Raw genomic sequence first — 57,489 nt, forward strand, 5'->3', positions numbered from 1 at the left:
GAAAGTGCCATCTCACTTCCGTTCTGCACGTTTGTGCATAGTGCTTGACTCCATTTTCCATTTCTCCAAACAATAGAGCAGAACGGCGGTGCCGCACAGTGGCAACCGCAACACACAAAGCCCCAAGGGAGTCGTTTTGGGACCCAAGGATCCATCTGTCCAACCAGCTGCTAATACCCCCCGGCCGGGAGGCGAACGGGCCTCGGTGCACAGCCTGCGGCGCCGTCCGCACGCGAAGGTGCTGGTGGTTGGCGGCGGCATCAACGGAGTGGGCACGTTCCGTGACCTGGCGCTGCAGGGCGTCGATGTGGCACTCGTCGAACGCGGTGACTACTGCCAGGGCGCAAGCGGTGCATCGTCGCACATGATCCACGGCGGCATCCGGTACCTGGAAAACGGTGAGTTCCGCCTAGTCCGCGAATCAGTAGTGGAGCGGAACCGCCTGCTGAAGATCGCCCCGCACTATGTCAAGCCGCTGCAGACCACCATCCCCATCTTCAGCACCTTCTCTGGAATCCTCTCGGCACCCCTGCGCTTCCTGACCCACAAGCAGCAGGGCAAGCCCAAGGAACGCGGCGCGTTCCTCATCAAGGTGGGCCTCAGCCTTTACGATTCGTTTTCCCGCGACGGCGGCACGGTGCCCCGGCACCAGTTCCGGACCCACAAGGCAGCCCTCCAGGAACTGCCCGCGCTGCGGTCCGACGTCAAATACACCGCCACGTACTTCGACGCCTCGGTGCACAACCCGGAGCGGCTCACCCTCGACGTCCTGCAGGACGGCGAAAAGGCCGGCCGGGCCGGCAACCCCCAGGGCGCCGGTGCGCAGGGTGACACCGCCCGGGCCAGCAACTACCTCTCGTTGAAATCCATGTCCCCGGAGCCCAACCCGGGGACCGGACGGGGAAGCACCGTCCGCCTGCGGGACGAACTCAGCGGGGAAGAGTTTGACTTCACCGCGGACATCATCGTGAACACCACCGGCGCGTGGGTGGACATGACCAACGAGGCGATGGGTGCAGCCTCTGCTTTCATGGGCGGCACCAAGGGTTCGCACATCGTGCTGGACCACCCGGGCCTGCTGGCCGCCTGCCGCGGCCGGGAAATCTTCTTCGAACACACCGACGGCCGGATTGTCCTGATCTACCCCATGGGTGACCGCGTGCTGGTTGGCACCACGGACGTCGACGCGGACATGTCGGAAGACGCCGTCTGCACCGACGAGGAAATCCAGTACTTCTTCGACCTGATCGGCCACGTGTTCCCGTCCGTCGACGTGACCCCCGACGACATCGTCTACACGTTCTCGGGGGTGCGCCCCCTGCCGAGCCATGACGCGACCCAGCCCGGCTTCGTGTCCCGCGACTACCGCATTGAACGGCGCGCTTCGGGCACGAATGGAACCGGCGCCGTCGTGCTGAGCCTGGTCGGCGGCAAGTGGACCACGTTCCGGGCCCTCGCCGAGCACATGACCAATGACGTGCTCACCGAGCTCGGGGTTCAGCGCAAGGTGTCGACGGCGCAGCTCCCCATCGGTGGCGGCGCAGGCTTCCCGGCCGACGAGGCAGGCGTGCAGAAATGGATCAAGGCACACATGGGTTCCGGCCGCGATGCGGACCGCACGGCAGGCCTGCTGACGCGGTACGGGACCCGGGCGGACGCCGTGATGGAGTACCTCGACGCTGCCCCGGACCAGCCGCTGCGGTCCACCCGCGAGCTCAGCGTCCGGGAACTGGAGTTCATGGCGGCCAACGAGCAGGTGGGGCACCTGGTGGATGTCCTGATCCGCCGTACCTCCCTGGCCTTCCGGGGGCTGGTGACCGGGGAACTCCTCAACGAAGTGGCCGAGGTGCTCTCAGGGCCGCTCAAGTGGGACGCTGCAGCCAGCGCCGCGGAGATCAGGCACGCGCAGGACGTGCTGCAGCGATTCCACCGCGTGGAAACGCACAGCCTGGTCTCCTGAGGCCGGGCGGCCGGCCGGGGCGCGCCAGCGTCCCGGCCCAACGGTCCTTCACCAGCGGAGGACCGACAACTAAACAAAGAAGGAGTCAAAGATGTCTCTAGGAATAGTCTTCCTCTCCGAAGTCTTTGGCACGGGCATGCTGACCCTGTTGGGTTGCGGCGTCGTTGCCAACGTGGCTTTGCGGGGGACAAAAGGCAACAACGGCGGGTTCCTGATGGTCACATGGGGGTGGGGTATCGCCGTCTTCTGTGGCGTCTTCGTCGCCGCCAAGTCCGGTGCCCACCTGAATCCTGCCGTGACCCTGGGCCTGCTGCTCAACGGCAAGGCCGAGTACGCCCCGGGAGTCGCTGTTGATTTCGGGACCACGCTGACCTACCTCGGCGGCGAGATGGTGGGCGCCTTCCTCGGTGCCGTGGTTTGCTGGCTGGCCTACAAGCAGCATTTTGATGACGAGCCCGAGCCCGCAGGCAAGCTCGGCACGTTCTCCACCGGCCCGGCCATCCGTTCCACAACCTGGAACCTGATCACCGAGATCATCGGCACGTTCGTCCTGGTCTTCGTGATCCTGACCCTCGGCGGCACCCCCTCGGGCCTTGGCCCGCTCGCTGTGGCGCTGCTGGTGGTCGGCATCGGTGTTTCGCTCGGCGGCCCCACCGGATACGCCATCAACCCGGCGCGTGACCTCGGGCCCCGCATTGCCCACGCAGTTCTTCCGATCAAGGGCAAGGGCTCCAGTGACTGGAGCTATGCCTGGATCCCGGTGGTTGGGCCGCTCGTCGGCGGCGCCCTCGCCGGCATCGTTGCAAGGATCGTCCCGATCATCATCACCGCCGCCGCCTAAGCCCCCGGCTAACAGTTCGAACAAGACAAGGACGTCATTATGAACCAGTACGTAATCGCCATCGACCAGGGCACCACCAGCACCCGCGCCATCATCTTTGACCACAGCGGCGCCATTGTCTCCTCCGGCCAGATGGAACACGAGCAGATCTTTCCGCAGGCAGGCTGGGTGGAGCACGACGCCGCGGAGATTTGGAACAACACCCGCGAGGTAATTGGTTCAGCCCTCTCGAAGGCGAACCTGACGCGGCACGATATCGCCGCCGTCGGCATCACCAACCAGCGCGAAACCGCGGTGGTGTGGGACAAGACCACGGGCAAGCCGGTTTACAACGCGATCGTGTGGCAGGACACGCGCACGCAGGACATCGTGGACCAGCTGGCCAAGGACGGCGGAGCGGACCGCTTCAAACAGAAGGTCGGCCTGCCGCTGGCCACCTACTTCTCCGGCACCAAGATCAAGTGGATCCTGGACAACGTTGACGGTGCGAGGGAAAAGGCAGAGGCCGGTGACCTGGTGTTCGGCAACACGGACGCCTGGGTCCTGTGGAACCTGACCGGCGGCGTCGACGGCGGTGTCCACGTCACCGACGTCACCAACGCCTCCCGCACCCTGTTCATGGACCTGGAAACCCTGCAGTGGGACGACGAGATCCTGAGCATTTTCGGGGTGCCGCGCAGCATGATGCCGGAGATCAAGTCCTCCTCCGAGGTATACGGCAACGTCCACAGCTCACAGCTGCTCCGCGAAACACCCGTTGCGGGCATCCTGGGCGACCAGCAGGCAGCAACCTTCGGCCAGGCGGCCTTCGAGACGGGCGAGGCGAAGAACACCTACGGCACGGGCTGCTTCCTGATCTTCAACACGGGCGAGGAGATCGTCCACTCGAAGAACGGGCTCCTGACCACCGTGGGCTACAAGCTGGGCGACGCGAAACCCCACTACGCGCTGGAAGGTTCCATCGCGGTGACCGGTTCGCTGGTCCAGTGGCTGCGGGACAACCTGGGCATGATCAGCAGCGCACCGGAGGTGGAAACCCTCGCTGCATCCGTCAAGGACAACGGCGGCGTGTACATCGTTCCGGCGTTCTCCGGCCTGTTCGCCCCGTACTGGCGTTCGGATGCCCGCGGCGCGATTGTGGGCCTGACCCGGTTCGTCAACAAGAACCACATCGCCCGGGCAGCGCTGGAAGCCACCGCGTTCCAGACCCGCGAGGTGCTGGACGCGGTCAACGCGGACTCCGGCGTGCCGCTGAGTGAGCTGAAGGTCGACGGCGGCATGGTCGCCAATGACGCCCTCATGCAGTTCCAGGCGGACATCCTGGGTGTCCCGGTGATCCGTCCGAAGGTCATTGAGACCACGGCGCTGGGGGCTGCCTACGCGGCAGGCCTGGCCGTTGGTTTCTGGAAGGACCTGGGCGAGTGCTCGGCCAACTGGTCCGAGGACAAGCGCTGGGAACCGCAGATGGACAAGGCTGAACAGGAACGCCAGATGCGGCTCTGGAAGAAGGCTGTCACCAAGTCCATGGAGTGGGTGGACGAGGACGTCAAGTAAGACCTCCGACCCAGGGGCCGTCCTGCCTTTCCGGCAGGGCGGCCCCTTGCCGTGTCCGGGATCCCTTCCGGCAGGCGGATGGGGACGTCAGGGAACGGGCCGCGGCGGCAGATCCTCGGTGGCCGGACCCTGGATGACCTTGCCGTCCACATCGAACCGGGAGCCATGGCAGGGGCAGTCCCACGTCCGGTCCGTCCGGTTGAAGCCGACCGTACAGCCCAGGTGGGTGCAGACCGCCGACACTGCATGGACGTGTCCCGCCTCGTCCCGGTAGCAGGCCGTGCTGGTTCCGCCTGCGTCCACCACCGTTCCATCGCCCGGCGCGAGGTCCCCCGCCTGCACTGCGGGGACTGTGCGGGATTCGCTGTCTCTGCTCCCTGGGGCTGCCTGCGCCGTGGGCCGCCGGGGCGCGCGGTTGCTGTCGAACAGGGCGGCCCAGTCGTTGGGAGTGCCATTGAGGAGGTCCGCCAGCGCCAGTGCTGCGGCCGTACCGTTGGTCAGGCCCCACTTGCGCAGGCCGGTGATCACGAACGCGTGCCGGCTGTCAGGGTTCAGCGGCCCGGCATAAGGCAGCCCGTCCTGGGGCAGGGCATCCTGGGTGGACCAGCGGTATGACGCTTTGCCGGCCCCGAAATGGCTGCGGGCGTAGCCGGCAAGCCGCGCGTAACGCAAAACCGGGTCGACCTGCTCGCCGGCGGGATGGCCACCGCCGCCAACCAGCAGGTACGTTGTCCCGCCCAGCCGCACGGTCAGCAGCGAATGCATCGGTTCATCGGCGCTGATAAAGGTCGCATCCAGGGGAGGGGCCTCAACCGGCGCGGCGACGATGTACGAGCGGTGCGGCCGGCACAGCGCCTCAAAGCGGCCATGGTCTCCGAAGGGAACGCTCGTGGCCACGATTGCGTCCCGGGCCAGCACCGTTCCCGTCCCGGCGGCAACGGTGACGGGCGTCCCCTCGCGAAGATCCACCGCGCGTGTCCGTTCGAAGACAAAACTGCCGCCGCCGTCGACTTTTCCTGCCAGCCCCTGGAGATACTGGACCGCGTGGACCTGGGCCTGGCCGTCGAACCGGACTGCGCCGGCCACCGGAAACGGCAGGGGCACGTCGGTTGTGAAGGTCGACGGGAGGCCGAGGGAAGCCGCAAGTCCGGCTTCCGCCCGCACCTCCGGCAGGGCATCGGGACCTGTCGCAAAGGTGTAGTTGGCAACCCGGCGGAATCCGCAGGAGAGATCCTCTGCCGCCACTGTGCCGCCGATATGTTCCAGGGCGGCCTGGTTTGCCTCCCCGTAGACGCGGGCCGCTGACGTTCCATGGCTGCGCTGCAGTTCCGAGTAGGCGAGGCGGTGCAGCGATGTGACCTTGCCGGTGGTGTGGCCGGTGACGCCCGTGCCGATCCGGCCGGCTTCGAGGACGGCCACCGAGCGGCCCGAGCGTTTCAAGGCGAGAGCCGCGGTCAACCCGGCTATGCCCCCGCCGATGACTGCCACGTCCACTTCCACGGTGCCGCGAAGTTGCGGGAAATCGGTGGAGCCCGCGGAGGCCAACCACAGGGAGAGGGGCTGTCCTTCGGCTGCGCCACCGGTGGTTGCCTCTGCCATCGTGTGCCCCTCCCAACGTCTGGGAATGATCATGCGCGCCTGCCCCTGGCAATGCAACGGGCCGTTGGGCCCGGCTGAGGCAGGCAACCTGCCGGTGCGCTAAAGTAGAACCATGCGTGCGATCCTTCTGCTTAGTTAGCCGCCGGCTCCGATTATCGGACAGCTGAGCGGCAGCCCCTCCATGGAGAGGGGCTTTTGTGTGTCCGGGGCATGGCGCCGGACCGGCAGCAGGAGGATCAGGCCGTTATGGCAGCACCGATGCCGTAACAGAACAGAAGAGGGCAGCAGTGGGCGTTCAGCCGGAGACAGAGACCGGAACAGCAGCAACAGTATCGGCGGAGCCTGAAGAGGGCACCTACAGTTTCGCCGCCATGGAGGCCAAATGGCCCCAGGTGTGGGAAGACCTCAAGGTCTTCACCCCGGTGGACGACGGGTCGCGGGAGCGCCGCTACGTTCTTGACATGTTCCCGTACCCGTCCGGCGACCTGCACATGGGCCACGCCGAGGCGTTTGCCATGGGCGACGTGGTGGCCCGCTACCTGCGGCAGAAGGGCTATGACGTCCTGCACCCCATCGGCTGGGACTCCTTCGGCCTGCCGGCGGAGAACGCAGCCATCAAACGCAACGCCCACCCCAGCGAGTGGACGTACGCCAACATCGATACCCAGGCAGCGTCCTTCAAGCGGTATGCCATCTCCGCCGACTGGTCGCGCCGCCTGCACACCTCCGATCCCGAGTACTACCGATGGACCCAGTGGCTTTTCAAGCGCTTCTACGAGCGCGGCCTGGCCTACCGCAAGAACTCCCCGGTCAACTGGTGCCCCAAGGACCAGACAGTCCTGGCCAATGAACAGGTTGTCAACGGCGCCTGCGAGCGCTGCGGCACCACCGTCACCAAGAAGTCCCTGAACCAGTGGTACTTCAAGATCACCGACTACGCGGACCGCCTGCTGGATGACATGGACGAACTCCGCGGCCACTGGCCCGAACGCGTCCTGGCTATGCAGAAGAACTGGATCGGCCGGTCCGAGGGCGCGCACGTGAACTTCGTGATCGAGGCCGACGGCGGCAAGCCCGCCAAGGACGTCACGGTCTTCACCACCCGCCCGGACACCCTGTACGGCGCAACTTTCTTCGTGGTCGCCGCGGACGCGCCACTCGCCGTCGAACTTGTCACGGACGAACACGCTGCGGACCTGGACGAATACCGCGAGCGGGTCAAGGCACTGTCGGAGATCGAACGCCAGTCCACGGAGCGCGAGAAGACCGGCGTCTTCACCGGCCGTTACGCCATCAACCCGCTGAACGGTGAGAAGCTGCCCGTGTGGGCTGCCGACTACGTCCTGGCCGACTACGGAACGGGCGCCATCATGGCCGTCCCGGCCCACGACCAGCGCGACCTCGACTTCGCCAAGGCCTTCGATTTGCCGGTCCGCGCGGTCCTGGATACCGGCGAGGAGGACCCGGCCGTGTCCGGCACCGCCACGGCGGGGGAGGGGACCCTGATCAACTCCGGCGAGCTGGATGGCCTGCCCAAGGGTGAGGCCATCCCTGCAGCCATTGCCATGCTGGAGAAGCAGGGGACCGGCGAGAAGTTCGTGAACTTCCGGCTCCGGGACTGGCTGCTCAGCCGCCAGCGCTTCTGGGGCACGCCCATCCCCATCATCCACTGCCCGTCCTGCGGCGAAGTTCCCGTCCCGGATGAGCAGCTGCCGGTTACCCTGCCCGCGGACCTGCGAGGTGAGGACCTGGCGCCCAAGGGCACCTCGCCGCTGGCAGCGGCCGAGTCGTGGGTCAACGTGGCGTGCCCCACCTGCAACGGCCCGGCGAAGCGGGACACCGACACCATGGACACGTTCGTTGACTCGTCCTGGTACTTCCTGCGCTTCGTTTCGCCGCACTTCACCGAGGGCCCTTTCGATCCGCAGAAGATCAACGACTGGATGCCGGTGGGCCAGTACGTGGGCGGTGTGGAGCACGCCATCCTCCACCTGCTTTACGCCCGCTTCTTCACCAAGGTCATCCACGACCTCGGCATGATCGATGCCGACGAACCCTTCAGTGCACTGCTGAACCAGGGCCAGGTCCTCAACGGCGGCAAGGCCATGAGCAAATCCCTGGGCAACGGTGTTGACCTCGGCGAACAGCTGGACAAGTTCGGCGTGGACGCCGTGCGCCTGACCATGGTGTTCGCCTCCCCGCCCGAGGACGACGTGGACTGGGCTGACGTGTCGCCGTCCGGCTCAGCCAAGTTCCTGGCCCGGGCCTGGCGCCTGGCGCAGGACGTCACCAGTGAACCAGGTGTGGACGCAGCCGGCGGAGACCGCGGGCTGCGGTCGGTCACCCACCGCACCATCGCCGATGCCGCCGAGCTGCTGGACGCCAACAAGTTCAACGTGGTGGTGGCCAAGCTCATGGAGCTGGTCAACGCCACCCGCAAGGCCATCGACTCCGGTGCCGGTGCCGCGGACCCAGCGGTCCGCGAAGCCGCCGAAGCGGTGGCCGTGATCCTCAGCCTGTTCGCGCCGTACACCGCCGAGGACATGTGGAACCTGCTGGGGCACCCGGCATCGGTTGCCAACGCGGGCTGGCCGGCCCATGATCCCGCCCTCCTGGTCCAGGACACGGTGACCGCCGTTGTCCAGGTGCAGGGCAAGGTCCGTGACCGGCTGGAAGTGTCCCCGGACGTTTCTGAAGACGAGCTGCGCGAGCTGGCGCTGGCGTCGGAGAACGTGCAGCGGGCCATGGACGGCCGGGGCATCCGGACTGTGATCGTCCGTGCCCCTAAGCTGGTGAACATCGTTCCGGCCTAGCTGCTGTACCCGCAGTGAATTGCCGGCCGTCGGAAGCTTTCCGGCGGCCGGTGCCGGTTGAGCCGGACGCCGATTCCAGGAGGCACCTTGCCCGACAGTAATGCCGCCGCCTGGCCGTGGGTCCGTGCCCGGCTGTCGGGCCTGCGTCCAGCCGCCCGGCCGGGGTCCAGGCGTCCCGTCCCAGGCACTGTGGTGCGCACCGCCGTCGTCACCGACTCAGCCGCTGCCCTCCCGGCGGCCTATGTCAGCGCACTCCCGCTGGACGGGATCCTGACGGTGACCCCAATGCCCGTCATGGTGGGCGCCGAAATCTACGGCGAGGGCGAAGACGACATCCTCGAGACCATTGCCGTGGCCCTGGCCGCCGGGACTCCGGTCAAAACGTCAAGGCCTTCGCCGGGACAGTTCGAGCAGGCCTACCGCGCCGCGGAACTTAGGGGCTTCGAGGGCGTAGTCTCGGTCCACATCTCGGGCGAACTCTCGGGCACGGCTGACGCGGCGCGGCTGGCCGCCGGCAGGGTGGGGATTCCCGTGGAGGTGGTGGACACGCGCACCGTTGGCATGGCGCAGGGAATGGCGGTGCAGGCTGCCGTTGAAACCGCATCAGCCGGTGGAGACCGGTCTGCTGTGGCAGCGGCTGCAGCGGCCCAGGCCGAACACACCCGGGTCTTCTTCTACGTGCCCAGCCTTGAGCAGTTGCGGCGCGGGGGACGCATCGGGGCGGCGGCATCGCTCCTGGGTACCATGCTCGCCATCAAGCCGATCCTGGCGGTCGACGGCGGGAGGATAGTCCCGCTGGAAAAGGTGCGTTCAGCGGCCAGGGCCGTGGCACGCCTGGAGGAAATCGTCGTGGCGGAGGCGGAGGCGCATTCCGGCGACTCCGTGGTCCTGGCCGTCCACCACTTCGGCAATCCGGAGGAAGCGGAGAGCCTGGCGGTGCGCCTGGAGGCGGCCCTTCCACAGTGCCCTCCGGCCCAGATCAGTTCCCTTCCCGCGGTCCTGGCAGCACACGCCGGCCTTGGGGTGCTGGCCGTCATTGTTGGCAGGACGGCTGAGGTTCATGGCGATGCGGGGCCGGGCTAGGCGGGTGACAGGCGGCGGGCCGCTACCCCACCAACTGCCGGGTCCTTGGCCTCTGGTGGCTGTTCGTTCGAGTCCGTAGCGTCGCCCCATCAGCTACGTTCCGGTTCGGGACAGCAGTTGGAGGGGCGGAGGAAATCATGCGTGCTCCCGGAGCCCGCGCTCCTGGACATTGCCAATGGTCCTGGCCGCACTGGTCGTCGGACTCGCAGGATGCCTACAGGGCGGCAGCACCACGTCGCCTTCCCAGGCCAAACCAGCAGGATCAGGGAATCCGGCCTGCGACTTGATCACTCCTGCCATCGCTGCCAAGGTCAATCCCGATTTGGTCCAGATGGGGCTGGGAGGGAAACCGGCAGGGAGTTCAGCCTACGGGTGCGGATTTATGAGTAAATCGAAGAAGAGCCCGACGCTCTCCGTCTCGTTGACGTCGCCGGCGTCGACGGCGCAAATTGACGACACGAAGAAGACCCCTGACTGCTCAGCAGTTGAGGGCATCGGCGACTTCGCCTGCATGCAGTGGACGGGTTGGTTCCGCGGAGAGCCTGGCGGGGCATCGGCAAACACCGTGCTCAAGGCGGTCCGGGGCAACGAGTCCCTCGACCTGCGCATCATCGACTTCCCGCCGATATCATCGGATTTTCCGGTACCGGACGGTGACGCCAGCGCCCACGCCCTGGCCCAGGCACTTGTCGATGCAGGATGGGGCAACGGCGCTGAACTACGTGTTCCCGCCGCGCCGCCTGTCGCTCCGCAGGCTTCTACGGACAACCCTGTCTGTGCCCTGGTCAGCCCGGACGCAGTCAAGAACGCGTTCGGTGCCACCACCCAGGCGCAGGTACTTCCCGGTGAGGGCAACTGCCGCTACATGTTCGGAGCGCCGAGTACGCCTGGGCTGGATTCGCTCATGTTCTCCATCGAGCTCCAGGATGGCGGTGCTTCCCTTCTTTCCGGTGTTGTGCCGCCGGATGGCCAAAAAATCCAAGGCGTCGGCGACAGGGCCATACTGGTTGTCCGGTCGGAACCCGGTGGCCCGAAGGCCCTCAGGCCGGAAAGCAATGACCCGGTCACCTACATGTCCTTGATGGTGGCCCGTGGCCGGAACACGGCCTTCTTCACCGCGCAAATACTGATTTCACCGGAAGGTCCCACCGAAGAACAGGTCAAGGATCAGTTCGTCACCCTGGTCAAGGGCATCGACTTCTGAAGCGGTATGTGCCCGCTGCGCCAACAAAACCAGGGGAGTACACGCAGGAGGGGATCAGGGTGGCAAGCGAGACCAGTTCCGTGCCGCAGCCCACGTGTGCCGCTCGGTTCAGGAGAGTTGGATTCATGGCGACCAGTAGCAAAGTCCTTGAGCCGCATGGCGGAAGAGCCGGGGACACGGCCATGGCACGCAGGTCGTACGCGTTGATGACCCAGCCACCGGGGAACATCACTGGAGTCGGGCGCAGGAATTTATCGCGGAGGCAAGGAACCAGTAGCCGCCGCCACGGGCCCTGTGCACTGAGCACCTTTCCACATAGCGGCCATGGCCGGTGCGGCGTGCCGCCGGAGGTTCCTAAGGTGGAACCATGTCACGCCGGGACGCTGAAGCAGCACGTCAGCAGGCAAGGCATGCGAGGGACCGGTTGCAGGCGGCACTGGGAGAGGCAGCCCCCATGCTCCTGGAGGAGGGAGCCGGCGCTGGTGGTTTCCAATACCGCGGCACCGGCGGAGCAGCGGGAACCGAAGCCGGCAGCGGGACCCAGGCCGGCCGCGCGTTGGCGCTCCGGTGGCGGATAGGACTGCGGGTCGCCCTGCTGCTGGGTGCCCTGGCGGTGGCGGCCGGCGCCTGGTTCTGGTGGCAGGCAGGTTTGGCATCCCCCGATGTCCTTCCACTCAGCGGCGCCAGTTCCGGTGGCAGCACTGCCAGGGGATCCGGTGCCGATCCTGACACGACGCCACCTGCGGATCGTGCCGGCGGGCTCGTGGTGGTGCATGTTGCAGGGGCGGTGGCCACGCCCGGCGTCATTCGGCTCCAGCAGGGCGGCCGGGTTGATGACGCCATTGCAGCCGCGGGCGGTGCCGCCCCGGACGCCGACGTGAACCGGCTCAACCTTGCCCTGGTGGTGGAGGACGGGCAAAAGATCTACGTGCCGCAGCGTGGGGAGCCCGTGCCTGCCGGACCGGACGCCGCAGGTGCGGAAGGTGCCGGTCCAGGCAACCCCGCTCCCGCCGGCGCGCAACCCGGTGCACCCGGCGGGAAGGTCAACCTCAACACGGCAGACGCTGCCGAGCTGGACACGCTGCCAAAAGTCGGTCCGGTACTCGCCCAGCGGATCGTGGACTGGCGAAAAGACCATGGACCTTTCAAGAGCGTCGAAGAACTGGACGCGGTGGACGGCGTCGGACCGAAGATGCTTGAAGCCCTGTTGCCCCTGGTGACGGTCTAGGGGGTTCGATGGCTGCAAGGACAGACAAAACGCAAGGAGCCGGACCGCCGAGGCGGGGCGGGTCCACCGGCGGAGCAGGAGCGGGGAGTCCTTGGAGCCGGTTCGTCGAATCCGCCGTCCAGGGTGGTAGGCACGGACCGGAAGCCGCTACTCCCACGGATGCCGTGCGGGCTGCCCAACCAAAGTCCCGCTCCGGGGGAGTGCTGCCGCCACCAACCCAGGAACGCTTGGGCTCAAGGTGCCTGCCCGGGCACCGCCGCAAGGTGGCCCAAGGGCTCCTGGCGCAGGGCAGCGCCCGCGTCCGGCAGCAGATGGCCGACCGCGGCGGGGCTCGGAAGGAAAAGGAACTGGAATCCGGGCAGCCTCTCCACCGCCTCGACCTCCGGCTCGCCCTCCCTGCCGCACTGGTATGGGCAGCATCGCTGGCAGGGCTTTGGCTGCCGCCCATCGAGCTCGCCGCGCTGTGCTGCACCCTGGCAGCAGCCGGCGGCCTCGTGCTGGCCCGGGTGGCCACGGGCGGCAGGGCGCCACGGATCGCCAACGCCGCCGGTCGTGCCGGAACTCCCGCGACCCGCTCGCGGGTCCGGAGCTTCCCGGCCGCTGCGGGGGCAGCCCTGCTGTTGGCTGCCGCGGCCGCGGCCCACTCTGCAACAGCCTCCAGCCAACGGTTCACCGGACCACTTGCCGAGGCCGTCACGGCTGGCAAGTCCGCTGTCGCCGTTGTCGAAGTAGCCGAAACTCCCCGGGCTGTGGCAGGTCCTGGCGGGTCGGACGGACGTTGGTCCGTGCCGGTGTGGACGAAGGAAGTGACTACGGGAGGGAACGTGGTCCGGACCCGCGCCAGGCTGTTGGTAATGGGCGGCCAGGGATGGGGCCGCGTTGTGCCGGGGCAGACGCTCCGGGCCGCGGGCAAGCTGCGGCCGGCGGACCCCGGCGTGCCGGAAGCGGGAAACCTGGCAGCGTCCACACCGCCGGGCCCCGCGGTGGGCGGGTCACTGCTGGAAGGGTCCGCCAAGGACCTTCGGGAGCGTTACGTTGCCGCCGCAGCCTTCCTGCCGCCCGACGCCCGCGGGCTCCTTCCGGGCATGGTTACCGGGGACACCGGCGAGCTGGACGAGGGGTTGAACAACGCCATGAAGGCCGTAGGCATGACCCACCTGACCGCCGTCAGCGGGGCAAACTGCAGCCTGGTGCTGGGGGCCCTGCTGCTCCTGTGCCGGCGGCTCCGGCTGCCCCGCGCACCGGCTGCGGCCGCTGCCCTTGCGGGCCTGGCCCTTTTCGTGGTTCTGGTTGGGCCCGATGCCAGTGTCCTGCGGGCAGCGCTGATGGGGGCCATCGGGGTGGCTTCCCTGGCCGGTGGCCGTTCGGGGCGGGGTCTCAGTCTTCTTTGCCTCGCCGTTCTGGGACTCCTGCTGGCCGACCCGGGCCTGGGCTCGAGTTTCGGGTTCCTGCTCTCGGTGCTGGCCACGCTCGGGATCATCCTGCTGGGCCGGCGGATCATCAGCTGGATCCCCGCGGCCGTTCCGCGGTGGGCAGCCGCGTCAGTAGCTGTTCCGTTATCCGCCCAACTGCTGTGTGGGCCCGTTATCGTGCTTCTTCAGCCCCAGTTTTCGACCTATTCGCTGGCGGCAAACGTCGTCTCGTCGCCCCTGGTGGCACCGGTTACCCTGTTGGGAACAGCCGCAGTGCCACTGGTGGTGCTGGTGCCCTGGGCCGCCACGGCGTTGATTGCCGTTGCCGGAACGTTCAGTGCCGGAGTTGCCGCCACGGCCAGGTTCGCAGCCCATTTGCCGGGTTCGGCGCTGCCATGGCCGGAAGGGGTGCCCGGCATGCTGTCGATGGTGCTGCTGTCGCTCCTGTCGCTGGCCACGATCTGGGCGGCGGCCCGGCCCCTCAGGGTTGCCCGGTGGGTCCGCAGGGCGCACGCCGCAACTGCCGTGTTGCTGGACGGTGTTGAGCGTCGGCTGCCCGGTCGACGGACCCCGGGCAGCTTGGACCGCGGGCACAGACGTGGCAGGCTGGGTTATTGCAATAAAACCTCCGGAAGGAACATTCGATGGCCGCTGCGCAAAAGCGAGCACCCCGCTCCCCGGCATCGAACACAGCTTCCTGGCGGGACGTAACCCCGGCCCGGATTGTCCTGGTGAGGGGGCCGGAAGAGTACCTGGGCATCAGGGCCATGGACAGGATCCGATCCCAAGTCAGGGCGGCAGCGCCGGATGTGGAAGTCAGCCGCATCAACGCGGCCGGTTATGAGGCCGGCAGCCTGACCATGCAGGTGAGCCCATCGCTGTTCGGTGAAAGCAAGCTGATCGAGGTGGAAGCCGTCGAGGGCATGAATGACACCTTCCTCGCCGACGCCCTCCAGTATCTTCAGCACCCGGAGGAGGACGCTGTCGTGGTTCTTCGCCATGCCGGCGGAGTCCGCGGGAAAAAGCTCCTTGACGCCGTCAGGAAGGCCGGCTGGCCGGTAGTTGAGTGCCAGCCGCTAAAAAAGGACACGGACAAGGTCCAGTTCGTTGCCGCAGAGTTCAAGGCAGCCGGACGCCGCATCAACCAGGACGCCGTGCAGGCACTGGTGAATGCTGTTGGGGCAGACTTGTCAGAACTTGCTGCCGCGTGCGCACAGTTGATCGCCGACGCCGCCAGCACGGTCACCACCGACACCGTGGATAAGTATTACGGGGGCCGGGTGGAAGCGACTGCGTTCAAGGTCGCGGACGCTGCCATGGCAGGAAATGCACCCGTTGCCCTTTCGACGCTGCGCCACGCCCTGGCCACCGGCGCTGACCCGGTTCCGCTGGTGGCCGCACTCGCATCGAAGCTGCGGACGGTGGCGCGGGTTGCCGGTGCCTCCGGCTCATCAGCGCAGATTGCGGCGGAATTGGGCATGCAGCCCTGGCTGGTGGAACAGGCGCAGCGGGACGTCCGGCGCTGGACCCCCGAGGGCCTGGTGCGGTCCATCCAGGCCACCGCAGAGGCGGACGCGCAGGTCAAAGGATTGTCCCGGGACCCCGTCTACGCCGTCGAGCACGCCGTCACGGTCATTGCCATGTCCGTCCAGGGAAGATAGCACCCACCGGCCGCTAGAGGCGCCGGGCCCCACGACTTCCCCGCGGCGTCCGACGGCGTGCTGCCGCGGCCCGGCGGGACAGCTTAAAGGCGTGTGGCCGGTACCCGAGGGTACCGGCCACACCATCAGTTCGTGGGAACTGGAAACCTTAGAGTGCGTTGACCTTCTTGGAGATCGCCGACTTGCGGTTCGCTGCGTTGTTCTTGTGCAGAACACCCTTGCTGACAGCCTTGTCCAGCTTACGGCTGGCAGAAACGAGCGCAGTAGTAGCAGCTTCCTTGTCAGCGGACTCAACAGCAGTGTTGACGGCGCGGATGGCCGTCTTCAGCTCAGACTTGACTGCGTTGTTGCGCAGGCGGGCCTTCTCGTTGGTCAGGATGCGCTTCTTCTGGGACTTGATATTCGCCACGTGTGAACTCTCTTTGTAATGCGGAAATGGTCTAGAGGGCTTTCAGGCTGGCCTTGACTGAGCGGCGTGGGGATACCTATGGCGGCCAACCATCAGTGACCGTCGACCTGCACGGACACACAGCAATAAAGACTAGCAGGTCAGCGGCGGCTCTGGCCATTTCCAGGCCGTCACTCCCAGCCGTGTCGCCGCCGGAGTCCCGAAGCCACCTTTTCAAAGCGGGCCCGGTCCAGCACCGCGCCCTCGCGCCGGATGGATTCCGCGCGGATCTGCAGGATACGGTCCAGCCGTACTTCGCTGGGCCTGCCCTGCTTGTCCCAGCCGCCGGAGCCCAGGTCCACATAGTTCGCGGACGACGAACCGGCGGGAACCCTGTCCTTGCTGGTCAGCATCAGCCCCAAGAGGAACGGGCCGTTGTGGCCCACCAGCAGCACCGGCCGGTCCTTTCCCTTCCCGTGGTCCTCCTCGTACGGGACCCAGGCCCACACCACCTCTCCCGGATCCGGGTCTCCGTCCGGTTGGGGTGCATAGCGGGCGGCGACCCGGCCGCGGTAATCACCGGGATAGGAAGCAGGCCCGGCGAAGCCGCCGGACGCGGGGCTGCCGTCGCCGGTGCGATGTTTCCGGGACGCCCACTGGTTCTTGGGCCGGTTCTGCAGCATGCGCAGGCCGCGGCGGACAGCGTTTCCCAGGGAGCCCAGATTCATTGCCATCGGAACAGCCTACCGGCGGACCTGCGGTACCCGGGTTGTGGACGTGCCGCCAGGATGCGGAGGCGGGGTCCGGGACGTGGGACACTGGAAGTTCAAGATGTGCGGCTGGACCGCGGGCGCCTTTCAGTGTGCCTGGCGGAGGGCTGCAGAAAAGCCAACAGTAAGGACCCTGCGTGTCTCCCATGGCCCGCACCGCACCGGTGCCCGCCGCGACAGATCCGGCCATTATTCGGAACTTTTGCATCATCGCGCATATCGACCACGGCAAGTCCACCCTCGCTGACCGCATGCTGCAGTCCACCGGGGTGGTCCAGGCGCGCGACATGAAGGCCCAGTACCTGGACCGGATGGACATTGAGCGCGAACGCGGCATCACCATCAAGTCCCAGGCTGTTCGCATGCCGTGGGAGGTGGACGGCGTCAGTTATGCGCTGAACATGATCGACACCCCCGGCCACGTGGACTTCACCTATGAGGTGTCCAGGTCGCTGGCTGCGTGCGAGGGCGCGATTCTGTTGGTCGACGCGGCCCAGGGCATTGAGGCCCAGACGCTCGCGAACCTTTACCTGGCCATGGAGAACAATCTCGCCATCATCCCGGTCCTGAACAAGATCGACCTCCCGGCCGCGCAGCCTGAAAAGTACGCAGCCGAACTGGCCAGCCTGATCGGCGGCGACCCCGAGGATGTCCTGCGGGTGTCCGGCAAAACCGGCGTTGGCGTGGAGGCCCTCCTGGACAAGATCGTCCACGACCTGCCGGCGCCGAAGGGCGACCCGGACGCACCTGCCCGGGCCATGATTTTCGACTCCGTCTACGATACCTACCGGGGCGTTGTGACCTACGTGCGCGTGGTGGACGGCATGCTCCACCCCCGTGAACGCATCCAGATGATGTCCACCAGGGCCTCGCACGAGCTCCTGGAAATCGGCGTCAGCTCTCCGGAGCCCACACCCTCCAAGGGCCTCGGCGTGGGCGAAGTGGGCTACCTGATTACCGGTGTGAAGGACGTCCGCCAGTCCAAGGTGGGCGACACCGTCACCAACCTGGCCAAGCCGGCGGCAGAGTCCCTGCCCGGCTACGCCGATGCCAAACCCATGGTGTTCTCGGGACTGTACCCCCTGGACGGCGCCGACTACCCGGTCCTCCGCGACGCCCTCGAAAAGCTCATGCTCAACGACGCCGCCCTGGTCTACGAACCGGAGACTTCGGCCGCACTGGGATTCGGCTTCCGGGTGGGCTTCCTGGGCCTGCTGCACCTTGAGATCACCCGCGAACGCCTGGAGCGTGAATACAACCTCGACCTGATCTCCACGGCACCGAACGTGGAATACGAGGTGACGCTGGAGGACAAGAAGGTGGTCCGCGTGACCAACCCCAGCGAGTACCCCACGGGCAAAATCGCCGAGGTCCGCGAACCGATGGTTTCAGCCACTATCCTGGCCCCCAACGAATTCGTCGGCGCCATCATGGAACTATGCCAGTCCCGCCGCGGCGTCATGGGCGGCATGGACTACCTCTCCGAGGACCGGGTGGAAATCCGGTACCGCCTGCCGCTGGCGGAAATCGTGTTCGATTTCTTCGACATCCTGAAGTCCAAGACCCGCGGCTACGGCTCCCTGGACTGGAAGGCCGACGGCGAGCAGGTTGCCGACCTCGTGAAGGTGGACATCATGCTCCAGGGCGAACAGGTGGACGCCTTCAGCGCCATCACCCACCGGGACAAGGCCTACGCCTACGGAGTGATGATGACCGGCAAGCTCCGCGAACTCATCCCGCGGCAGCAGTTCGAGGTGCCTATCCAGGCGGCCATCGGCTCCAGGATCATCGCCCGCGAAAGCATCCGGGCCATCCGCAAGGACGTGCTGGCCAAGTGCTACGGCGGTGACATCTCACGAAAGCGCAAACTGCTGGAGAAGCAAAAAGAAGGCAAGAAGCGCATGAAGATGGTGGGCACGGTGGAGGTTCCGCAGGAGGCGTTCATCGCCGCCCTCACCACCGACGAATCGAAGGACAAGGCCAAGAAGAAGTGACCACCGCGCAGCAGGGGACCCGCTGATGCCCAGCGCCCTTCCCCTCGCCGACCCGGCGCCGTCGGACGGCCTGCTGCCTGCCCAGGCAGCGGACGGTGCGCCGGCCCGGGCCTTCGGCCTGTACGTCCACATCCCGTTCTGCGCCGTGCGCTGCGGGTACTGCGACTTCAACACCTACACCGCCACGGAACTGGGCGGCGGCGCGTCACAGGATGCCTATGCCCAAACCGCGGTGTCGGAGGTGTACTTTGCCGCCAACGCAATGAGCCGTTCCGGGCTGCCGGAGCGCAAGCTCAGCACAGTCTTTTTCGGGGGCGGCACACCCACCCTGCTGCCGGCCGATGACCTTGCGCTGATCCTGCGGGCCGCCATTGACCGGTGGGGCATCGAGGACGGCGCAGAAGTCACCACCGAAGCCAACCCCGATTCGGTCACCCGCGAGTCCCTCGCCGTCCTAAAGGAGGCGGGCTTCACCAGGGTCTCCTTCGGCATGCAGTCCGCCGTCCCGCATGTGCTCAAGGTCCTGGACCGCACCCACACACCCAGCCGGGTTCCACAGGTGGTGCAGTGGGCGCGGGAGGCCGGACTGGACGTCAGCCTCGACCTGATTTACGGGACGCCGGGGGAGTCGCTGGACGATTGGCGCCACTCCCTGGAAACCGCACTGTCCTACCAGCCGGACCACATCAGCGCCTACGCGCTGATCGTCGAGGACGGGACCAAGCTGGCCGCGCAGATGCGCCGCGGCGAGGTGCCGGGAATTGACGACGACGACCACGCCGACAAGTACGAACTCGCCGACCAGCTCATCACCGCCGCCGGACTTGGCTGGTATGAGGTCAGCAACTGGGCGCGGAGTCCGGAGCACGCGTGCCGCCACAACCTGGCCTACTGGCGTGGCGACGACTGGTGGGGCATCGGGCCGGGCGCCCATTCGCATGTGGGCGGGGTGCGCTGGTGGAACGTGAAGCACCCGTCCGCCTACGCCAACCGCCTGTCCCAGGGGCAATCGCCCGCGGCCGGCCGGGAAACCCTTGATGCCGAAACCAGGAACATGGAGCGGGTGATGCTGGAGGCGCGCCTGCAGTCAGGGCTTGAGGTTTCGGCACTAAGCGCCGGCGGCAGGCACCAGGTCGCCGGCCTCATCGCTGACGGCCTGGTGGAGCCAGCCGCCGCTTTCCAGGGCCGCCTTGTCCTCACACTGAAGGGCAGGCTCCTGGCGGACGCTGTGGTCCGCCGCGTCCTTCCCGACTGACGCCGGCCCGCGCGTGCGCGGAGGCCTGCGCCGCTACTTGATCCAGCGCAGGTTGTACTGGTAGCGGTGCGGCTGGCCCTTGTTGACGTGGATTCCCGCGGCCACGGAGAAGCAGGTCAGCGCTACCCAGATCAGGGTGGCGATCACGGCGAAGATGTTGCCCACGTAGGGAATGAACACCAGGATGTTGGCCAGTACGGCGGCGATGGTGGGCGGCAGGCTGAAGTTCAGCGCCTCTTTGGATTCCTGCGCGGTGAACGGGCCGCGGTCGCGGAAGATCAGGTAGATCAGCAGCGACGGGACACAGCCAAGGATCCCGCCAAAGTGTGCCAGCGTGGCCCATTGGCGGTCTTCGCTGGCCGTGAGCGGCAGGGCGTTGGCGGGGACGCCATGGTACTCGGAGCGGCCCTGGCCGTCCCTGTGTTCACGTGCGTTTTCTGCCACAGTCTGTTCCTTCGGAGATGCAAGTGGTGCTGACGTCAAATACGGGCGCAGTGTGCAATACCCCCGGAAACGGTGGCATTGCACTACCAAGAATACTGGCTCCCGGCGCGGGGTCCGCCCTTCAGGGCACGGTCAGGAAGTCGATGACTTCCTCAACCCGGCCCAGCAGGGATGCTTCCAGGTCGGCGTAGGTGCGTACGGCGCCCAGCAGCTTCTGCCATCCCAGGCCGACGTCCTCCTTGGTCGCGTGCGGCCAGCCGAAGGCTTTCAGGATCCCGGTTTTCCAGTCCTGTCCGCGCGGCACGGCCGGCCACTTGTCGATGCCCAGGACCGCCGGCCGGATGGCCTGCCAGACGTCGACATAGGGGTGACCCACGATCAGGACATTCCCTGCCGCGCCGGGGGATGCCATGACGGCATCGGCAATGCGGGACTCCTTGGAATCCGGAACGAGGTGGTCCACGAGGACACCGAGGCGCCGGCCGGGACCGGGGTTGAAGGCGGCAACCGCCGCGGCGAGATCGTCGATGCCGTGCAGGGGTTCGACGACGATGCCCTCCACCCGGAGGTCGTCGCCCCAGACCTTTTCCACCAGTTCGGCATCGTGCTTGCCCTCCACCCAGATGCGGCTGGCCTTGGCCACCTGGGCCCGCTGGCCGGCAACCCGGACAGAACCGGAGGCCGTCCGGCCGGCGACCGCACCGCCGGCGGCCGCGCGCGGCGCCGGGGGCATGAGCCTGATGGGCCGGCCCTCTAGGAGGAAACCGAAGCCCAGCTTGAAGGACCGCGATTTCCCGCGGCGGTCCTCCAGGGCCACCACGTGCATCCCGCCGGACTTTTCCACCCGCGTCACGGCGCCCACCCAGCCGGACTGCACATCCTCCAGCACCATGCCCCGCTCCACGGGCACCTCAGGCAATTCCGCTTTGGCCGGGGCGGATATGCCGCGGGGCCCCCAGTTTTGGTAATCCATGGATTCGATCCGCCTAGCGCTAGGTCCTCCGCACCGGAATTTCGCCCGGAGCGGTACCAATGCTAACAACGGGCCAAGGCATAATAGACTGTTAGCACTTAGGCATGTCGAGTGCTAACAAGGTGGCACCTGGCGGGGGTATGGGTCCCGCACCATGGATGGAGGTGGAGAGTGAGCGAGCCACGCAAACTGGAAGTGCTGCGGGCCATCGTGGAGGATTACGTCCACTCCCGCGAGCCGGTCGGGTCCAAAGCCCTGGTTGAGCGGCATCATCTTGGGGTTTCCAGTGCAACCATCCGGAACGACATGGCGGCCCTTGAGGACGAGGGATTAATCACGGCCCCCCACACCAGTGCGGGGCGGATTCCCACGGACAAGGGCTACCGGCTTTTCGTCGACCAGATCTCGGCGGTCAAGCCGCTGTCGGCGGCCGAACGCCGAGCCATCCAGTCCCTGCTTGAAGGCGCAGACGATCTCGACGACGTCCTGGACCGCACCGTCCGGCTGTTGTCGCAGCTGACCAACCAGGTGGCCGTGGTCCAGTACCCGCACCTCAGCAAGGCCCTGGTGCGCCACATCGAATTCGTGCTGCTTGCCCCCCGCAAGGTGCTGGTGGTGCTCATTGCCAACAGCGGCAAGGTGGAGCAACGCGTCATCGACGTCGGCCAGGACCTGGGCGACGACGCAGTGGCGGCACTCCGGACGCGCTTCCTCGCCGCACTGTCCGGGACGCCGCTGAGCCGGCTTGCCGCGGCCCTTCCCTCCGTCGTGGCCGCCACGGCGCAGGCACAACGCCAGGCCGCGCACGCGCTGGCACTTGGCCTCGAGGGGCTCGCGCACAACACCAGGGAGGACCGGATGGTCATGGCCGGGACAGCCAACCTGGCCCGGTCCAACGTGGACTTCCCGCTCAGCATCGGCCCCGTGCTGGAGGCCCTTGAGGAGCAGGTGGTGATGCTGCGGTTGCTGAGCGAGATGGCCCAGGACCACCGCGGCGTTGCCGTGAGCATCGGAAGGGAGAACCCTTACGACGGCCTGGCCGAAGCCTCGGTAGTTGCTACCGGCTACGGTCCCGACAGTGCCGCCAAGGTAGGGATCCTCGGCCCCACCAGGATGGACTATCCCACCACCATGGCCGCCGTCCGGGCAGTGGCCCGCTACCTTTCCAGGATTTTGGGGCCCTGACCCGCGCGGCCGGAACCTGTTCCGGCCGGGAACAAAGAGCCGGGCCGCCCGACTGAACGCAGTACAACAAGGAAGAGATACGAACTTTGAGCAGCCACTATGACGTCCTTGGAGTCTCACCCGAAGCTACGGGCGAAGAGATCAAAAAGGCCTACCGCAAACTGGCCCGCACCCTCCACCCGGACGTAAACCCCGGTGAGGATGCCTCGGAACGCTTCAAGGCAGTAACTCACGCCTACGAGGTCCTCTCCGACCCCCAGAAGCGGCGGATCTACGACACCACGGGCAACGAAAATGGCACGGACAACGGCTTCGGCGGTGCCGGTTACGCGGGCCAGGGCTTCGCCTTCCAGGACATTTTCGACACCTTCTTCGGCGCCGGGGGCACCTCCGGTCCGGCTTCGCGTGTCCGCCGCGGCCAGGACGCCCTCATCAGCGTCCGGATCGACCTTCGCGACGCCGTATTCGGCGTGAACAAGAAGCTCGAAGTGGACACCGCCGTCGTCTGCCCCACTTGTGAGGGCTCCTGCTGCCGGCCCGGCACCCACCCCGAGCGCTGCGACATCTGCGGCGGCAGCGGCCAGGTCCAGCGGGCCGTCCGCTCCATCCTGGGCCAGGTCATGACGGCCGCCCCCTGCGGCACGTGCGAAGGCTTCGGCACCGTCATCAAGGACCCCTGCAACGAATGCAGCGGCCAGGGCCGAATCCGCAGCCGGCGGTCACTGACCATCAAGGTTCCCGCCGGCGTGGCCACCGGAACCAGGATCCAGCTCTCCGGGCAGGGTGAGGCCGGTCCCGCCGGCGGTCCCGCCGGGGACCTGTACGTGGAAATCCGGGTTAACAATGACGCCACCTATGTACGGGAAGGCGATGACCTCCACGCCACCTTGCACATCCCCATGACTGCCGCGGCCCTGGGCACCGACGTCAACCTGGAAACCTTCGACGGAACCCAGGACATCGACGTCAAGCCCGGAACCCAGTCCGGCGAGATCATCACGCTGCGCGGCCTTGGTGTCACCCACCTGCGCGGCTACGGACGCGGGGACCTGAAGGTCCACCTCCAGGTGGATACGCCGGCCAAGCTCGACTCGGCGCAGGAAGACCTCCTCCGGCAGCTCGCCAAGCTTCGCGGGGAACAGATCACCGAGGGAAAGCTCGCCGCCAGCGGCGGCATGTTCGCCAAGCTCCGGGACCGGTTCGGTAACCTGTAGCGGTGAGCAATCCCGTCTTCTTCACGCCCGCCGGCTCGCTGGCCGGGATGGCCCCCGGCCGCCACTTTGTCCTGGACGGATCGGAGGCACGCCACGCCGTGACGGTCAAACGGCTGTCTCCGGGAGAGCCGGTGGACATCGTCGACGGCGCCGGCACCCGCATGACCGGAAAGGTCGTCTCCGCTGCACCGTCCGGTCTCGAAGTGGAGTGCGGCGGCGTGGCCACCGATGAAAGGCCGGACGTCCGGCTGGTGCTGGCGCAGGCCCTGGCGAAGGGGGACCGTGACGAGCTGGCGATCGAGACGGCCACCGAATTAGGGATCGACGCCGTCATCCCGTGGCAGTCCGAACGGTCGATCGTCCGTTGGAAGGGCGACAGGGCCACCCGCGCCCATGCCAAGTGGGAATCAGCCGTAGCGGCGGCCGCCAAGCAGGCGCGGCGCGCCTGGATCCCCGAGGTCCGGGGCGCCGTCGAAACAGCAGGGCTGTCCGCTGCCGTGGAGGCCGCTGACCTGGCGGTCATCCTGCACGAAGACGCGGTGCGCCCGCTGCGAACTGTACTGGAAGAGTGGCAGGGGAGTGCCCAGTCCGGGATCCGGGAAGTCCTGCTGATCGTCGGTCCGGAGGGTGGAATCAGCCCCCGGGAAGTAACGAAGCTGTGCGACAAAGGTGCTGTGACTGCCCTGCTGGGGCACCACGTCCTGCGGTCCTCCACGGCCGGTCCGGCCGCCGTCGTGCTTGCCAGTGACGTCCTTGGCCGGTGGGCCGCTACCTGACTTTGAAGGACCTCGTGTCCTCATTGCGGTCCGGCTCCCCGGCGGAACCTGCCTGGGCCACCCGGAGCTCGTAGTCGCCCGCCGGCAGGTTCAGCGCCAGCGTGAACACTCCTGCCTGCCCCTGCCCGGCGCCGGCCGTGGTTTCTCCGGTCAGGAAGGGCGATTTGCTGCCGCCATCCGCGGACTGCAGGATTTGCCAGTGGAGCTTCGCCCCGGGCGACGTGCTCCGGCCGGTGATCTTGACGCTGCCGCTGGGCACCTCGGTATTTTCCTGGGGATCGATGATCCACACCGGCGCCACCAGGCCGGCGGCCCGGGTCATCAGGGCGCCCAGCTGGACTTTGCCAAACGCCACGTAGTCCGTGTGGCCGTCCACCAGGATCCGCACGCGGATCTGCTGTCCGGTGTCGATCAGGCCCGAGCTGGCAGCGGCCGCGGTCGCCGTGTAGATCAGCTGCTGGATGGCGCGGGCCGCCATATCAGCGTCGAGGTTGCTGTTGAAGGCATCGGCGGAGACGTCAACGGTGATAATGTCCTTGCCTGAAATCGACGTGGCAAGCTTGTCCGGATTTTGCCATGGCGTGAAGAAATCAGGGTCAAGCGGTTTCTCCGACATCATGGCGCGCAGGGCCCGTGTCACCGGGTTTTCCTGTTCCGGGACGTCCCGGAACTCGCGGTAGAGGAAGACGTTCCCGCCGGTGCGGCCGATCCAGTAGACGGGCGCCTTGTTCGAGGACTGTGTGGTTTCCAGCGGGGCGCTGGTGTTGGGTGCGTCCGGCATGGTGCCGCCTGTGGCGGGGACCGAGGCTGCGGTCCCCGTGGGGGCTGGTCCGCCTTCGGCAGTGCAGGCGGCAAGGACCGGAACGAGCACCAGGATCCCCGCAAAGACGGCCGGGCGCAGGCGGCCCATGGGCAGTCCTGCCCGTTTGGGCACAGAGGTATCCGGCACTGTCCTGCCCTTGTCCTTTCCTGGCGTGGCGGGCCGATCCCCCTGCGGCCTGGCGTTCCAGCAGATGCTGGATTTCCAGCATTACACAGGGGAGTGCCGCCGGAACCGCTCTTTCGCCTCCCTGGCAGCAACTGCAACGGGAACGATATGAGGCCGATATGAAGTTGATACCAAACGCTGCTTTTCGTAGCCGGCGGATGGCCCTTCCGGGTGGCGAAGGTACATGCCACCGGCCCGCCGGGTATCCGGCCTGGGCGTCTGCTGGCGTAAGATAAAGGGATCGCTGGGGCAGGGTGCACCGTGCAACCTGGACCGGCTGCAGCAAACAACTGATGTCGATCTTCGAGGGGACCACGGGCCTGCGGGCCAGCACCATGACTGAATCAGCAAATGGTAAGCGCCGGCTCAACACAGGCGACGGCAGTCCGGGGGAATTCCCGCACTCCCTTCCCGGCATCCGGACCGAAGTAGTCCTCTTCGAGAACTCCGACCAGATGGTTCAGTCGCTCGGCAGCCATGACGAGGCGCTGCGGTTCATCGAAGATCAGTTCCCGGACGTCAACTTCCACGCCCGCGGCAACGAACTGTCCATCAGCGGCCCCGTCAGTGATGTGCCCCGCATCATGCGGCTCCTCCAGGAGGTCCGCGGTCTTGTGGCCCGCGGCACCGTCATCACCCCCGCGGTGCTGCAGCAGCTGGTCGCCCTCCTGCGCACGCAGTCGCTGCAGAACCCCGTGGACGTGCTCACCCACGACATCCTCTCCAGCCGCGGCAGGACCATCCGGCCCAAGACGCTCAACCAGAAGAATTATGTTGACGCCATTGACGCCAACACGGTGATTTTCGGCATCGGTCCGGCGGGTACCGGCAAGACCTACCTGGCCATGGCGAAAGCCGTGCAGGCACTGCAGCAGAAGGAAGTCAGCCGGATTATCCTGACGCGCCCCGCGGTGGAGGCGGGAGAGCGGCTCGGGTTCCTGCCCGGTACCCTCAGCGACAAGATCGACCCCTACCTGCGGCCGCTCTACGACGCCCTGCACGACATGATGGACCCCGAATCCATTCCACGGCTCATGGCCGCCGGCACCATCGAAGTGGCACCCCTCGCCTACATGCGCGGACGCACCCTCAACGACGCCTTTATCATCCTCGACGAAGCCCAGAACACCACGCCGGAACAGATGAAGATGTTCCTCACCAGGCTCGGGTTCGGGTCCAAGATGGTGGTCACCGGAGACGTGACCCAGGTGGACCTTCCCTTTGGGACGCGTTCCGGGCTGCGGATCGTCGAGGAAATCCTGCAGGGCATCGAGGGCGTGAACTTCTCCGTCCTGGACGCCGCCGACGTCGTCAGGCACCGGTTGGTTGGCGACATCGTCAATGCGTACAGCCTCTGGGACGAAGCCCAAAGGAACAGGGTCAAGCATTCAGCAAGCCGCGAAAAACGGGGGGAACACGCGTGAGTATCGAGGTCAACAACGAGTCCGGCATCCAGGTGGATGAATCCGCGCTCGTGGCCCTGTCGCGGTACATTTTCGAACAGCTCTACATCCATCCGCAGGCTGAACTCTCCATCCTCCTTGTGGATGAGCCGGCCATGGAGAAGCTGCACATCGAACTGATGGACGAACCGGGCGCCACGGACGTGCTCTCGGTTCCCATGGACGAATTGACCCCCGGGACGCCAGGCCGGCCCACGCCCCAGGGCATGCTGGGGGACATTGCCATCTGCCCGCAGGTCGCCAAGGTCCAGGCCAGGAACGCCGGGCACCCGCTGCAGGACGAAATGCTGCTGCTCACCACGCACGGCATCCTGCACCTGCTGGGCTATGACCACGCCGAACCGGAGGAGAAGGCGGAGATGTTCGGGCTCCAGCGGGAACTCCTGTCCGGCTTCACCGGCAAAGAAGCACCTGCCGAGACCACCCAGTGACACAACTGCTGCTGGTTGCGGTGGCACTGGTCTTCCTTGCCGTCGCGGCGCTGCTGACAGCAGCCGAGGCTGCCTTCAGCTTCCTTCCCCGGCACGACGCTGAAGAGGCGCTCCACAGGAGCCGGGGCACCGCAATGCGCCGCATCCTGGCTGAACCCGTGGCCCACACCCGGGCGCTTCGCTTTTGGCGCGTCTGGTTCGAAATGGCCTCCGCGGTGGCCGTTGCCGTCCTGATCGCAAGCCTGCTCGACAACGTCTGGCTCGCGGGACTGGTGGCCACCGGCATCATGGCCCTCCTGGGGTTCGTGATCGTTGGGGTCTCACCCCGCCAGCTCGGCAGGCTGCACTCCTCTGCCGTGGTCCGCTTCACCGCTCCGATGGTCCGGTTCCTCACCAGCGTGCTGGGTCCCATCCCGGGCTGGTTGGTGGCCTTGGGAAGTTCGGCAGCGCCAGGCGCACCCGGCGGCGACGACGCGTTTTTCAGCGAGCAGGAGTTCCGCGAACTCCTTGACCGCGCCAGCGAGTCGGACATGATCGAGGACACCGAAGCCGAAATGATCCAGTCGGTCTTCGATTTCGGGGACACCTTGGTGCGGGCCGTCATGGTGCCCAGGACGGACATCGTCAGCATCGACGCCGGTTCCAGCCTCCACCAGGCGATGTCGCTGTTCCTGCGCTCGGGATATTCGCGGATCCCGGTCATCAATGAGAACACGGACCACATCCTCGGCATCGTCTACCTTAAGGACGTGGCCGCCGTCATCCACCAGATGGGCGTTGGCCAGGAGCCGCCCCTGGTGGAATCGCTGGCCCGCGAGGTGCGCTACGTGCCGGAGTCGAAGCCTGTCAGCGACCTCCTGCGCGAGCTGCAGAAGGAATCCACGCACGTGGCCATCGTGATCGACGAGTACGGCGGCACCGCCGGGCTGGTGACCCTCGAGGACCTGATTGAGGAGATCGTGGGCGAGATCGTGGACGAATACGATACCGAGAGCGCTGAAGCCGTGGCCTTGGGTGACGGCTCCTACCGGGTCAGCGCCCGCATGGGCATCGATGACCTCGGCGAGCTCTTCGACCTCGAGATTGACGACGACGAGGTGGACACCGTGGGCGGCCTCCTCGCGAAGGCGCTCGGCCGGGTCCCCATCGTGGGCAGCAGCGTTGACGTGCAGGGCGTCTCGCTGCGGGCGGACCGGCTCGAGGGCCGGCGGAACCGGGTCAGCCACATCATTGCGGCGCCCGTACCAAGAGTAGAGACTGACCTTGAAGGCCTCCTGGAAGAGGCCGAAGCAACCCAGCAGGGAGTTCCACGTGAGCAAGAAAAATAAGGCTGCCGAACCGGACGACTTCGGCGGTTTCCGCGCCGGGTTCTCCGTCCTGGTCGGCAGGCCCAACGCGGGCAAGTCCACCCTGACCAACGCATTGGTTGGGAAGAAGGTGGCCATCACCTCCGCCAAGCCGCAGACTACCCGGCACACCATCCGGGGCATCGTCCACCGCGACGACGCCCAGCTGATCCTGGTGGACACGCCGGGCCTGCACCGTCCCCGCACCCTCCTGGGCAAGCGCCTCAACGACCTGGTGGCCGACACCCTCGCCGAGGTGGACGCCATCGGCTTCTGCCTGCCCGCCAACGAAAAGATCGGGCCCGGCGACAAGTTCATCGCCGCCCAACTTGCAGCCGTTGGCCGCAAGCCCGTGATCGCCATCGTCACCAAGGCCGACCTCGTGGACAAGCAGGCGCTGACCGAACAGCTCCTGGCCGTGGCGGCCCTGGGCCGCGAGGTGATGGGGGAGGACGGCTGGAAGGACATCGTTCCCGTCTCCGCCGCCGACGGTTTCCAGGTGGAAACGGTCGCCGACGTATTGATCAGCCACATGCCGCCGTCACCCCCGCTGTACCCGGACGGGGAACTGACTGACGAACCCGAGGCTGTCATGGTGGCAGAACTGATCCGCGAGGCAGCCCTGGAGGGTGTCCGGGACGAGCTTCCACACTCCCTCGCCGTCGTAGTGGAGGAAATTGTTCCCCGGGAAGACCGGCCGGAAGACAACCCCCTGCTGGATGTGCGTGTCAACCTATATGTCGAACGCCCCTCGCAGAAGGCCATCATCATTGGCAAGGGCGGCGCCCGGCTGCGTGAAGTCGGCACCAACGCACGCAAGGGAATCGAAGCCCTGCTTGGCACCCGCATCTACCTTGACCTTCACGTCAAGGTGGCAAAAGACTGGCAGCGGGACCCGAAACAGCTGGTCAAACTCGGTTTCTGACCCGCGTTCGGGCTTTGCGCGGGCGCGTGCACGGCAAGTTCACCAGACTGGACCACTAAAATGGACCGGATTTCGTTTTTAGAGGAAGGTTCACCACGTGGGTCGAGGCCGCGACAATCGCGACAACGAGGCTGACCTGTCAGCCGGACCGGGACCGGTATCCCGGCACGCGGACAGCCACACCGTGGGCGCCGCCCGGCACCTCGGTCCCCTGCGGAGCATGCCCTTGTGGCTGAAGGTCGTCACCGGTGTGGTGGCGCTGGTCCTCGTGGGGGCTGCCGCGTTCGCCGGATTCTGGTTCTTCCGGCTCCAGAACAACATCTCCAAGGCGCCGTTGAACGCCGGCGGGGAGAGCACCGAGTCCCCGGGGAACGATGCCACGGGCCGGTTGCAGATCCTGATCCTCGGCTCGGATACGCGCGACGGCAAGAACTCCGATTACGGAACTGCCGATGACTCGACCGGTTACGGCAAGTCCGACGTAATGATGCTGATGGACATCTCCGAGGACAACAAGCGCGTCAACGTCATCAGCTTTCCGCGTGACCTGCTGGTGGACATCCCCGACTGCAAGGATACGAAGACCAAGAAGGACTACCCGGCCCGCACCGGAGTCATGATCAATGAGGCGATGAGCGAGGCGGGCATTGGTTGCGCCGTGGACACGGTCAACAAGCTCACGGGCATGCAGGTGGATCACTTCATGATGGCGGACTTCAACGCCGTGAAGGAGCTGTCCAATGCCGTCGGCGGCGTGGACGTCTGCATAAGCGACGCCGTGTACGATCCTGATTCACGGCTGCGGTTGCCGGCCGGGACGTCGTCGGTGCAGGGCGAAATGGCGCTTGCGTTCCTCCGCACCCGTCATGCCTTTGCCGACGGCGGTGACCTGGGCCGCATCAAGGCGCAGCAGGGATTCCTCTCCTCGCTGACGCGGAAGATCAAGGACGAAGGCACCCTGTCTGACCCCGCGAAGATGCTGAAGATCGCCGACGTCGTAACCCAGAACCTGACGGTGGATGACGGACTCGCGTCCGTTCCCACATTGCTGACCATCGGCAACCGGCTCAAGAACATCGACATCGGCAAGGTGGCGTTCGTTGCGGTGCCCACGACGCCGGCGCCCGTCGACCCCAACCGGCTGGTCATTGCAGAACCCGCAGGGGCCCAACTGTTTTCGGCACTGCGGAAGAACGTGGACCTGACCGATCCCACCGCACCCACCACGCCGTCGCCCACCGAGTCGGCGTCGCCGTCGGCAGCCCCAACTGAGACCGCTCCGCCGGTGCCGCCGTACAACAAGGCCATCCAGCCCGTTACAGTCGCCAACGGAAGCGGCGTCAACGGCCGCGCCCAGGAGCTGGTCCAGGCTCTGGTGGCCGGCGGCTTCACCCAGACCGGCCAGTTCCTCGCGCAGCCGGTTGCCAAGTCCGCGGTCTACTACGGCAATGGCTTCGCCGATGTGGCCGCCGATGTGGCCGCGCTGCTGGGGATCCCTGCCACCCTCATGATTCCTGCTCCGGGTGTCTCCGGCGTCCAGGTGTATGTCGGCAGCGACTTCACCACCGGCACGGCTTACGGGGCGGCAGGTGGCGGAAATGCCGCTGCCTTGCCGCAGGACATCGTCAACCAGACCGCAGGTGACAAGGTCTGCCAGCAGGCCAATCCCGAGCTGATCGTCCGATAGCCGCAGCGGTTCCTCCGGCGGACAGACGTCAGTGGCAACAGAAAATGGGCCCCGCCAAAGGCGGGGCCCATTTTCCTGCGCTCCGGCTACCAGATGCTGACCCGCTCGGCGGCCGGCATCCACATGCCATCGTCCTCGGTGACTTCGAAGGCCTCGTGGAACGAATCCAGGTTCTTCGCTATGGCGTTGGTCCGGAACTCGTTCGGTGAATGGGGATCGGTCGCAAGCCGGCGGATGGCTTCTTCCTGCCGGATGACCTGGCGCCAGCCCGCTGCCCAGGACGCGAAGAAGCGCTGCTGACCGGTCAGGCCGTCAAGGACCTCGGGCTCCCTGCCGTCCAGGCTGATCAGGTAGGCCTTGTAAGCGATGGTGAGCCCGGCCAGGTCGCCGATGTTCTCGCCCAGGGTGAGCCGGCCGTTGACGTGGTGCCCGGGCGCGGCGGTGGGGGAGAGTGCGTCGTACTGCGCCACGAGCCGGGCCGTCAGCGCTTCGAAAGCCTGCCGGTCCTGTTCGGTCCACCAGTTCCGGAGGGCCCCGCCGCCGTCGAACTGTGAGCCCTGGTCATCGAAGCCGTGACCAATCTCGTGGCCGATTACAGCACCGATGCCGCCGTAGTTGACGGCGTCGTCGGCGTCGGCGGTGAAGAACGGAGGCTGCAGGATGGCCGCGGGGAATACGATCTCGTTCATCATCGGGTGGTAGTACGCATTGACCGTCTGCGGCGTCATCAGCCACTTGTTCCGGTCCACGGGCTTGCCCACCTCATCAAGGTGCCTGTCGACATCGGCGTTGTGGGCGCGTTCGACGTTGCCCAGCAGGTCCTGGGGATCGATTTCCACGGCCGAATAGTCGATCCACTCGTCCGGGTAGCCGATCTTCGCCCTGAACGCCTCCAGCTTGCGCAGGGCTTCGGCTTTGGTGTCCTCTCCCATCCAGCCGACGTCAGTGATGCTGCGGCGGTAGGCCTCGATGAGGTTCGCCACCAAAGTCTGCATGCGCGCCTTGTGGGACTCGGGAAAGTGGCGTGCCACGTAGATCTGGCCGACGGCCTCACCGAGGCCGGCTTCGACGACCGCCACGCCGCGCTTCCACCGGTCCTTGTTTCGGGGCGTGCCGCTGATTGTGGTGCCGTAGAAGGCGAAGTTGGCGTCCACAAACTCCGAGGACAGGTAGGGCGCGGCCGCACTGACTACGCGCATGGCCAGCCACTCCTGCCACGTGCTGACCGGGACTTCGTCCACGAGGCCGGCAGCGCCGGCGAAGAAGTCGGGCGTGCTGACCACGATTTCGGTGCGCTTGTCCGCGTCGATTCCGGCGGCGTCGAACCAGGTGGCAAGGAGGGGGAAGAGCTCGGCGGCTTCATCCGCAGTCTTCAGGTTGTAGGTCTTCTGCGGATCCCGAAGGGTGACGTTGTCCCAGTGGTGGGACGCGAGCTTTGTCTCCAGCCCGACCACGCGCGCTGCTGCACCCTTCGGATCCGTAACGCCGGCCAGGTCGAACATCTTCTCCACGTGCGCTGTATACGCTGCAACGATCGGTGCGAACTTCGCGTCCCGGTAGTAGGACTCATCGGGAAGGCCCAGGCCGCCCTGCCCGGTGTAGAGAAGGACCCGGTCGGGGTTGCCCGCATCCGGTGCCGGGTAGATGTAGAACAAACCGCCCACGTCCTTGCGGAACAGCCGTCCCGCCAGGGCAATGAGGTCGCGCACTGAGGCTGTGGCGAAAACTTCCGCGAGCCGCCCGCGGATGGGCTCCATGCCCTTGCCCTCAACGGTGGCTTCGTCCATGAAGCTGTTGTACAGCCCGCCGATCTTCCGCTCGATCCCGGTGGCAGCCGCTCCCTTGGCGGCTGCTTCTTCGATGATGTCCCGCACGGCGATTTCGGAGCCATCCCGGAGGGCGGTGAAGGTTCCCTCCAGGGGACGGTCATCGGGAATTTCGGTGGCCTTCAACCAGGCGCCATTGACGTGCTGGTAAAGGTCGTCCTGCGGCCGGACTGTGTGATCAATGGTGGACAGATCGATCCCCGAAATGGGCACTGCAACTCCTTTGCTCGGACGCCGCTGCCGGGCGGAACACCGGAGAGCGTCTGCATGCTGGACTTTACGGACGGTAGTGCCCTTTCATCTTACGCACCCGTGTTACCCTCAAAGTGTGCGTGCAGAGCTCCTTCTCCTTAGCTGCCGCGGCGAGGCCACAGACGCTATCTAGCGCACGGCCCACCCTCGCTGCGGAGTTTGTGTTGCCCGGCCACCCTTTCACTGAAGATCGATAGAAAAGGCCACGAACATCATGCGAAACGCACAGAAGCCATCAGGAATGCCCGCCCACCGGTACACGCCGTTCCAAGACCAGATCAAGGTTGAACTGCCGGACCGCACCTGGCCGGACAAGGTCATCACCAAGGCCCCGCGCTGGTGCGCCGTCGACCTGCGCGACGGCAACCAGGCGCTGATCGACCCCATGAGCCCCGCCCGCAAGATGAAGATGTTCGACCTGCTGGTCCGCATGGGATACAAGGAAATCGAGGTCGGTTTCCCCTCGGCGTCGCAGACGGACTTCGACTTTGTCCGCCAGCTCATCGAGGGCAACCACATCCCGGATGACGTCACCATCCAGGTCCTGACGCAGGCACGGGAACACCTGATCGAACGGACCTACGAGTCCCTGGTCGGCGCCAAGCAGGCCATCGTGCATCTCTACAACTCCACGTCCGTGCTGCAGCGGCGCGTCGTGTTCAACCAGGACGAGGACGGCATCCTGGACATCGCCCTGCAGGGTGCGCGCCTGTGCAAAAAGTATGAGGAAACCCTCGCGGACACGCACGTGACGTACGAGTACTCGCCGGAGTCCTTCACCGGTACGGAACTCGAGTACGCCGTCCGGGTGTGCAACGCCGTCGCCGATGTCTTTGAAGCCTCCGCCGACCGCCAGGTGATCATCAACCTGCCCGCCACGGTGGAAATGGCCACCCCCAACGTCTACGCCGATTCCATCGAGTGGATGAGCCGGCACCTGCACCCCCGCGAAGGCATCATCCTCTCGCTGCACCCGCACAACGACCGGGGAACGGGGGTCGCCGCCGCCGAACTGGGCTACATGGCCGGTGCCGACCGGATCGAGGGGTGCCTGTTCGGCAACGGTGAACGGACCGGCAACGTGGACCTGGTGACCCTGGGCCTGAACATGTTCGTCCAGGGCATCGACCCCATGATCGACTTTTCCAACATCGACGACGTCCGGCGCACCGTTGAGTACTGCAACCAGCTGCCGGTTCCGGAGCGTTCGCCGTATGGTGGCGACCTGGTGTTCACCGCCTTCTCCGGTTCGCACCAGGACGCGATCAAGAAGGGTTTTGAAGCACTGGAGCGCGACGCCGCCGCCGCCGGCAAGGCCGTTGATGACTTCACCTGGCAGGTTCCCTACCTGCCGGTGGACCCCAAGGACCTGGGCCGCAGCTACGAAGCAGTCATCCGCGTGAACTCCCAGTCCGGCAAGGGCGGCGTGGCCTACCTGCTGAAGAACGAGCACAGCCTGGACCTGCCGCGCCGCGCGCAGATTGAGTTTTCCGGAGTTATCCAGCGCCGCACCGACACCGTGGGCGGGGAGGTCAGCGGCGCACAGCTGTGGCAGATCTTCCAGGACGAGTACTTGCCGTCCGGCCAGGCCGAGGGGCAGTGGGGCCGCTACTCCCTGGGCGCGGTCAAGACGGAAACGGATGCCGACGGCGGGATGACGCTGCACGCCTCGCTCACCATCGATGGTGCCCAGGCCAGCCGGACCGGGACGGGCAACGGTCCCATCGCCGCCCTGCTGAACATCCTTCACGAGGACGGTGTGGACGTGCGGGTGCTGGACTACAGCGAGCACGCACTGTCTGAAGGCGGTAACGCCGCGGCGGCTGCGTATGTCGAATGCGCCGTGGGGGAGCGGGTCCTGTGGGGCGTTGGCATCGACGCGAACACCAGCATGTCGTCCCTCAAGGCCGTCATTTCGGCGGTCAACCGCGCCATCCGGGACGCCCGGGCCTGACACCTGCACGTGGTGCTGCCGGTTCCATCCGGCGGCACCACCGTGGCCTGTCGGCATGCTGCCGGGCAGGATGGGAAGATAGATCGTGGTCCAACAGTCTTTTGCCTCCCGCGCGTACCGGGATGACGCCGTGGTACTCCGTACCCACAAGCTGGGTGAGGCGGACCGTATCATCACGCTCCTGACCAAGCACCACGGCCAGGTCCGCGCCGTCGCCAAGGGTGTGCGCCGCACCAGCAGCCGGTTTGGTGCCCGGCTTGAACCCTTCATGGTGGCGGACCTGCAACTGGTGTCCGGCCGCACGCTGGACATCGTCACACAGGCAGTCGCCAAAGGGGCCTACGGTGGCAGTATTGCCGCGGACTACGGGAGGTACACGGTCGCCGCCGCCATGACAGAGACCGCGGAGAAACTGACCGATGTGGACGGCGAAGCTGGAACCGCCCAGTACAACCTGCTGGTGGGCGCCCTCGCTGCACTGAGCCGCGACGACCACGCCGCAGGCCTCATCCTGGACTCCTACCTGCTGCGTGCCCTGGCCACCGGCGGTTGGGCCCCCAGCTTTACGGATTGCTCCCGCTGCGGAATGCCCGGCCCGCACACAGCGTTTTCCGCACCCCTTGGCGGCATGGTCTGCGCACAGTGCAGGCCGCCCGGGTCACCTGCACCTGCATCCGAAACCGTTGTCCTGCTGGCAGCCCTGCTGACCGGTGACTGGGCCACTGCGGATGCGTCGTTGCCGCAGCACCGCAAGGAGGCCGCAGGACTGGTGGCCGCGTACCTGCAATGGCATCTTGAACGAGTACTGAAATCCCTCAAACATGTGGAGCGCAGCTGACAGTGGCCTTGGGAAAAAAGAACACCTCACCCCGGAAGCGCACCCATCCCGTGGTGGCCCCATACCCTCATCCTTCAGGCGCGGTGGCACCAGCCATCCCCGCTGAATTCATTCCCCGGCACGTGGCCATCGTCATGGACGGCAACGGCCGCTGGGCCAACCAGCGCGGCCTGCCCCGGATCGAGGGCCACAAGGCGGGGGAGCCCGCCCTGCTTGATGTGATGGCCGGTGCCATCGAGCTGGGCATTGAGTACGTCAGCGTATACGCGTTCTCCACCGAGAATTGGCGCCGTTCGCCGGAGGAGGTCCGCTTCCTGATGGGATTTAACAAGGACGTGCTTCGACGGCAGCGGAACCAGTTGGATGACTGGGGCGTGCGCGTGCGCTGGGCAGGGCGCCGGCCGCGCCTTTGGGGTTCCGTGATCCGGGAACTGGAGGAGGCCGAAGAGTTCACCGCGGGCAACACCACCTGTAATTTGACCATGTGTGTTAATTACGGCGGCCGCGCCGAGATTACCGACGCGGTCTCCGCGATTGCCGCTGACGTCGCCGCAGGCAGGCTGAAGCCCGGCTCCATCACCGAGCGGACCATCCAAAAGTACCTGGATGAGCCCGACCTCCCTGACGTGGACCTGTTCCTGCGCAGCTCAGGGGAGCAGCGGCTCTCCAACTTCCTGCTCTGGCAGTCCGCGTATGCGGAGTTCGTCTTCATGGACACGCTGTGGCCCGATGTCGACAGGCGGACCCTTTGGACCGCCGTTGAGGAATATGCCAGGCGGGACCGCCGCTACGGCGGTGCCGTCGATGCTGCCGCTGCCCCGGCGGACCCGCAGGCGGACTAGCTTTCGCCATACGCGCGCAGCCAGCGGGCGAGCCGGGCATAGGCGTCGGACCGGACCGGGCCGGGGGAGAGGAAGACGTCGTGCAGCGCACCGTCGATCCGCTCGATGGTCACGGTGCGGCCCAGGGTGAGTGCCCGGGTGCTGATGATATTCACATCCAGGACGGCGTCAGTCCGCCGCATTTCCTCGGACCAGAGCAGGCCGTTGGCACTTTCCCTGGACAGCAAAACCAGGATCGGCGCCTCGATGTCCAGGCCGCGGGCCACCCGGGCATGCCCGGCGAGGACTGCCCGCAGCCACCCTGCCCGCACCGGAAATGCCAGGCGGGGCCGGTAGCGCTCATCAACCGGCCACTCGCCGTCGGCCGCGTCGCTGATGGTACGCCAGTAGTGGCCACGCTCAGGAAGGCGGAGGACCGCCTCGGGCCGGAAGCGGGCCACCGGACGCACCATGCTCGAGGCTGCGCGCCGGACCAGTGAACTTCCGTGCATCTCCAGCCAGGGACTGTTCAGGATCAGCAGGGAGACGGCCTCCGGATGCCGGCTGGTCCACAGGGCCGCCACCAGTCCGCCGGTCGAATGGCCCATCAAAGCCAGCGGTCCGGGCACGCCCTCCTGGCGGATGACTCGGGTGGCTTCTTCGATTTCGGCGTCGTAAGCGGCCAGGTCCGCTACGTAACCTCCGGGTGACTCCGGGCGCAGGCTCCGTCCGTGATTATGCATGTCCAGGGCGTAGAACTCATAGCCGGCGCCAGCCCAGAACCGGGCCAGGTCGACGTTGAAAAAGTAGTCGCTCCAGCCGTGCAGGAAGAGCACCGCCCGGCGCCGTCCGCCGTCCGACGCATTGTCCGGGCCTGGCCGGAGCCGCACCAAGGTTGCTGTCCGGTCCACCCCGTCAGGTCCGGCGGCCGAAAAGGTGTGTGACTCGAAATCGTCCCCCAGGATGTCCTGCTGCCACTGCATGCCCTCATGCTAGACCGGGCCGCCGCGGGCCGCCGGTGCCGTTCGCCCGCTTCTCCGTTTTGGTGTGGCGCCCCCGGAGACGGGAAACTAAAGGCATGCGCGTTTATCCCACTTTCTTCAGGCTGGCCTTTTCATGGATGGACGCCGAGCGCGCCCACAAAATCGGATTCAAGGGCATCCGGCTCGCGCATGCGTCGGGAGCAGGGAGGGTTTTGCAGAAGCTGACTGCTCCGGCGCCGTCGCTGCAAACCACCGCCTTCGGCGTGACTTTTCCGTCACCGTTCGGGCTTGCCGCGGGCTTTGACAAGGAAGGCCACGGCATCGAGGCCCTGGCCGACCTTGGATTTGGTCACATTGAAGTGGGCACCATCACCGGCCAGGCGCAGCCAGGCAATGAGAAGCCCCGGCTTTTCCGCCTGGTCCAGGACCGGGCCGTCATCAACCGGATGGGGTTCAACAACGACGGCGCGTCCGCCGTCGCGCCCCGGCTGAAGGCAGCGCGGGCCGCACTCCAACGCCGCCACCCGTCCGTGCGTCCGGTCATCGGCGTCAACATCGGCAAAACCAAAGTAGTGGAACTTGCCGACGCCGTGGAGGACTACCTGGTGAGTGCCCGCAGCCTGGCACCTGCCGCCGACTACCTGGTGGTAAACGTCAGTTCCCCCAACACCCCCGGACTGCGGCTCCTCCAGGACGTCGAAACACTTCGTCCGCTGTTGACTGCAGTAGGACAGGAAGCGGACCGCGCCGCCGGACGGCACGTACCCCTGCTGGTGAAGATCGCCCCGGACCTCAGTGACGAGGACATCGACGACGTGGCACGCCTTGCGCTGGACCTGAAGCTGGACGGCATCATTGCCACCAACACCACGATCGCCCGCGAAGGGCTGGCATCGCCCGCGGAAACGGTGCAGAAATGCGGCGCCGGCGGGTTGTCCGGAGCTCCCCTGAAGCAGCGTTCCCTTGAGGTGCTGAAGCGGCTCAAGCACGCCACCGGCGACGCCCTGAGCCTGGTATCGGTAGGCGGCGTGGAGTCGGCGCAGGACGTCCAGGAAAGGCTCGACGCCGGAGCCACCCTGGTGCAGGGCTACACGGCTTTCCTCTACGAGGGACCGTTCTGGGCGGCGCGGATCAACAAACAGTTGGCAAAGAACCGCCGCTCCTGACCCCCGAACCCCGTGGCGCCTTTGGCGGCCGACCTTGTTAACCACAGGCACCCCGGCGGTTTTCCGCCGGGGTGCCTGTGGTTAACGGTTGATGGATGGTCAGGCGGGGTACTGGCCGCGCTGGACCTGGGGCTTGGGCAGCCGCAGTTTCCGGAACTGGAGGGACCGCATGGAGCCGTACCAGACCGTGCCGCGCTCCACCTCGCCGAACTTTTCCGCCAGCCGCTTGCGGAGCTTGCGGGAAAGGATGAACACGTCCACGAACACGGCAAGGAACATCACCCAAAAGGCTCCCAGGACGTAGATCATCATGTCGCTGGAGGCCGGAACCACCAGGGACACCAGTACGAAGACCAGGGCACCGAACATCAGGTACTCGCCCAGGTTGAACCGGGCATCCACGAATCCGCGGGCAAACCGTTTCTGCGGACCCTTGTCGCGAAGCGGCAGGAATTTCTCATCGCCGGTATCAAGGGCGCGGCGCATCTTGAGGCGCTGGTCCTGCACGGCCTGGCGTTCGGCGGCCTTGGATGCCTTGCGGTCCTCGGGTACCAGCGGCCGCTTGCGGGCAGCTTCCTGGGCCTTCCGCGTTGGGGTGGGTGCGCCCTTGCCCGTCACGTTGCCTTGCCGTGCCGCCGCCTCCGCTGCCTGCTGGTCTATGGTTTCCTGCGCCGTGGGCGCTTCTTTTCTACGTCCGAACACCTGACCAGAATACCTTGCAGCAGCGTGCCTCCTGCCTGCGGCGCAGGTCCTGCCGACCGGCGGCCAAAAGTGACGGGGGTAATGTTTTGGCCATGACTTCATCACCTGCGGCAACCCCGCGCAGCACGACCACCACGACAGGACCGGGCCGCGAGGCCAGCGGCGGTACGGAGGACCTTCGTTCTGCAGTAGACCGTTCCTTTGACCACACCCTTGCACGGCTCAAGGAGTTGGTTGCCATCCCGGGGATTGCGTGGCCCAGCTTCGAGCGCACCCCCCTGGAGCGAAGCGCCCAAGCCGTCGCGGAGCTCCTTCGTGCCGCGGGGATCGGGGAGGTCCAGGTGCTGACCGTTGACAAGGCCGACGGTACGCCCGGCGGCCCGGCCGTCGTCGCCCGTCGCCCTGCCGCCGAAGGAAAGCCGACAGTCCTCCTCTACGCCCACCACGACGTCCAACCCGTCGGCGATGAGTCGCTGTGGGATACCCGGCCCTTTACCGCCGTCGAGAAGGACGGACGACTGTACGGGCGCGGCGCCGCCGACGACAAGGCCGGCATCATGGTGCACATTGCCGCTTACGCAGCTGCCGCCGAGGTCCTCGGCAGCTCCCTGGGCCTCGGCGTGACATTCTTCATCGAGGGTGAGGAAGAAGCGGGATCGCCCACGTTCCGGACCTTCCTGGAAGCAAACCGGGAACTGCTCCGGGCCGATGTCATTGTGGTTGCCGACTCCAGCAACTGGAAGGTCGGCACGCCTGCCCTCACCACCAGCCTCCGCGGACTTGTCGACGGCACCATCGAGGTGCAGGTACTTGACCACGCGGTGCATTCCGGCATGTTCGGTGGACCGGTCCTGGACGCCCCCACCCTCCTGTCCCGGTTGATTGCCACGCTCCACGACGCCGACGGAAACGTCGCCATCGAGGGGTTGGTGGGCACGGATACGGCTGCCGTGGAGATGCCTGAAGCGGACTACCGCGCCGACGCGTCAGTGCTCGACGGCGTCCGCCTGGCAGGGACGGGTAGCATCGCCTCGAGGCTGTGGACCAAACCGGCCTTGTGCATCATCGGGTTCGACGCTCCCGCCGTCGAAGTGGCTTCCAACACGCTGATTCCGCGGGCCAGGGCAAAGTTCAGCCTGCGGCTGGCGCCCGGCCAGGTCCCGGCCGAGGCCATGGACGCAGTGCGCAGGCACGTGGAAACCAACGCGCCCTTCGGGGCAAAGGTGGTCTTCACCCCGGGCGAGGCAGGCAACCCCTTCCAGACCGATACGTCGTCCGCCGCCGCAACTGTGGCCATGTGGGCATTGGGGGAGGCCTGGGGCGTTCAGGCCGTCGAAACGGGCATCGGCGGGTCCATCCCCTTCATTGCCGACCTGACGGAGTTGTATCCCGACTCCCAGATCCTGGTGACCGGGGTGGAAGATCCCGATTCCCGTGCGCACAGTGCCAACGAGTCCCTGCACATCGGTGACTTCCGCAATGCCATCCTGGCTGAAGCGCTCATGCTCAGCCGGTTGAACAGCGAAGGCCTCAACACAGGGAAATGACGACTGTTCGGCGTACCGGCACCTGCCCTGCTTCCAGGGAACAACCGGAGTTCTTTGACGGTTACGCCAGGAGTTAGAGCTACAGGACTGCCGCGCGTAGCATGTAGCTATAGCCCATACCGTATTTGTAGGGGCAGGCGCCGTTACGGCGACGCCGCCAGACCGTCCTAAGAAGGTAGGCCAATGAGCACCTCAACCAACGAAAACAGCACCGCCACCACCGTGGCCAGCGACGAACTGCCCGTTCACGAGGTCAACCTGACCGATGTCGCCGCCGGCAAGGTGCGCAGCCTCCTCGAGCAGGAAGGCCGCACGGACCTGCGCCTGCGCGTTGCCGTGCAGCCCGGTGGCTGCTCGGGGTTGATTTACCAGCTCTACTTCGACGAACGGCTCCTCGATGGTGACGCTGTCCGGGACTACGACGGAGTGGAAGTCGTCGTCGACAAGATGAGCGTGCCGTACCTGAGCGGTGCAAGCATCGATTTCGAGGACACCATCTCGAAGCAGGGTTTCACCATCGACAATCCGAACGCCGGCGGCTCCTGCGCCTGCGGCGATTCATTCCACTAAGCCGGTTATTTCGCCTGATGTCGGCGCCGGGCTTCCAGCCGTTTAAAACGGCACGGGGGCTCGGCGCCGACATGTGGGCGAAACGCCCGGCGGAGCGGTAAGCTCTACACCGAGTAGTAAAACTTTTTTGTGCCCGGAGCGCCGATGGGCTGCCCGGACAACAGCAACAAGTAGGAAGGGCCGTCTGTGAGTTCGCAGAACCGAACCGGCAGCCGACGCAAAACGATCACCACGATCTCAAGCTTGGCTATAGCCGGCGCGTTGGTTTTGACCGGATGTTCGCCAGAGGTAGAGAAAGGCTGGATGCCCACTGAACGGGGCACCACCAGCAACACCGACCGCATCATGGACCTCTGGGTCAACTCATGGATTGCTGCGCTCGTGGTTGGCACCATTACATGGGGCCTGATCATCTGGTGTATTGTCGCCTACCGCCGCCGCAAGGGAACCGTCGGCTTCCCGCGGCAGACGAGCTTCAACCTTCCGCTGGAAGTCTTCTACCTCACCATCCCCATCTTCATGGTCCTGGTGTTCTTCTACTTCACGGACCGCGACCAGCAGGCGATCGATGACCGATCACAGCCTGCCGACGTCGTCGTTGACGTCCGCGGCAAGCAGTGGGCCTGGGACTTCAACTACAAGTCCGGCCAGGTCATCCAGGAAGACCTCCACGAGGCGGGCGTCCAGGCACACCTCACCGGTAACACCATCGACATGGAAAAGCTCCCCACCCTGTACCTGCCGGTCAACAAGTCGGTTGACCTCGAGCTCAATTCCCGCGATGTCATCCACTCCTTCTGGGTTCCCGCCTTCCTGCAGAAGCGCGACATGATTCCCGGCAAGACCAACTACATCCGGTTCACCCCCACTAAAGAGGGCACCTACGACGGTAAGTGTGCCGAACTCTGCGGCGAGTACCACTCCGAAATGCTGTTCCGCGTGAAGGTGGTCTCGGAATCCGAATTCCAGGCCCACATGGACCAGCTCAAAGCTGCAGGCAACACCGGCCTGCTCGGTGTTGAGTACGACCGCAACCCGAACCTGAACGAAACCAAGTAAGGGGAGCGACGTGGCTACGTACACCCAATCCGCACCTGCGGGAGTCCTGTCGGCTCCCGTAGTACCCAAATCCAAGGGGCGCATCGTCGTCAACTGGATCACCTCCACCGACCACAAGACCATCGGGTACATGTACCTGATCGCGTCCTTCGTGTTCTTCTGCCTGGGCGGCGTGATGGCGCTGCTGATCCGTGCCGAACTCTTTGAGCCGGGCATGCAGATCCTGCAGACCAAGGAACAGTACAACCAGCTGTTCACCATGCACGGCACCGTCATGCTGCTGATGTTCGCCACCCCGCTGTTCGCAGGGTTCGCCAACGTGATCATGCCGCTGCAGATCGGTGCACCCGACGTGGCGTTCCCGCGGCTGAACGCGCTGGCCTTCTGGTTCTTCCTGTTCGGCTCCACCATCGCCGTGTCCGGCTTCATCACCCCGCAGGGCGCGGCATCCTTCGGCTGGTTTGCCTACGCGCCGCTGTCCAACACCACCTTCACTCCCGGCATCGGTGGCGACCTCTGGGTGTTCGGCCTGGCACTGTCCGGCTTCGGCACCATCCTCGGGGCCGTCAACTTCATCACCACCATCATCTGCATGCGCGCCCCGGGCATGACCATGTGGCGGATGCCGATCTTCACCTGGAACACCCTGATCACCGCCATCCTGGTGCTCATGGCCTTCCCGCCGCTGGCTGCGGCGCTGTTCGCCCTCGGCGCGGACCGCAAGTTCGGTGCCCACATCTTCGATCCCGCCAACGGCGGCGCCGTGCTGTGGCAGCACCTGTTCTGGTTCTTCGGCCACCCGGAGGTGTACATCATCGCGCTGCCGTTCTTCGGCATCGTCTCGGAGATCTTCCCGGTGTTCAGCCGCAAGCCGATCTTCGGCTACAAGGGCCTGGTTTACGCCACGATCGCCATCGCAGCCCTCTCGGTCACCGTGTGGGCCCACCACATGTACGTTACCGGCGCGGTCCTGCTTCCGTTCTTCTCGTTCATGACCATGCTCATCGCAGTGCCCACCGGCGTGAAGTTCTTCAACTGGATCGGCACCATGTGGCGGGGATCGTTGACCTTCGAAACCCCCATGCTGTGGAGCCTCGGCTTCCTCATCACCTTCCTGTTCGGCGGCCTCACCGGCATCATCCTCGCCTCCCCGCCGCTGGACTTCCACGTCTCGGACTCCTACTTCGTGGTGGCGCACTTCCACTACGTGGTGTTCGGCACTGTCGTGTTCGCCATGTTCGCCGGCTTCTACTTCTGGTGGCCGAAGTGGACCGGCAAGATGCTCAACGAGCGCCTGGGCAAGATCCACTTCTGGATGCTGTTCCTGGGCTTCCACGGCACCTTCCTGATCCAGCACTGGCTCGGCGTCATGGGCATGCCCCGCCGCTACGCGGACTACCTGCCGGAGGACAACTTCACCTGGATGAACCAGTTCTCCACCGTCGCCTCCTTCGTGCTGGGCGCGTCCCTGATCCCGTTCTTCTGGAACGTGTACATCACCTGGCGCAAGGCTGAAAAGGTCCAGGTTGACGATCCCTGGGGCTTCGGCGCCTCGCTGGAATGGGCCACGTCCTGCCCGCCGCCGCGGCACAACTTCACGTCCCTGCCCCGGATCCGTTCGGAGCGTCCCGCCCTGGACCTGCACCACCCGGAACTCCGCCAGGTCCACACCGTCGATTCGCCGGCTCCCGCGGCCGCAGTTCTCGGTAACGCCGACCAGAAGGACACAGCACAGTGAAAATCGAATCCTGGATCTTTGGCTCCGGAGTTTTCTTCTTCGTACCCGTCGCCCTGGTCTACGGCTTCCTGACCAACTGGGGCGAGTGGGTGGGCATCCTGGGCATCCTCCTCGTGGGCGGCCTGGCTGGCATGATCGGTGCGTACCTGGGCTTCACGGGCAAGCGTGTCGGACTGCGCCCCGAAGATCGCAGCGATGCTGAGATCCATGAGGGTGCCGGCGAACAGGGGCACTTCAGCCCCTGGAGCTGGTGGCCGCTGGTCCTCGGGATCGCCTGCGCGACCGGCTTCCTCGGCCTGGCAGTTGGCCCCTGGATCGTCTTCATCGCCGGCGGCATCGCCGTCGTAGCCCTCGTGGGCTGGGTGTACGAGTACAGCCGCGGAGACCACGCACACTAGGCAACAAACAGAATAACGACGGCGGGCCCCACCGAATCGGTGGGGCCCGCCGTCGTTTAATACCCTTCAGGGCCCTCAGGCTGCTCCCTGTGACTCCAAAAGATCGCGAAGCTCACGGAGTGCAGCTTCGGCCCGTTCGAGCCACTGAGCGTCACCCAGCGAGGTCCCACTCACTGACAGCTCCACCTCACAGCCCTGGGCGAAATCCGCGCCCATTACCTGGAGCAGCGACCGGGCATCCACTTCCGCGGCGCCGGCCTTGCTGATGGTGACAGGAAGCCCGGTGTCCGTCACGGCCCGGACGAATACCGCGGCGGAGCGTGCGTGCAGGCCTGCCGGCGCTGCCACCACAGCCTTCTTTGTTGGCAAAGGGACTCCTTTTCGAGAGACGGCCCCCTCCGTCTTTGGTGAATTTCCAGACCAAATATAGCCGCCAAGGCACTGTGGCTGCCAAAGACGGCCAGTGACCCGGCGCTGGTCTAGACCGTCCTAAAATTGAGTGAACCCAAAGGCAGGAGAAAGATCATGGCAGCTGGCGCCGCGGCAATCACGGGCGACATCGACCGCACCAGCGGCACGGCCATCTACGTCCAGCTTCGCGAGATCCTCCGCGCGTACATCGCCCAGTCCTGTCCGCCGGGATCTGCGCTGCCATCCGAACGGGACCTGGCGGAGCGGTTCGGCCTGGCACGGATGACGGTGCGGCAGGCCATCGATGCCTTGGTGGGGGAGGAGGTCATCGAGCGCGTTGTGGGCCTGGGGACGTTCGTGCGGCGGCCGAAGCTTGATCTCCAGGTGAAGCTCACCTCTTACAGTGAAGAGATGCAGCGGCGCGGCATGGTGCCCGCAGCCAAGGTGTTGAGCTTTGAGCAGATAGGCGCCAGCGCGTTCCTGGCGCGCGAGCTCCAGCTCGATGAGGGTACGCCGCTGGTCCGCTTCCGCAGGCTGCTGCTGGCGGATGGGGAACCGATGAGCGTGGATGAGAACTTCATCCCCGCCCACCGCGTCCCCGGCCTGCTGGATGGTGAACCGCCCACGTCCCTGTACAACGTCCTGAGTGAGCAGTTCGGGCTGGTGATGGAGTGGGGTGAGGACATGATTGAAGCCACGGCCGCTTCGCCGTCCACCGCGCGGCTCCTGAATGTAGAGGTAGGGGCGCCCTTGCTGAAGATTCAGCGGCATGCCTTCGTGGCCCGGGCGATGGTTGACTACTCCGTCTCCTACTACCGGGCGGACCGGTACAAGCTCTGGGTACCCCTCCAACGGCCCGGAGCCCGCCGCGCACGCAACCACTGACAGGTTTACGCTGCCTCCTTGCAGGGGCAGGCACGACCGGCCTTGCCGCGGCCCGGAGCTTAAACAGTGAAGGCCCGATCCATGCGGATCGGGCCTTCACTGTTGGAACCAAGAGCTAGTGTGTCAGGCTCTTGGAGCCTTCACTTGCTTCGACTGCTTCGTGGCCATGGCCGTGGGCTGCCTCAAGCTCTGCGGGCGTTGCCGGAGCAACCCGATCCTCGAAGAACCAGCGCGACAGGAACGCGCGGCGCTTTTCCTTGCGGGTCACGACGCCGTGCTCGTTCGGCACGGCCGGCAGTACCTGGGGCGACTCGAAGCCAACCAGCTTGTACCGCTTGTACTCGTCCAGCGGCGCGTGGACCTCGATGAATTCGCCGTGCGGAAGCCTGACGATTCGACCGGTCTCGCGGCCGTGGAGGGCGATCTCCCGGTCCTTGCGCTGCAGCGCCAGGGCGACGCGCTTGGCGACAATGAAGCCGATGACCGGTCCAACGAAGAACAGGGCTCGCAGCCAGTAGGTGACGTCGTTGAGGGACACATGGAAGTGCGTGGCGATAAGGTCCGAACCTGCAGCCGCCCACATCACGCAGTACCAGATGAATCCAGCAACACCGATGCCCGTACGGGTCGGGGCGTTGCGCGGACGGTCCAGGACGTGGTGCTCGCGATCGTCCTTGGTGATCCAGCGCTCAATCCACGGGTAGGTGAACATTACGGTGAACAGGATTCCGGCGGGGACCAGTGCCGGGAGCAGCACGTTGAAGGTGAATACGTGTCCGAAGAAGATCTGCTCGACGTGCCAGTTGCCGAGCGTGCCGGGCATGAGCCGGAGTGCACCATCGACGAAGCCGATGTACCAGTCAGGCTGGGTACCGGCCGACACGGGGGAGGGGTCGTACGGACCGTAGTTCCAGATCGGGTTGATGGTGAAGAATGCCGCCATCAGCGCGATGACACCGAAGACGATGAAGAAGAATCCACCGGCCTTCGCTGCGTAGACAGGACCCAGAGGATAGCCGACAACGTTGTTGTCGTTGCGGCCGGGGCCGGGGTACTGGGTGTGCTTGTGGACGACAACCATGAAGAGGTGCAGGACGATCATCAGCAGGATCAAAGCCGGCACCAGCAGGATGTGGAGCATGTAGAGCCGGCTGATGATTGCCGTGCCCGGGAACTCGCCGCCGAACAGGAAGAACGAAATGTACGTTCCGATGACCGGGATTGACTTGATGACGCCGTCGATGATGCGCAGGCCGTTGCCGGACAGCAGGTCGTCAGGGAGTGAGTAGCCGGTGAAGCCGGCAGCCATGGCCAGGATCAGCAGGACGCTGCCCACCACCCAGTTCATTTCACGCGGCCGGCGGAATGCGCCGGTGAAGAACACCCTCAGCATGTGGACTGCGATGGAGGCGACGAACAGCAGTGCAGCCCAGTGGTGCACCTGGCGCATGAAGAGTCCGCCACGGATGTCAAAGGAGATGTTAAGCGAGGAGCTGTATGCCACCGACATCTCCACGCCCTTGAGGGGAATGTAGCCGCCGTCGTAATGGGTCTCCGCCATGGACGGATCAAAGAAGAACGTCAGGAAGGTTCCGGACAGCAGGAGGATGACGAAGGAGTACAGCGCCACTTCACCGAACATGAAGGACCAGTGGTCGGGGAAGACCTTGCGGCCGAACTCCCGGAGGATTCCGGAGCCGCCAACACGCGAGTCGACAAAGTCGGTGATCCGGCCTGTCTTGGTTTTGGCGACGAAAGCCGGCTCAGCTGTTGATGCTGCGCTCATGCGAATCACGCTCCCAGTAACTTGGTCCTACGGGTTCATGGAAGTCGCTGGTAGCGACGAGGTAGCCCTCGTCATCAACTGCGATGGGCAGCTGGGGGAGAGGACGGCTGGCGGGGCCGAAGATCACCTTGCACTCTTGCGTGAGGTCGAAGGTGGACTGGTGGCACGGGCACAGCAGGTGGTGCGTCTGCTGCTCGTACAGAGCAACAGGGCAGCCAACGTGGGTGCAGATCTTGGAGTAGGCAACGATGCCGTTGTAACCCCATTCTTCGCGGCCCTTTGAGGGGTTCAGCGAGGCGGGATCAAGGCGCATCAGCAGCACAACGGACTTTGCCTTCTCGTTGAGCTTGCCTTCCTGCAGTTCATTCAGGCCCTCGGGGATGACGTGGAAGGCAGAACCGATGGTGACGTCCGAGGCCTTGATGGGGGTTCCATCGGGGTCGCGGGTGAGGCGCTTGCGCTTTCCGTCCTGCGGAGCCCACATGGTGTGCGCGAGCTTGTCGTCAGGGCGGGGACCGAGGTCACCAAAGATGGCGACGGCGGGAAGCGGTGCCAGCGCGACCGCACCCAGGAGGGTGTTGCGGATCAGCGGGCGGCGCTTGATGCCGGTCTCTTCCACAATGTCGTCAACGATGCGCACCGCGGCCTGGCGGTCCTCTTCGTAACGGATCGCGTGGCGCTCCTCGGAGACTTCGTGGTCCGGCATCAGGGCCTTGGCCCAGTGCACGATGCCGGTACCGATACCCAGCATGGCGAAGGCAGTGCCAATGCCGAGCAGGGCATTCTGGAGCCGGATGGTGGCAATGCTGGAGTCATCACCCAGATCAATGGCGAAGTACGCCACCAGGAAGATCAGGGTTCCAACAACAGAAATGCCAAATAGTAAGGCGACCTGCCGTTCTGCCCGCTTTGCGGCCTTCGGGTCCGTGTCAGCCAGGCGCAAACGATGCGGGGGAATTCCAGGATCCTGGAACTTCTCCACCTCATTCTGACCAGCCGTAGCTACGGTGCCCGAGTGGTTCGGACTGCCGTCACTATGGTTGCCCATAATTCGCCTCATCCTTCTCTCGTCCCGGCAGTCGCCGGGTTAGTTTCTAATTTCAAGCTGCTGACTGGGCAGCAGAAGTTGTGGGTTCCTGCGGAAAGTCAGGACGTCCTGGACGTAAGCCAGATGGTGAAGGCAATGATGACGCCAAGGCCAGCTACCCAAACGAACAGGCCTTCGGCAACCGGACCCAGCGAGCCGAGGTCAGCTCCACCGGGCGAGCCGGAGGTTTCGATCTGCTTCAGGAAGGTGATGATGTCCTTCTTGCCTTCAGGAGTGATGTTGGCGTCGTTGAACACCGGCATGTTCTGCGGGCCCGTGACCATGGCCTCGTAGATGTGCTTGCCGGAGACGTCCGCAAGGGCCGGTGCGAACTTGCCGCGGGTCAGTGCACCACCGGCTGCGGCGGCGTTGTGGCACATGGCGCAGTTGGTCCGGAAGAGCTCACCGCCGGCAGCTGCATCGCCGCCACCGTTTGTCAGGTCGTCTGCAGGAACTGCCGGGCCGGCTCCCAGGGACGCAACGTAGGCTGCAAGCTGGTGGGTCTGCTCATCGTTGAACTGGACAGGCTTCTTCATGGCCTGCGGGCCGTTCATCTGCATCGGCATGCGGCCGGTGCCCACCTGGAAATCAACGGCGGCTGCACCGACACCCACCAGCGACGGACCATCCTTGGAACCACTGGCACCCATGCCGTGGCAGGTGGCGCAGTTGGCGGCGAAGAGTTTGCCGCCTTCTTCTGTGTCGCTTGCACTGAACGTGGTGGTGGAAGCCTTGGCCTGGTTGACGGTGGTTGCCACGGCGTACAGCCCACCCGTGATGAGGAGCCCCATCAGAAGCAGCGCTATTGCTGCAAGTGGGTGACGCCGCTTTTGTGAGAGTGCCTTCACGTGGTGGTTCCTTTATTCGATCCTGCGCCGGCTCCGGGAGCCGCTACCTGAAATTCTGCCTCTTGTAGAAAAAGAATCAAAGCTGGCTACTTGAGTACGTAGATGACCAGGAAGAGGCCGATCCACACGACGTCAACGAAGTGCCAGTAGTAAGAGGTGACGATCGCGGACGTTGCTTCGAAATGTCCGAACTTCTTCGCGGCGAACGACCGGCCCATGATGAGCAGGAAGGCGATGAGGCCGCCGATAACGTGGAGGCCGTGGAAGCCCGTGGTCATGTAGAAGGCCGAGCCGTATGCATTGGAGGAGAGCGAGACGTGCTCGGAAACCAGCATGGCGTACTCGGTGGTCTGGCCGGCAACGAAGAACGCACCCATGAGGAACGTCAGGGTGAACCATTCGTTCATTCCCCAGCGGCCAAACTGCAGGGCACCGCCGGTGCGCCGTGGCTGCAGCCGCTCTGCGGCGAAGACGCCCATCTGGCAAGTGAAGGAACTGGCCACGAGGACGATCGTGTTGACGAGCGCAAAGGGGAAGTTGAGCTTGGCCGTCTCTTCCGCCCACATCTGTCCGCTCGTGGAGCGCAGAGTGAAGTACATGGCAAAGAGACCGGCGAAGAACATCAACTCGCTGGACAGCCACACAACGGTTCCGACAGAAACCATATTGGGGCGGTTCAGCGTGGGGTGCGCCGGGGTACTGGGGGCATGGGTCGCAGATGTCACATAGACATTATGTCTGTAAAAGTCCGTGCTGCCCAACGCAAACCGCCTTTTCGGAGGACTTTTTCTACAAAGACGCGAAATTGCCCGGAAAAGTTCCCGCGACGGTTCACATTGGTCACTGGCCGCCATCGCTCGATAGCATCAGCAGGTGACTTCTCAGGCAACTAAAGCGTCCGGCAACACCTGGCCCCGGTTGATCTCGGCGCTCATCAAGGGCAACGACCTCACTGCGGAGAACACCTCCTGGGCCATGGACACCATCATGTCCGGGGAAGCAACACCGGCCCAGATCGCCGGTTTCCTTGTCGCCCTCAGTGCCAAAGGCGAGACGGTCGATGAGCTCTCAGGCCTCGTGGAGGCAATGCTTGCCCATGCCAACCCGGTGAGCATCAGCGGGGAAAAACTCGACATTGTCGGCACCGGTGGTGACCAACTTAACACCATCAACATCTCCACCATGGCCGCCCTGGTCTCTGCCGGGGCCGGGGCCAAGGTGGTCAAGCACGGGAACCGCGCGTCGTCGTCGTCGTCCGGTTCCGCTGACGTACTTGAAGCGCTCGGCGTCCGCCTGGACCTGCCTATCGCGCAGGTGGCCCGGAACGCGGAGGAGGCAGGAATCACGTTCTGCTTTGCGCAGGTGTTCCACCCGTCCTTCCGGCACACTGCCGTCCCGCGGCGGGAACTCGCGGTACCCACGGCCTTCAATTTCCTGGGACCGCTCACCAACCCTGCCAACGTGCAGGCGTCAGCCGTGGGCGTCGCCAATGCGCGGATGGCACCGCTCGTTGCCGGCGTCCTGGCCCGCCGGGGGAGCAGGGGACTGGTCTTCCGCGGCAATGACGGACTGGACGAGCTGACCACAACCGGCCCGTCCACCGTGTGGGAGATCCGCGATGGTGCCGTCAGTGAACTGCGTTTCTCGCCGGAGGACCTTGGCATCAGGCTGGCTACTGTTGAACAACTCCGCGGCGGGAATGCGGCCGCCAACGCCGGAGTTGTCCGGGAAGTGCTGGCCGGCAGTGAGGGCCCTGCCCGCGACGCGGTGCTGGTGAACGCCGCAGCGGGTTTGGTCGCGTTCGACCGCAACGCAGAGAGGCCGTTCCTTGACCGCATGAAGGACGCATTCGCGCGGGCGGCGGACTCGATCGATTCCGGTGCCGCGGCCGCCGTTCTTGACCGATGGGTGTCCCTCTCGAGGGCCTAAACGGCGGTTATTGTTCGAATCCCAGGGAGAAAGCAGCGTCAAGGTCGTGCTGCGAGTACGCCCTGAACGCGATGTGGGTGGTGGTGTGGACCACTGCGGGAACTTTGGAAAGCCGGTCCGCGATGACGTCGGCGAGGTCCTCGTGCCTGCGGACCCGCGCTACCGCGATAAGGTCCCATTCCCCGGTGACCGAATACACCTCGCTGATGCCCTCGATCGCTGAAATCTCTTCAGCCGTCTCGGGGATACGTGCGGCGTCAGTCTTGATCAGAACAAATGCGGTAACCACGCTTGAACCCCTTCAATCAGTGCCGCCGCGAAGACCCACGGCAGGCTTTTCTCTGCAGCCAGCCTATTACACGGGCGCCGGACCCGGCTGACACCCTGCGCCGTCCGTTTCCGTTGCCGCTACCCGCCCTGCCGTTGGCGGAGGCGCACCACACCGGCCAGCAGGAGGCGGTAGCCCACCAGCAATACGGCGAGGGCCAGAGTGGCAACGATGATGAAGGGAAGGACCACCGCCTGCCCCGTCAGGGCCCGGAGGAGCATGCCGCCCACCAGGGTGGCGAGCCAGACGGGAACGCCTGCCCGGGCGATGGCCAACGGACGGCGCCACACTCTGGCAAGGCCCCATCCTGCTGCTGCACCGGCAAGGAACGGCCAGGCGGTCAGCAGCACGCCGAGGATGGGCTCTTCACGGTGGTGCGCATCCCGGCCTATCGCGGCGAAAACAAGGATCAGCACAACGTCGGCCGCTGCTGCAGCCGCTGCTGCCCGTGCGGGTGAGGTAGGTGCAGGCTTGGTTTTCAGGGAACTCATGTTTCGAGCTTAGCTGCCGACGGGAGGTGCGCTGGCTCCATAGCCGGCATCGCACTTTCCATCGTGGATTACGCCTTGCCCCGGCGCGACCGGATAACCGTCCGGGGGGTCGAAGATGGCGGTGCTTGTTCCCGTCACCTTGCGCGCGCAGTTCCGGACGAAAGACTGCGCCTCACCCTTGCCGCCGATCCACATGTCGATCCATAGCTTGGCATGGCCGTATTTTTCGGCGCCCGTATGGCAGGGGCCGTCCTCAGGAGCAGGGCCGTCCCCGCAGGTATCTTCGACGATGAAATAGCGGCGGACGTCCGGGAGGTAGATCCGCGTGCCTGCAGGGATGTCCAGAACGTCGTCACCGGTCTCGCGGGAATGTCCGACGGCGATGGTCACCGGATCGGCATACGTTCCGGTACCGCCCGCCGCTTTGTGCAGGATCGGGTGGCTGATCGCGGTGGAGCCGGGTGGAGTGTTGTCGAACCAGGTGTAGGCCGTGACGAAGACGTCCTTCCGGGTATCCCCGGCCTGGGCTTGCCGGGGCGTCCCTACGCATCCGCTGGCCGCGAGCACAATGCAGCAGGCAACTGCGGCAGCCATGCCGTTCTTGCACGCACGCACCCCTCCTGCCCCGCGAGCCATGTGGCCGCCGCCTTGCTTGGATCCTGCCCACGGCACGATACTCAACTGCCACCCGTGAAGCCTTTGCCAAGTTCTTTGGCAAAGTCACCTGCGTCCTGGCTGACGCCGCTGCAGCCACTCGACGGACGTTCCACGTTTTCCTGGGCCTCCCAGGGACAGTACGTATCCCTGTTGATGGACCAGAAGGAAAGCCTTCCCAGTCCACGGTCGGCCGCGAAGGCGTTGAGTCCAGCAGCGTCCTGCAATGAAAACGTGTTGCCCTCTACATCGTTGTCTCCGATCATGGGCGTGAGCCCCAGGCTCCGCCACAACTTTGCAGCGTCCCGGGAGCCCTCGGCCTTGAAAGGCAACTGTTCCAGGTAGTGGTGGGTCGCCTCCGCTGCACCCGTGGATGCGCTGAGCATGGTTTCGCCGTCTCCGAGGCGGCCGAAGTTCATGGTCATCAGGTTGACTCCTTCCAGCGTGACTCCGGCCGCGAGCATCGCCTCGATGCTCCGTCTGCCGCCTTCATCCAGTCCATCCCTTCTGACAGGGAGCGTCAACCAGATCCTGAGGGGGCGGTCCTTTGGCCGACGCTCCTGAAGCCGGGCCATGGCCTCGGCGCGACGTTGGTCCGCGGCCGGTTCAGCCGCCCGTCCCTCGATGTCCAGGTCCACCACATCCAGTGCATACCGGTCGATGACAGCTCCGTAGGCGTCGGCCAGGGCACTGGCTTCCCGGCATGTGGTTGCGAGTTCCTGGCCGCGGTGGCCGCCGAACGAGACGGCAATGTTGCCACCGGCCGCACGGGCCTGCCGTATCTGCGTGTCGAGTTGCAGCTGACTGCCGGCGGCCTCCATGCCCAGCGTCCCGCCCCAGGCGGGAGTGCAGGGCTGTGAGGGATCCGCGGTGATAAAGGCCAGTACCGTGGTGGCTCCCCGGGAAGCATCATGCTGCAGGGCGGGACCTGGCGGCAGGGTGACGTCCAGGTATCCGCCGAACCATCCGGCGGCGCTTCGGGCCGGGGTGGCTTCAGCTGGAGGTCCCGCGCCCTGCGTTGGGGAGGAACTGCAGCCTGTGAGGGCCATCGCGGCGCTTAAAAGCACGGGATTCCAGCGCCTGGTGCGAAACAGTGCTTTCATCGTTTGCGTGGTCAGGCGGATGTGGGGGAGAGGTGCCGCGGGGCAGCGGCGGGGGCGGGCAACGTGGCGCTGTTGGTCCTCTGGGGTTTGTACCACCCGACGGCGGAACCCCTCAGCGCCCGGATCACCGAGCCAAAAACGACGTAGGCCCGCAGCGGTTCGTAGATGAGCCGGTAGATCGGCACGATGAGCAGGTGCAGCGGGCTCTCGCGCACCATGACCACCGCCACCACGGAGACCACCATGTGGGTGGTCGCAACGAATGCTGAGAACAGGGCGATGGCTTGCCACTCGCCGCGTGCGAGGCTGAGCGCAGCCACGCCCGCAGCCAGCGGCATGAAGATCAGCGGCACCAGGACGGAAATCAGTGCGTAGGGCATGGTCAGCATGCCGAGGGCGCCGAACTTTGGGTTGAACAGCATGGAGCGGTGCTTGTACAGCGTCTGGATGTTCCCATAGGTCCAGCGGAGCCGCTGCTTGAAGAGTCCTTTGAGGGTAAGCGGCGCCTCGGTCCAGGCCACGGCATTGTTCTCCTGCATGATGCTGTAGCCCATCCTTTGCAGGGAGAGGGTCAGGTCCGCATCCTCTGCGAGTGTCTCGTCCGAGTAGCCGCCGGCTGCGACCAAGGCTTCCCTTCGCCACGCCGCGCATGCACCGGGACAGATCGAGATCGCCCCCATCAGGCCTTCCGCCATCCGGGTAACACAGATACCGGACAGGTACTCCAGGCTTTGCCAGCCGGCAACCAGGTTCCGCCTGTTCCCGACCTTCACGTGGCCGGCGACTGCGCCTACTTGCTTGGACCCTGCGTCAGCCACGAAGTGCCTGGCCAGCATCCGGATGGTCTGCGGTTCGAACAGGGTGTCACCGTCCAGGGTCACCACGATGTCGCCCCGGGACTGGAAGATTCCCTTGTTGCTCGCTGCCGGTTTGCCCGCGTTCGACTGGGAGTAGACGCGCAGTTGCGGCCAGCCGGCGGCGTACTTTTCGAGGACTTCAAGGGTGGCGTCGGTGGATCCGTCATTGACCGCGACCACTTCGAAGTTGGGGTAGTCGCTCGCCTTCAGGGCATCGAGTGTCTTGGTAACCACGGGCTCCTCGTTGAAGACAGGCAGGACAACGCTGACCTGTGGCCAGTCGCTGATGTCGGCCACGTCCCATTTGCGCTTGCGCTGCCGGGCATTGTTGATGAGGGCCAGGACAACGAACAGGAACGTCAGGACGGTCAATGATCCGACGCCGAACCAAAACAGCCAGTTCATGACCACGTTGGGGGTGACCAAATAGGCGGTGAGGGCTCCGAAGGTCAGGTTGTCCTGGAAGCCGGCCATGACGCTGCGCTGGGGGGTGAATCCGGCCGGAAGCATGGGTTCGAGGGTGGTGAACCGGTAGCCCTGCGCCCTGGCTTTGGGGATGAAGTCCTTCAGCATTTCGATGGTCGCTGTCCGGTCCCCGCCGCCGTCATGGACCAACATAACGTGCCCGAGTCCGTCGAGTTCTGGAGTGGGGACCTGGGCGCCGGGCTTGTACTCCCAGTCGCGGGTATCTAGGTCCATGTTGACGTGAAGGTACCCCAGCTGCTGCGACTGCAGAAGCGCCAGCGTGTTGTTCTCCGGATTGCCGGTCGGAATCCGGAAGAGCCTTGAGGCGTAGTTGTCCACCGCCCGGAGCACCCTGTCTTCGCCAATGATTTGCTGGCGGTTATAGGCGTCGTCATGCGCCCAGAAGTCGATGTGGCTCATGGTGTGGTTTCCCACCATGTGGCCTTCCCGCACCATCCGCCGGAAGATGTCGGGGTTTTCCACCACCTGCTCCCCAATAACGAAAAAGGTTGCAGGAACGCCCTCACGCGACAGCAGATCCAGGATCTGCGGGGTGAAGGTGGGGTCCGGACCGTCGTCGAACGTGAGCATCAGTGTGTGGTCTGGAGGAAGGCCGTAGGCCTCAACGGCATATGGCCGGTCGCCAATGGCCGCAGCTTCCTCTGCCGTGGCTTCGCGAAGTACTTCGTTGCTGAACGGGTCAGTGAGGTAGTCGATGCCGTCGCGCCTCTCCACCAGGTCGATCCGGTGGAAGATTTCGTTCCCCTGTTCGTAGCCGACGCGGGGAATGTCCCTTATGTCCTGCTGGGCAAGCAGTTGGCGCGGATATCCGGGTGCCTGGTTCAATTGGCCCGGGCGCAGGGGAGCGGTGGCTGCGGGCAACACGGCACACAGGATCAAAACGATGGACAGCACTGCGGCGAGGAGGCCGTTCAGGATTCGGTACCAGCGGGTGCCGCTGGTATCGAAAAAAACGGGCCGGTGAACAGTGCTGCTGGTGGAGGAAAGGTCTGTCATTGGGTCCCCTGCGTGGAAACCTGCAAAAGCAATGGCGAGAACCCCCAGACGGGGAGGACCGCCTGTTCAGGGCGGCTGCAAGTCTCCGTCCTGAGGACGAGAGTAGGTTTGGGTGTGCTGGGCCGGCACGCGTAAGCGGTACGTCATTGAAGATTTGGGGGCTACTTACCTACGGTGCGTGCGTATCCCGCAACAATCCCCAGCAGATGGTCCGCGGCCCCCTACAGTCAGCCCGCCCTGCGTCGGACGAGCCAGCTGGCCTCCCATCTGAGGTGGTAAGTGGAGTCCTCGGTCCACTCCACCAGGACATCGGTAACCGTGTAGGCGACCGCCTGGCCCAGGTTCGAGCGGACCGTGACGGCTGCCGGGTGGAGAAGGACGACTGGCCTGCCGGGGGCTTGCCGCAGCGCTTCCTCCCGCATTTGTGCCCGGCAACGGGTGCAGGAAGTTGAGCAGTTTGTGCAGCTGTTGAGGCGGGGGAGTTCGCGCATGGGGCGTCCTAGGGGGAAACAGGAAACCGGGCGCCGCCGCCGTCTGCTTGAACAAGGGAGGGGCCTATAGGGCTTTCCTCCGTCGCGTG

General features: G+C 65.4%; 52 protein-coding genes (1 of these 52 cut by a window edge). 30 read left to right on the plus strand and 22 right to left on the minus strand.

Annotated features, from left to right (window positions below; all coding sequences use genetic code 11):
- Positions 1-11, minus strand: the beginning of a protein-coding gene (locus tag ACFVTD_RS17505) for a sugar-binding transcriptional regulator (protein ID WP_387565297.1). 955 nt of this gene lie to the left of the window's left edge; 11 of the gene's 966 nt are visible here — the first part of the coding sequence; it begins with the start codon at positions 9-11; its stop codon lies off the left edge, out of view.
- A 125-nt stretch (positions 12-136) separates the two neighbouring features.
- Between ACFVTD_RS17505 and ACFVTD_RS17510 the strand changes: the two genes are divergently transcribed.
- The 3 genes from ACFVTD_RS17510 to glpK all read left to right on the plus strand — a co-directional run bounded on the left by ACFVTD_RS17510 (position 137) and on the right by glpK (position 4,355).
- A complete protein-coding gene (locus ACFVTD_RS17510; protein ID WP_387565299.1) occupies positions 137-1,960 on the plus strand; it encodes a glycerol-3-phosphate dehydrogenase/oxidase in 1,824 nt (607 codons plus the stop codon).
- 91 nt (positions 1,961-2,051) lie between these two features.
- Complete coding sequence (locus ACFVTD_RS17515; RefSeq protein WP_387565301.1) at positions 2,052-2,801, plus strand: MIP/aquaporin family protein; 750 nt, start codon at positions 2,052-2,054, stop codon at positions 2,799-2,801.
- Between the two features lie 39 nt (positions 2,802-2,840).
- Positions 2,841-4,355: a glycerol kinase GlpK gene (gene glpK / locus ACFVTD_RS17520; protein ID WP_387565303.1), complete on the plus strand. Its 1,515-nt coding sequence runs from the start codon at positions 2,841-2,843 to the stop codon at positions 4,353-4,355.
- Positions 4,356-4,442: 87 nt separating this feature from the next.
- Here glpK and ACFVTD_RS17525 read toward each other — a convergent pair whose 3' ends face one another.
- Positions 4,443-5,954, minus strand: a complete 1,512-nt coding sequence (locus ACFVTD_RS17525) for an FAD-dependent oxidoreductase (RefSeq protein ID WP_387565305.1) — start codon at positions 5,952-5,954, stop codon at positions 4,443-4,445.
- 287 nt (positions 5,955-6,241) lie between these two features.
- Here ACFVTD_RS17525 and leuS point away from each other — a divergent pair, with 287 nt between their 5' ends.
- The 6 genes from leuS (at position 6,242) to holA (ending at position 15,355) form a co-directional block, all read left to right on the plus strand.
- Positions 6,242-8,767, plus strand: coding sequence for a leucine--tRNA ligase (gene leuS, locus ACFVTD_RS17530; RefSeq protein ID WP_387565307.1), 2,526 nt, complete (start codon positions 6,242-6,244; stop codon positions 8,765-8,767).
- 87 nt (positions 8,768-8,854) lie between these two features.
- Entirely contained in the window at positions 8,855-9,850 is a 996-nt protein-coding gene (locus ACFVTD_RS17535; RefSeq protein WP_387565308.1) for a DegV family protein, read from the plus strand.
- 382 nt (positions 9,851-10,232) lie between these two features.
- A complete protein-coding gene (locus ACFVTD_RS17540; protein WP_387565310.1) occupies positions 10,233-11,054 on the plus strand; it encodes a hypothetical protein in 822 nt (273 codons plus the stop codon).
- 367 nt (positions 11,055-11,421) lie between these two features.
- Positions 11,422-12,282 (plus strand): ComEA family DNA-binding protein, encoded by an 861-nt coding sequence (locus tag ACFVTD_RS17545; RefSeq protein WP_387565312.1) that lies wholly within the window; start codon positions 11,422-11,424, stop codon positions 12,280-12,282.
- Positions 12,283-12,509: 227 nt separating this feature from the next.
- The gene (locus tag ACFVTD_RS17550) at positions 12,510-14,405 is read left to right on the plus strand and encodes a ComEC/Rec2 family competence protein (protein ID WP_387565314.1); all 1,896 of its coding nucleotides are present in this window, start codon (positions 12,510-12,512) and stop codon (positions 14,403-14,405) included.
- Positions 14,339-15,355 carry a DNA polymerase III subunit delta gene (gene holA, locus ACFVTD_RS17555; protein WP_387565316.1) on the plus strand — a complete coding sequence of 339 codons (1,017 nt, stop codon included), beginning with the start codon at positions 14,339-14,341 and terminating at the stop codon, positions 15,353-15,355. Before ACFVTD_RS17550 ends, holA begins: the two co-directional genes overlap by 67 nt.
- 148 nt (positions 15,356-15,503) lie before the next feature.
- On the opposite strand, the gene rpsT is transcribed toward holA, so the two are convergent.
- Positions 15,504-15,764, minus strand: coding sequence for a 30S ribosomal protein S20 (gene rpsT / locus ACFVTD_RS17560; protein WP_018761400.1), 261 nt, complete (start codon positions 15,762-15,764; stop codon positions 15,504-15,506).
- Between the two features lie 170 nt (positions 15,765-15,934).
- Positions 15,935-16,477, minus strand: a complete 543-nt coding sequence (locus ACFVTD_RS17565) for a type II toxin-antitoxin system PemK/MazF family toxin (RefSeq protein WP_387565318.1) — start codon at positions 16,475-16,477, stop codon at positions 15,935-15,937.
- Between the two features lie 173 nt (positions 16,478-16,650).
- On the opposite strand from ACFVTD_RS17565, the gene lepA reads away from it, so the two are divergent.
- A complete protein-coding gene (lepA, locus tag ACFVTD_RS17570) occupies positions 16,651-18,507 on the plus strand; it encodes a translation elongation factor 4 (RefSeq protein WP_387565320.1) in 1,857 nt (618 codons plus the stop codon).
- Positions 18,508-18,532: 25 nt separating this feature from the next.
- Positions 18,533-19,762 carry a radical SAM family heme chaperone HemW gene (hemW, locus tag ACFVTD_RS17575; RefSeq protein ID WP_387565322.1) on the plus strand — a complete coding sequence of 410 codons (1,230 nt, stop codon included), beginning with the start codon at positions 18,533-18,535 and terminating at the stop codon, positions 19,760-19,762.
- Positions 19,763-19,795: 33 nt separating this feature from the next.
- On the opposite strand, the gene ACFVTD_RS17580 is transcribed toward hemW, so the two are convergent.
- Entirely contained in the window at positions 19,796-20,206 is a 411-nt protein-coding gene (locus ACFVTD_RS17580; protein WP_387565324.1) for a DUF4870 domain-containing protein, read from the minus strand.
- A 121-nt stretch (positions 20,207-20,327) separates the two neighbouring features.
- Complete coding sequence (locus ACFVTD_RS17585) at positions 20,328-21,179, minus strand: DUF3097 family protein (RefSeq protein ID WP_387565326.1); 852 nt, start codon at positions 21,177-21,179, stop codon at positions 20,328-20,330.
- A 171-nt stretch (positions 21,180-21,350) separates the two neighbouring features.
- Here ACFVTD_RS17585 and hrcA point away from each other — a divergent pair, with 171 nt between their 5' ends.
- The 3 genes from hrcA to ACFVTD_RS17600 all read left to right on the plus strand — a co-directional run bounded on the left by hrcA (position 21,351) and on the right by ACFVTD_RS17600 (position 24,354).
- On the plus strand, positions 21,351-22,364 hold the full coding sequence (hrcA, locus tag ACFVTD_RS17590) for a heat-inducible transcriptional repressor HrcA (RefSeq protein WP_387565328.1): 1,014 nt from the start codon (positions 21,351-21,353) through the stop codon (positions 22,362-22,364).
- 86 nt (positions 22,365-22,450) lie between these two features.
- Positions 22,451-23,578, plus strand: a complete 1,128-nt coding sequence (dnaJ, locus tag ACFVTD_RS17595; protein ID WP_387565330.1) for a molecular chaperone DnaJ — start codon at positions 22,451-22,453, stop codon at positions 23,576-23,578.
- 2 nt (positions 23,579-23,580) lie between these two features.
- Positions 23,581-24,354 (plus strand): 16S rRNA (uracil(1498)-N(3))-methyltransferase, encoded by a 774-nt coding sequence (locus ACFVTD_RS17600; protein WP_387565332.1) that lies wholly within the window; start codon positions 23,581-23,583, stop codon positions 24,352-24,354.
- On the opposite strand, the gene ACFVTD_RS17605 is transcribed toward ACFVTD_RS17600, so the two are convergent.
- Entirely contained in the window at positions 24,347-25,264 is a 918-nt protein-coding gene (locus ACFVTD_RS17605) for a GerMN domain-containing protein (protein ID WP_387565430.1), read from the minus strand. The genes ACFVTD_RS17600 and ACFVTD_RS17605 overlap by 8 nt on opposite strands.
- 413 nt (positions 25,265-25,677) lie before the next feature.
- Here ACFVTD_RS17605 and ACFVTD_RS17610 point away from each other — a divergent pair, with 413 nt between their 5' ends.
- The 5 genes from ACFVTD_RS17610 to ACFVTD_RS17630 all read left to right on the plus strand — a co-directional run bounded on the left by ACFVTD_RS17610 (position 25,678) and on the right by ACFVTD_RS17630 (position 31,194).
- Positions 25,678-26,766 (plus strand): PhoH family protein, encoded by a 1,089-nt coding sequence (locus tag ACFVTD_RS17610; RefSeq protein WP_387565432.1) that lies wholly within the window; start codon positions 25,678-25,680, stop codon positions 26,764-26,766.
- Positions 26,763-27,236: an rRNA maturation RNase YbeY gene (gene ybeY, locus ACFVTD_RS17615; protein WP_387565335.1), complete on the plus strand. Its 474-nt coding sequence runs from the start codon at positions 26,763-26,765 to the stop codon at positions 27,234-27,236. The genes ACFVTD_RS17610 and ybeY overlap by 4 nt, the downstream gene beginning before the upstream one ends.
- The gene (locus tag ACFVTD_RS17620) at positions 27,233-28,564 is read left to right on the plus strand and encodes a hemolysin family protein (protein ID WP_387565337.1); all 1,332 of its coding nucleotides are present in this window, start codon (positions 27,233-27,235) and stop codon (positions 28,562-28,564) included. Before ybeY ends, ACFVTD_RS17620 begins: the two co-directional genes overlap by 4 nt.
- Positions 28,548-29,507, plus strand: coding sequence for a GTPase Era (gene era / locus ACFVTD_RS17625; protein WP_387565339.1), 960 nt, complete (start codon positions 28,548-28,550; stop codon positions 29,505-29,507). The genes ACFVTD_RS17620 and era overlap by 17 nt, the downstream gene beginning before the upstream one ends.
- A 97-nt stretch (positions 29,508-29,604) precedes the next feature.
- Positions 29,605-31,194, plus strand: coding sequence for an LCP family protein (locus ACFVTD_RS17630; protein ID WP_387565341.1), 1,590 nt, complete (start codon positions 29,605-29,607; stop codon positions 31,192-31,194).
- Between the two features lie 86 nt (positions 31,195-31,280).
- Here ACFVTD_RS17630 and ACFVTD_RS17635 read toward each other — a convergent pair whose 3' ends face one another.
- Complete coding sequence (locus tag ACFVTD_RS17635; RefSeq protein WP_387565343.1) at positions 31,281-33,233, minus strand: M13 family metallopeptidase; 1,953 nt, start codon at positions 33,231-33,233, stop codon at positions 31,281-31,283.
- A gap of 253 nt (positions 33,234-33,486) precedes the next feature.
- Here ACFVTD_RS17635 and leuA point away from each other — a divergent pair, with 253 nt between their 5' ends.
- From leuA to ACFVTD_RS17650, 3 genes are all read left to right on the plus strand, one after another.
- Complete coding sequence (leuA, locus tag ACFVTD_RS17640; RefSeq protein ID WP_387565345.1) at positions 33,487-35,226, plus strand: 2-isopropylmalate synthase; 1,740 nt, start codon at positions 33,487-33,489, stop codon at positions 35,224-35,226.
- Positions 35,227-35,311: 85 nt separating this feature from the next.
- Positions 35,312-36,064 (plus strand): DNA repair protein RecO, encoded by a 753-nt coding sequence (recO, locus tag ACFVTD_RS17645; protein ID WP_141160392.1) that lies wholly within the window; start codon positions 35,312-35,314, stop codon positions 36,062-36,064.
- 2 nt (positions 36,065-36,066) lie between these two features.
- Positions 36,067-36,906 (plus strand): isoprenyl transferase, encoded by an 840-nt coding sequence (locus tag ACFVTD_RS17650; RefSeq protein ID WP_387565348.1) that lies wholly within the window; start codon positions 36,067-36,069, stop codon positions 36,904-36,906.
- Here the strand turns inward: ACFVTD_RS17650 and ACFVTD_RS17655 are convergent.
- Positions 36,903-37,868 (minus strand): alpha/beta hydrolase, encoded by a 966-nt coding sequence (locus ACFVTD_RS17655; protein WP_387565350.1) that lies wholly within the window; start codon positions 37,866-37,868, stop codon positions 36,903-36,905. The two genes, ACFVTD_RS17650 and ACFVTD_RS17655, sit on opposite strands and share 4 nt — an antisense overlap.
- Before the next feature lie 95 nt (positions 37,869-37,963).
- Here ACFVTD_RS17655 and ACFVTD_RS17660 point away from each other — a divergent pair, with 95 nt between their 5' ends.
- Positions 37,964-39,034: a quinone-dependent dihydroorotate dehydrogenase gene (locus ACFVTD_RS17660; protein ID WP_387565352.1), complete on the plus strand. Its 1,071-nt coding sequence runs from the start codon at positions 37,964-37,966 to the stop codon at positions 39,032-39,034.
- A 99-nt stretch (positions 39,035-39,133) separates the two neighbouring features.
- Here ACFVTD_RS17660 and ACFVTD_RS17665 read toward each other — a convergent pair whose 3' ends face one another.
- Positions 39,134-39,736 carry a DUF3043 domain-containing protein gene (locus ACFVTD_RS17665; protein WP_387565354.1) on the minus strand — a complete coding sequence of 201 codons (603 nt, stop codon included), beginning with the start codon at positions 39,734-39,736 and terminating at the stop codon, positions 39,134-39,136.
- Between the two features lie 92 nt (positions 39,737-39,828).
- Here ACFVTD_RS17665 and ACFVTD_RS17670 point away from each other — a divergent pair, with 92 nt between their 5' ends.
- The gene (locus ACFVTD_RS17670; protein WP_387565356.1) at positions 39,829-41,283 is read left to right on the plus strand and encodes a dipeptidase; all 1,455 of its coding nucleotides are present in this window, start codon (positions 39,829-39,831) and stop codon (positions 41,281-41,283) included.
- 183 nt (positions 41,284-41,466) lie between these two features.
- Positions 41,467-41,853 (plus strand): iron-sulfur cluster assembly accessory protein, encoded by a 387-nt coding sequence (locus tag ACFVTD_RS17675; RefSeq protein ID WP_109044573.1) that lies wholly within the window; start codon positions 41,467-41,469, stop codon positions 41,851-41,853.
- A gap of 104 nt (positions 41,854-41,957) precedes the next feature.
- Here the strand turns inward: ACFVTD_RS17675 and ACFVTD_RS17680 are convergent, their stop codons facing one another.
- Entirely contained in the window at positions 41,958-42,164 is a 207-nt protein-coding gene (locus ACFVTD_RS17680) for a hypothetical protein (RefSeq protein ID WP_387565358.1), read from the minus strand.
- Between ACFVTD_RS17680 and coxB the strand changes: the two genes are divergently transcribed.
- The 3 genes from coxB to ACFVTD_RS17695 are packed head-to-tail and all read left to right on the plus strand — an operon-like array spanning position 42,157 to position 45,048.
- Positions 42,157-42,912 carry a cytochrome c oxidase subunit II gene (gene coxB / locus ACFVTD_RS17685; protein ID WP_387565360.1) on the plus strand — a complete coding sequence of 252 codons (756 nt, stop codon included), beginning with the start codon at positions 42,157-42,159 and terminating at the stop codon, positions 42,910-42,912. The genes ACFVTD_RS17680 and coxB overlap by 8 nt on opposite strands.
- 10 nt (positions 42,913-42,922) lie before the next feature.
- Positions 42,923-44,650, plus strand: a complete 1,728-nt coding sequence (gene ctaD, locus ACFVTD_RS17690) for a cytochrome c oxidase subunit I (RefSeq protein ID WP_387565362.1) — start codon at positions 42,923-42,925, stop codon at positions 44,648-44,650.
- Entirely contained in the window at positions 44,647-45,048 is a 402-nt protein-coding gene (locus ACFVTD_RS17695; RefSeq protein WP_387565364.1) for a cytochrome c oxidase subunit 4, read from the plus strand. The genes ctaD and ACFVTD_RS17695 overlap by 4 nt, the downstream gene beginning before the upstream one ends.
- A gap of 75 nt (positions 45,049-45,123) precedes the next feature.
- Here ACFVTD_RS17695 and ACFVTD_RS17700 read toward each other — a convergent pair whose 3' ends face one another.
- Entirely contained in the window at positions 45,124-45,417 is a 294-nt protein-coding gene (locus ACFVTD_RS17700; protein ID WP_387565366.1) for an HPr family phosphocarrier protein, read from the minus strand.
- 156 nt (positions 45,418-45,573) lie between these two features.
- Here ACFVTD_RS17700 and ACFVTD_RS17705 point away from each other — a divergent pair, with 156 nt between their 5' ends.
- Positions 45,574-46,344: a GntR family transcriptional regulator gene (locus ACFVTD_RS17705; RefSeq protein ID WP_387565368.1), complete on the plus strand. Its 771-nt coding sequence runs from the start codon at positions 45,574-45,576 to the stop codon at positions 46,342-46,344.
- A 115-nt stretch (positions 46,345-46,459) separates the two neighbouring features.
- Here ACFVTD_RS17705 and ACFVTD_RS17710 read toward each other — a convergent pair whose 3' ends face one another.
- The 4 genes from ACFVTD_RS17710 to ACFVTD_RS17725 form a co-directional block, all read right to left on the minus strand.
- Positions 46,460-48,130 carry a cytochrome bc complex cytochrome b subunit gene (locus ACFVTD_RS17710; RefSeq protein ID WP_387565370.1) on the minus strand — a complete coding sequence of 557 codons (1,671 nt, stop codon included), beginning with the start codon at positions 48,128-48,130 and terminating at the stop codon, positions 46,460-46,462.
- Positions 48,108-49,178, minus strand: coding sequence for a ubiquinol-cytochrome c reductase iron-sulfur subunit (locus tag ACFVTD_RS17715; protein ID WP_141181610.1), 1,071 nt, complete (start codon positions 49,176-49,178; stop codon positions 48,108-48,110). The genes ACFVTD_RS17710 and ACFVTD_RS17715 overlap by 23 nt, the downstream gene beginning before the upstream one ends.
- 98 nt (positions 49,179-49,276) lie before the next feature.
- Positions 49,277-50,065, minus strand: coding sequence for a cytochrome c (locus ACFVTD_RS17720; RefSeq protein WP_387565372.1), 789 nt, complete (start codon positions 50,063-50,065; stop codon positions 49,277-49,279).
- Positions 50,066-50,151: 86 nt separating this feature from the next.
- Entirely contained in the window at positions 50,152-50,826 is a 675-nt protein-coding gene (locus ACFVTD_RS17725) for a heme-copper oxidase subunit III (RefSeq protein WP_387565374.1), read from the minus strand.
- Between the two features lie 112 nt (positions 50,827-50,938).
- Here ACFVTD_RS17725 and trpD point away from each other — a divergent pair, with 112 nt between their 5' ends.
- Positions 50,939-51,994 carry an anthranilate phosphoribosyltransferase gene (trpD, locus tag ACFVTD_RS17730; protein WP_387565376.1) on the plus strand — a complete coding sequence of 352 codons (1,056 nt, stop codon included), beginning with the start codon at positions 50,939-50,941 and terminating at the stop codon, positions 51,992-51,994.
- 7 nt (positions 51,995-52,001) lie between these two features.
- Here trpD and ACFVTD_RS17735 read toward each other — a convergent pair whose 3' ends face one another.
- From ACFVTD_RS17735 to ACFVTD_RS17760, 6 genes are all read right to left on the minus strand, one after another.
- Entirely contained in the window at positions 52,002-52,283 is a 282-nt protein-coding gene (locus ACFVTD_RS17735) for an Lrp/AsnC family transcriptional regulator (RefSeq protein ID WP_141160402.1), read from the minus strand.
- A gap of 119 nt (positions 52,284-52,402) precedes the next feature.
- Positions 52,403-52,813 (minus strand): DUF3054 domain-containing protein, encoded by a 411-nt coding sequence (locus tag ACFVTD_RS17740; RefSeq protein ID WP_387565378.1) that lies wholly within the window; start codon positions 52,811-52,813, stop codon positions 52,403-52,405.
- A gap of 9 nt (positions 52,814-52,822) precedes the next feature.
- Positions 52,823-53,407: a hypothetical protein gene (locus ACFVTD_RS17745; RefSeq protein ID WP_387565380.1), complete on the minus strand. Its 585-nt coding sequence runs from the start codon at positions 53,405-53,407 to the stop codon at positions 52,823-52,825.
- A gap of 83 nt (positions 53,408-53,490) precedes the next feature.
- A complete protein-coding gene (locus tag ACFVTD_RS17750; RefSeq protein WP_387565382.1) occupies positions 53,491-54,534 on the minus strand; it encodes a chitinase in 1,044 nt (347 codons plus the stop codon).
- Between the two features lie 47 nt (positions 54,535-54,581).
- Positions 54,582-56,909: a bifunctional polysaccharide deacetylase/glycosyltransferase family 2 protein gene (locus ACFVTD_RS17755; RefSeq protein ID WP_387565384.1), complete on the minus strand. Its 2,328-nt coding sequence runs from the start codon at positions 56,907-56,909 to the stop codon at positions 54,582-54,584.
- A gap of 227 nt (positions 56,910-57,136) precedes the next feature.
- Positions 57,137-57,400 carry a hypothetical protein gene (locus tag ACFVTD_RS17760; protein ID WP_387565386.1) on the minus strand — a complete coding sequence of 88 codons (264 nt, stop codon included), beginning with the start codon at positions 57,398-57,400 and terminating at the stop codon, positions 57,137-57,139.
- Positions 57,401-57,489: the final 89 nt, after the last annotated feature.

It is taken from the genome of Pseudarthrobacter sp. NPDC058119 (assembly GCF_042884655.1).
GTDB lineage: Bacteria > Actinomycetota > Actinomycetes > Actinomycetales > Micrococcaceae > Arthrobacter.

Bases quoted from the DNA above. Each gene is read 5' to 3' on its own strand.
- ACFVTD_RS17515 (WP_387565301.1), top strand. From the start codon at position 2,052: ATGTCTCTAGGAATAGTCTTCCTCTCCGAAGTCTTTGGCACGGGCATG.
- glpK (WP_387565303.1), top strand. From the start codon at position 2,841: ATGAACCAGTACGTAATCGCCATCGACCAGGGCACCACCAGCACCCGC.
- ACFVTD_RS17525 (WP_387565305.1), bottom strand. From the start codon at position 5,954: ATGGCAGAGGCAACCACCGGTGGCGCAGCCGAAGGACAGCCCCTCTCC.
- ACFVTD_RS17540 (WP_387565310.1), top strand. From the start codon at position 10,233: ATGAGTAAATCGAAGAAGAGCCCGACGCTCTCCGTCTCGTTGACGTCG.
- ACFVTD_RS17545 (WP_387565312.1), top strand. From the start codon at position 11,422: ATGTCACGCCGGGACGCTGAAGCAGCACGTCAGCAGGCAAGGCATGCG.
- holA (WP_387565316.1), top strand. From the start codon at position 14,339: ATGGCCGCTGCGCAAAAGCGAGCACCCCGCTCCCCGGCATCGAACACA.
- ACFVTD_RS17565 (WP_387565318.1), bottom strand. From the start codon at position 16,477: ATGGCAATGAATCTGGGCTCCCTGGGAAACGCTGTCCGCCGCGGCCTG.
- hemW (WP_387565322.1), top strand. From the start codon at position 18,533: ATGCCCAGCGCCCTTCCCCTCGCCGACCCGGCGCCGTCGGACGGCCTG.
- ACFVTD_RS17585 (WP_387565326.1), bottom strand. From the start codon at position 21,179: ATGGATTACCAAAACTGGGGGCCCCGCGGCATATCCGCCCCGGCCAAA.
- ACFVTD_RS17605 (WP_387565430.1), bottom strand. From the start codon at position 25,264: ATGGGCCGCCTGCGCCCGGCCGTCTTTGCGGGGATCCTGGTGCTCGTT.
- ACFVTD_RS17610 (WP_387565432.1), top strand. From the start codon at position 25,678: ATGACTGAATCAGCAAATGGTAAGCGCCGGCTCAACACAGGCGACGGC.
- leuA (WP_387565345.1), top strand. From the start codon at position 33,487: ATGCGAAACGCACAGAAGCCATCAGGAATGCCCGCCCACCGGTACACG.
- ACFVTD_RS17655 (WP_387565350.1), bottom strand. From the start codon at position 37,868: ATGCAGTGGCAGCAGGACATCCTGGGGGACGATTTCGAGTCACACACC.
- ACFVTD_RS17660 (WP_387565352.1), top strand. From the start codon at position 37,964: ATGCGCGTTTATCCCACTTTCTTCAGGCTGGCCTTTTCATGGATGGAC.
- ACFVTD_RS17670 (WP_387565356.1), top strand. From the start codon at position 39,829: ATGACTTCATCACCTGCGGCAACCCCGCGCAGCACGACCACCACGACA.
- ACFVTD_RS17675 (WP_109044573.1), top strand. From the start codon at position 41,467: ATGAGCACCTCAACCAACGAAAACAGCACCGCCACCACCGTGGCCAGC.
- coxB (WP_387565360.1), top strand. From the start codon at position 42,157: ATGCCCACTGAACGGGGCACCACCAGCAACACCGACCGCATCATGGAC.
- ACFVTD_RS17705 (WP_387565368.1), top strand. From the start codon at position 45,574: ATGGCAGCTGGCGCCGCGGCAATCACGGGCGACATCGACCGCACCAGC.
- ACFVTD_RS17710 (WP_387565370.1), bottom strand. From the start codon at position 48,130: ATGAGCGCAGCATCAACAGCTGAGCCGGCTTTCGTCGCCAAAACCAAG.
- ACFVTD_RS17715 (WP_141181610.1), bottom strand. From the start codon at position 49,178: ATGGGCAACCATAGTGACGGCAGTCCGAACCACTCGGGCACCGTAGCT.
- ACFVTD_RS17740 (WP_387565378.1), bottom strand. From the start codon at position 52,813: ATGAGTTCCCTGAAAACCAAGCCTGCACCTACCTCACCCGCACGGGCA.
- ACFVTD_RS17745 (WP_387565380.1), bottom strand. From the start codon at position 53,407: ATGGCTGCCGCAGTTGCCTGCTGCATTGTGCTCGCGGCCAGCGGATGC.
- ACFVTD_RS17755 (WP_387565384.1), bottom strand. From the start codon at position 56,909: ATGACAGACCTTTCCTCCACCAGCAGCACTGTTCACCGGCCCGTTTTT.
- ACFVTD_RS17760 (WP_387565386.1), bottom strand. From the start codon at position 57,400: ATGCGCGAACTCCCCCGCCTCAACAGCTGCACAAACTGCTCAACTTCC.